This is a genomic window from Streptomyces sp. NPDC048644, from assembly GCF_043199105.1.
Taxonomy (GTDB): domain Bacteria; phylum Actinomycetota; class Actinomycetes; order Streptomycetales; family Streptomycetaceae; genus Streptomyces.
This window is the reverse complement of the sequence record NZ_JBICVO010000017.1, coordinates 1-56203: the sequence shown is the minus strand read 5'-3', so window position 1 is coordinate 56203 and position 56203 is coordinate 1. Positions and strand designations below refer to the sequence as shown.

Below are 56203 nucleotides of genomic sequence, written 5' to 3'. Positions count from 1 at the left end.
GCCGCGAAGCCCATGGCGATGGAGCCGCAGCCGAGGCCGACGAGGAAGCCCCAGTAGAGCGTCAACTGCCAGGCGTGGGTCATGAACGTCGTCAGGACGGCACCGGCGGCAATGATGCCGAGGGCGACGGCGACGACGTTCCGGAGGCCGAACCTGTCCATCAGAGAGGTGGCGAACGGCGCCGCCAGCCCGTTGAGCGCCATGTTCACCCACATCGCGAAGCCGATCGAGCCCCGCGACCAGTCGAACTGCTGGTGCAACGGGTTGACCAGCAGCCCCGGCATGGTGCTGAAGGCACCCGCGCTCATGATGGCCAGGGCGGCGACGGCCGCCACCCACCAGGCGCGGTGTATGCCCCTGCGGCCTTGGACCACGGGCGGGGGTTTCAGCGTCTGCGTCATACCGGAAATGCTGCGACTGCGGCAGGGAGGGAACGAGTAGCCAGATGGCCAGCATGTGCAAAAATCTGGCCATGAGTGTCTTCGTACATCCGGGACGCCACCGGGTCGCCGTCCTGGTGCGGCACGGGGTGCTTCCGATGGAACTCGGCCTGGTCCACCAACTGTTCGGCGCCGCCGTCTCCCCCGAAGGCACGCCGCTGTACGAGATCGCGACCTGCACCACCGTCCCCGGCACGGTCCGCACCGACACCGACTTCTGCCTCCACGTGGCACACGACACGCGGGCACTCCGGGAGGCCGACACCGTGATCGTCCCGGCCACGCACGAGGACGACGAGACGTACACCGAAGGGCGGCTGCCCACCGCCCTGGCCGAGGCGTTCGCGCACATCGGGCCCGGCACCCGGCTCGCCTCGATCTGCACCGGCGCCTTCGTACTCGCCGCCGCCGGGCTGCTCAACGGCCGCCGCGCCACCACCCATTGGAAGTCCTGCGCACACTTCCGGCAGCTGTACCCGGCCGTCCGCCTCGACCCCGATGTGCTCTACACCGACGAAGGGGACGTACTCACATCCGCCGGGGAGGCGTCCGGCATCGACCTGTGCCTGCACATGATCCGCAACGATCACGGCGCGTCCGTCGCCAACGAGGTCGCCCGCACCACCGTCGTACCGCCGCACCGCGACGGTGGCCAGGCCCAGTTCATCCAACGGCCCGTCCGCGAGCCGCAGTTCTCCTCCACCGGCAACGCCCGCGCCTGGGCGCTCAGCCGCCTCGACCGGCCGCTCACTCTCCAGGAGCTGGCCGCGCAGGAGTCCATGAGCGTACGGACCTTCACCCGCCGCTTCCGTGAGGAGGTGGGCATCACCGCGGTGCAGTGGCTCACCCAGCAACGCATCGAACGGGCCAGGCAGTTGCTGGAGGAGACCGACCTGCCCATCGACCGGATCGCCGCGGACGCCGGCTTCGGCACGGCCGCCTCCTTCCGGCACTCCCTCCAGGCGGCACTCGGCGTCTCGCCCACCAGCTACCGCAACACCTTCCGCGGCCCGGCCACGGCTTCCGGCAGTAGGACGTGACTGAGCGAGGCTTCGGCAAGGACGCCAACTGCCCGGCAAACAAGGGGAGTTCGAGGGAGAACGGGCCGTTCAGGGGGTAAGGGACAGGCGATGACGGCCGGCGCGCCGCGTCCTGGCAACGTGACGGGTCAGCGGGCGCGCCCCAACTCCTGGAGGTCAGCATGTGGGAACTCAGAGGCGAGGCGGAAATGCGGCTGTACTCGGACCGACTCGCCGCCGAACTCGCGCAGAAGCGCCGCGAGGAGCAGGAAGCGGACAACGGCAGCGGTGACCTTGCCGCCCCGGTGGACGCAGGCGGCGGGGCCGCCGGGGCGGTCTCCGGAAGCGGAGAGGAGACCTAGGTCCGCAACGGTGATGACGGCGGCACGAGCCACGCGGCCCGGCAGCCTTGGTTGACGCGCCGTCACGGTGGTCAGGCGCCAAGGACCTCGTCGGCGCTGCGCGGCTCTGTGCGCGGCTGCTGGTTGAGCCTGTGGCGCGCGATGGAGGAGTGCCGGTAGACCTCCTTGCGGGCGCGCATGATGGTGCCCAGCGGGGCGTGCTCGGCGGTGACCCGCCAGGGCGTGAAGGACAGTGAGTCCATCTTCTCCAGGTTTTCCGGTCCTGAGATGTCCTGCTGCGGCAGCCGCAGTTTGGCCACGGTGACGGGCGGCGAGAGCTGCTCGGGCCACTCCACGGTGGTGTCCTCCACCGGCATCCGCTCCAGGTCGGTGCAGAGCTGGACCTGGATGTCGAAGGCGTAGGGCCGCTCCTGCAGCTCGGCTTGCAGGGCCGGCCGGAAGACCTCTGCCGCGGAGGTCGGGTCGATGGCGCGCCTGACCACCGCGGCGGCGAAGTGCGGGTCGGGGGTGATGCGCACCTTGGCGATGTAGTCCCCGTGCCGCACCGCGCCCATCGTCCAGTAGCTCGACAGCAGGACGTTGACCGGGGGGATCTTGGACAGGCGCAGGAAGGCCAAGAACTCGTCCCACGCCCAGTCGTCCCGGTCCAGCGTCCCCTTTCCGGTCACGAAGTCGGTGAAGAAGCGATGTGCGCCGGGCCGGCCCTGGGAGAAGTAGGCCGGCGCGTTCAGGAACAACTCCTGGATGAACAGGTAGTGCTCGACCGTATTGCAGAAGAAGATCGGTGCGTTGATGTTGGCGTAGTCGAAGGTGCCGGTGCCCGGTTCGTCTTCCAGCAGGGTCGGGCCGTCGATGTCGAAGATCTTCAGTGCCAGTCCGGTGGCGCTGCCCAGTCGCGCGTCGGCTCCGGCGTGCGGCGAGCCGTTGGAGAAGCGGATGAGCGCGTCGTGGGTTCCGGGAGTCGCGTAGATGCCCTGGGCGTACTCGGGGGGAAGCCCGTCCAGGATCTCCACCTGCCCTCGGAGCAGCCCGTAGCCCTTGGCATGGGCGTCGCGGAGTGCACGTCCGGTGCCACCCGCGCTGACCGAATCGGTGATGTAGCTCTCGGTCTTTTCGATCACCGTCTGCAGGTTCTGGTCGAAGTGCGGTTCATCGTCTTCGACGTCCGGCGTGTAGGGGACGAACTGTGGTGCCATGACTTCGGCCTCTCCTCGGGGACGGTGGCCGGCCTCGGAGGGTGGGGCTCAGTCCTCCAGGTCGGCGAGCCAGCGCAGGGCGCGCAGACCCGGCAGGAAGCAGTACTCACCGCCGCGGGTGACCACGAAGCCGGGCAGGTTCCGCAGGCGGCGCCTGACCGGCTTCTCCGGGATGGTGGCGCTGCCGGTTCCGTCGTGATGGCCGGCTACCGGGTCCTTCTCGCCGGGGTAGCCGATGAAGTTGCCGTCGTTGACCCACTCGGCCTTGATGAACTCGAACTGTCGCTCCAGGTGAGCCCCGATGAAGACGCCGACCAGACCCCGGTCGGCACCGTCGTCCTCCAGTACGCCATCGGGCAGCGGCGGGCCGTAGGTGGTGCCGCGGCGGATGAGGCGGTGCATCCGTGCGTCGCCGATGATGGTGGCGTCGCGGGGGTTGGTACGCCGGATGTGCGCACCCGCCGGGCACCGGAAGCCCCGGTCGTCGTTCTCCCGGTACAGGAAGTTGTTGACGCGGTGCGGATCGGCCGCCAGCTCCGGGTCATCGTGTTCCGGTGCCAGGGCCAGCGGCGCGCCGCTGGGCCAGCGGCCGACCATCTTGGCCGCCAGGAGCGCCTCCTCCTGGGCGTTGGAGGTGTTCGCGCGCAGGTACGTGCGCCAGGCCGCCACGTTGGTGTGGATCTTGCGCACGGCCACATAGGTCCCGTTGCGCCCCAGCACATCGGGGCTGGGCATGGCCGGCAGGCTGCCGGTTTCGTCGGGGTAGCCGAGGATGAACTCGCCGGCTTTGATGGGGACTTCCTGCGGGTTGGAGCCGGGCAGTCCGACACCCTCGATGTTCGGATGGCTGATGCCGTCGCGGAAACCGAAGGTGGTGCGCCCGGTCGGCAGCTGGTGGACCTCCTGCTGCCAGATCACCTGGACGCCGGGCATGTCCTCGTAGGCGACGCGGGCCCGCTCCAGCTCCTTGTCCAGCTGCGCCGCGTCGGATGACAGGGCGCTCAACGCGATGTGCACATCGCCCGTTCCGAACGGTGCCTCCCAGTGGGCCGGGCCGCTCTCGCCCACGTCACCGATCAGCTCCGCCCGAGCGGCCATGCCCTCGCGGAACGCCCGCGGGAAACTGTCAAGCGACTCCTGCGGCACCCCCAGGGCCTTCAGCCCCTGGTAGGTGAAGGCCACCGCCACCCAGGCATCCTGGCTCCGGTCCACGTCGGGCAGACCGGCCGAGGTCAACGGGAGCAGCCGCCGCAGCAGGGCGCGTCCGGCGTGCCGGTCATCGACGCGCAGGAAGATGAACCTTCCCTCGTACGGCACCGGCCGTGGGCGCAGTGCCCCGCTCTGGATGTCGTCGATCTCGACGCGCACGCCGGCCGTGCTGCTGCTCGCCGCTGTGTTCATGATCGCTTGTGCCTCCACATCGGTCCCTGCCTGGGCAGCCCTGCCGCGCCGATCGGCGCCATCCGACGCGGTCCACCGGTGTCGGGTCGGCTGTGAGAGTTGGCTGTGTCCGGTTCTAGGCCGTCAGAAGCGCCCTAGGCCGAGGCTTCCTCCAGCAGCTTCTGGAAGGCCGGCGTGCCCACCAACGCGGCATTGGCCGGGTTCTCCAGCGCCGCCCGGAATTCAGGGGTGTCCAGCACCGCCTGGAACGCCTCGTTCACGCGCTGGTCCTTCCAGATCTGCTGAACGGTCAGATCGGGGTACGAGCTGACGAAGACCCCCGCGGGCTCCTGCTGGGCAACGAACCAGTCCTTCACCCCTGGATCGCTGATGCCGGGGAACCCTTCGGAGTGGGAGAAGACCGTGTCGAAACGGGCCCCGACCACCGTCTTGCCGAAGTCGTCGATGTACGTGTCCCAGGAACCGTCGAAGACGCTGGCGAACATGAACCGGGTGTCGTTGTCGAAGATCACATGCCGCGCGTCGTGCAGGGTGCCGATCTGGCGCAGCGCCCCACGGGCCTCCACGTCAGCCGACCCGCCGGCGAGCGTGGCGAGATCCTCACGCAGCGCGTCCCCATGACCCGGCTTGATCTTGGTAAAGACAGTGAATTCGCTACAGACCCCATCCGTCATACCCGGGCGATCGGGCTGAGCCGACTGGGCTGCACCTGACGTCGCAGTCATCGGGAGATTCTCCTGCCACAGATCGGTGCGAAGGTCGCCAAGCGCCCGCATATCGGGGCGCCATCGCCCTCACCTCTCAATCCTCACTGCACATGCACTGCCGCGCATCTTCGCCCCAGGGCGACGGGGTCACCGTCACGATGCCGCGAAGGAAAGGCAGACCCGGAGGCCGGCCGGCCGTCCCGTTCCGGGAAGGCAGCACGACGGGTGCGGCAGGCCGATGCACGCTCCTCGCGTCCCGCAGAAGCTCCCGAGGACAGATCCGGCCGGGCGCAGGAAAATGGAATCGGGAGGCGCCGAGTACGTCGTCGTCACGCTCCCGGACAGGCACTTCCGCCCCCACCGGAGGTAACCATGGGCAAAGTTCTCGGTGATGTGCTGGGTCTTGCGGCCGGCGTCGCGATCAGCCCGCTCCCGATCATCGCCGTCATCCTCGTACTCGCCACGCCTCGCGGACGCCTCAACGGACCGCTGTTCACCGTCGGCTGGATCCTGGGGCTCTCGGCTCTGGGCGCGGTGATGCTGGTGATCGCCTCCCCCGCAGGCGCCTCCTCCCACAATCACCCGGCCACCTGGGTGGGCGCGCTCAAGCTCGCCCTGGGCGTGCTCCTCGTCCTCTTCGGCGCCCGGCAATGGCACCGCCGCCCGGCGGATCCCTCGCAGGCCCAGCTGCCGAAGTGGATGGGCGCGATCGACCGCCTCACGCCGGTCAAGATCTTCGGACTCGGACTTGGCCTGGCCGCGCTCAACGCCAAGAACGCCCCGCTGACCATCGCCGCGGGCGCCGCGATCGGCTCGGCCGGACTGCCGGCCGGGCAGCAGATCGCCTCGCTGGCGATCTTCGTTCTGATCGCCACCCTCGGCCTGCTGGCCCCCCTGGGGGTCTTCCTGCTGGGAGGAGAGCGGGCGAGAACCACGCTCGGCAATTGGAAGGACTGGGCAGCTCAGCACAATGTCGCCGTGATGGCCGTCCTGTTCTTCGTTCTCGGGTTGAAACTGCTGGGCGACGGCATCTCCGTCCTCACCTCCTGACAGACCGCGGCCGGGCGGATCAGGGGCGGGGTCCGCGTCGTCGGCAGCCGCCGTGTCGTCGAGGCCCCGGCCGGTCCGGCCGGGGCCTCGACGACCTTTTCTAGGTCGCCGGGACCGCCTGTTCCACGGTGAACTTCGTGCGGAGGGAGGCGCTGTAGCGGCGCAGCAGCAGGATGGCGGTGGCGGCGAGGCCGGTGAGCAGGCCGAGCCAGATGCCGAGGGTGTGGAGTCCGGCGGCATAGCCGAGCAGCCATGCGGCGGGCAGGCCGATGAGCCAGTAGCCGATGAGGGTGATGCGGAAGCCGCTCTTGGTGTCGTCGAGGCCGCGCAGCAGGCCGACGCCGATGTTCTGGGCGCAGTCGAAGAACTGAAGGACCATGATCACCAGGAGCAGGTGGGTGGCGATGGACACTGCCTGGGCGTCGCGGGCGCTGCCGGTGTCGAAGAAGGGGCTGAGCACCAGGTCGGGGAGGGTGACGTAGACGATGCCCACGACGACCATCACGGCGCCCGCGCAGGCCAGCGCGGTGTTCTTGATGCGCAGGGCGTTCTCGGGCCGGTCCAGGGCGAGTTCGCGGCTGACGTTGATGGACGCGGCGTGCGAGAGGCCGACGGCAACCTGGAAGACGATGTAGACGAGCTGGTTGACGGCGGTGTGCGCGGCCAGGGCCGCGCTGCCGAAGGAGCCGGCCATCAGCGCGGTCACGGAGAAGAAGCCGGCCTCGGAGCCGTAGGTGGCGGCGATCGGGATGCCGAGCCGGATCAGGCGGCGGACGGTGGCGCGGTCGGCCTTGGCGATGTTGACGCTCAGCAGCGGGCCGAGTACCGGGTCCTTCTTCGCCGAGAGGTACAGGGCCAGGCAGGTCAGCAGGTAGACCAGCGAGGTGGCCACGCCGACACCGGGCAGGCCCAGCTTCGGCAGTCCCCATGTGCCGTGGATCAGGGCCCAGTTGATACCGGCGTTGACGGCGACGGAGGCGATGGTGATCTGCAGCAGGGCCTGCGGGCGGCGCATGCCGACGGTGAACTGGCGGACGGCCTGGAACCACAGGCAGGGCAGCAGGCCGGGGGCGAGCGCCAGCAGCATGGTCTGCGCGCGGTCGACGACGTCGGCTTCCTGGCCCAGGAAGGTCAGGGCCTGGCCGATGAGGAGCATCAGCACGGCCCCGGCCATGCCGGCGAGCGTCGCGACGGCCAGGCCGGCCCGGACGATCTTGCGCACCTCGTCGCCGCTCCGGTGCCCCGCGTCCCCCGTCGCCGCGCCGTCCCGCTCCGTCTCGGCGCGCGCGTCGGCGGCGGCGATCTGGTTGCCGACGGAGGTGACCAGGCCGACGCCCATGGTCCGCAGCTGGTTGAAGAGGACGATGGCAAGACCGCCCGCCGCGAGGTCGGCCGTGCTGAGCATGCCCATCATCACGGTGTCGGTGGTGGTCAGCGCCACCTGCGCGAGCTGCGTGAGGATCAGGGGGACGGCGAGGGTGGCCAGGGCCCGGCTGTCGCGGATGAGGGTGGTCAGTGACATGGCTGGTATCAATTCCTGCGGAGTTTGGTGAGCTTCTCGTCGATCTCACGCTCGACGGCGGGATCGAGGAGGTTGCGGGCGTTCATCCAGTCGTCGTTGAAGACGGTGTCCATGTACTTCTCGCCGCCGTCGTTGACCAGGGCGACCATAGTGCTGTCCGGCGGGAGGGAAGGCAGGCGGGTCAGGGCCTCGTGGACCACCCCGCCCGCCGAGCCGCCGATGAGCAGACCGGTGCGGGCGAGTGCGCGGGCGGTGGCGAAGGCTTCCACGTCGCCGACCTTGACGCCTTCGTCGATCAGGTCGAAGTCGACGAGCGCGCCGATCTCGGCGCCTTCGGGGGTGCCGGTGCCGGACTGGTAGTAGTCGTGGGCAGGGCCGCCGAACGCGATGGACCCCTTGGGCTCGACGCCGACGGTGGTGAAGTCCGGTGCCAGTTTGCGCAGTTCGCGGGCGGTGCCGCACAGCATGCCGCCGGTGCCGACCGCGCCGATCACGACGTCGATGGTGCCGAGGGCCTGGTGGAGTTCGTGGGCGACGGGGAAGTAACCGACGCCGTTGGCGGGGTTGTTGTGCTGTTCGGTGAAGATGGTGTTGTCCTGGCCGCGTGCCATGTCCTCGGCCAGCTCTTCGCGGGCGGCGGTGGCCAGCTCCTCGGTGCCGTCGTCGACGACGTAGACGAGTTCGGTGCCCAGCGCCTTCATACCGCGCAGCTTGTCGGCGGCGGCGTGGTGGTCGACGACGGCGGTGAAGGTGTAGCCGCGTTCGGCGGCGATGACGGCCAGGCCGAGGCCGGTGTTGCCGGAGGTGGATTCGATGATCCGGCCGCCGGGGCGGAGTGTGCCGTCCTGCTCGGCGGCGTCCACCATGGCGCGGGCCATGCGGATCTTGGCGCTGCCCGTGGGGTTGTACATCTCCAGTTTGAGCAGGAGGCGGCTGCCGGTTTCGGTGCGGCACAGCTCCAGCAGCGGGGTGCGGCCGATGAGGTCGGATATGCGGGAGACCACGGCGGGGCGCGCGAGTGCCTCGTTCATGGGAAGACTCCTGGGCGTTCGAAGGGGGTCAGCAGGCGGGCCGGCGGTCCAGGCGCCAGCGCGGGCGGCCGTCCAGGCGGTCCAGTACGACCTTGGTGGGCAACGGCAGGTCGTGGAAGGGCGACTCGTTGGAGTCCATCTGGTAGCCGGCGGTGTTCGGGTAGACCAGCAGGTCGCCGACGCCTGGCCGGGCGGGGAAGGGGATCTTGCGCCAGGTGACCATGTCCGACTCCAGGCAGGACGCGCCGCCCACGCACGCGGGGTGCACCGCGCCGCCGCGGGCACGCCCGGCCGGGGTCACCAGCTGCGGGTCGGGCAGGTACTCGCTGTTGAACCACTGCTCGGACAGGCTCAGGCTGGTGCCGTCGACCGTCACGATCCGGTACCCGTCGCGGTCCTTGACGCCCTGGACGCAGAAGACGGATGAGCCCGCCCTGTCCAGCAGGGCGCGGCCAGGCTCCATCATCAGCAGCGTGCCGGTGTCCTTGAGCCGGGCCGCGAGGGTGTCCCGGCCGCCTTCGGGGACGGTGGCCAGGATGGTGCGCAGGGCGTCGGCTCCGGCGACGGGTGAGTGGTACGGGTAGAAGTCGCCGCTCTGGAACGTCTTGTGTGCGTGGTAGTGCTCGGGGCGCTGGCCGGCGAGGAAGGTGTGCCAGCGGTCGGCGGAGCTGTAGTCGACGGCGAAGCCGCCGCCGATGCTGATCCGGTCGGCCTGCAGCCCCCGCACCCTGGCCTTGAGGCACAGGTCGACGAGTTCGCCCGCGAGGTCGGCGCGCGGCTGGGTGGCGTAGCCGGACAGGTGGAAGCTGAAGCCTTCCATCCGTACCGCGTCCCCTGCGTGTACGCACCGGTCGAGCGCGGTCTCCAGCTCGGCGGTCGTCATGCCGAAGCGGCTGTGCGGCTGTGCGGGCGGCAGGCGGCGCAGCAGCAGCCTGGCCGGGCGCACGGTGCCGGTCAGCGCCAGGGTGATCAGCAGGTCCAGCTCGTCGAGCGCGTCGACGGCGACCAGGCAGCCCTGGAGGAGGGCGAGGCGCAGCAGTTCGTCGCTCTTGGCGGGTCCGGTGACGACGAGGTGCTCGCCGCGTACGCCGTGTCCCAGTGCCTCGCGGAGTTCGCCCGCGCTGGCCACGTCGACGCCTGCCTGGTGGGCGGCGGAGCGTTCCATCCACACCGCGGCCTTGTTGGCCTTCTTCGCGTAGTACACCCGCCCTTCGACCCCGGCGTCGCGGAGCGCGGCGCGGAAGGCGGCGAGGTTCGCGTCGAAGCGGTGCGGCAGCAGGAAGTGGAAGGGGCCGCCGAAGGCGTAGGACAGTTCGTGCAGCAGGCCGCTGTCCAGGACCCGGTCGGTGTCGGGGTCGGTGTGGGCGGGCAGCGTCGGCACGGTCGTGGGGTGCGGTCCGGTCACTGCCACAGCGGCACCTGCACTCCCAGGCCCTGGTCCAGGGCGAGTTGGGCGAAGCGGTGGCCCAGCGCGATGTCGGTGACGACGAGTCCGCTGTTGTAGGCGAAGATGCGCTCGGCCGGGGACCTGCGGCCCGCGGTGATGCCCGCGATGACCGGGGGGAACTCGGTGTCGACGGCGGGGAATTCGCCGTTGTCGTCGGCCATGTCGGTGCCGGTGACCCTCATCTGGGCCTCGCTGGTGGCCACGACGCGGTCGGCCTGGTGGAGGGTGGAGGGCGCGAGGCCGTGTCCGACGAGGACCGACAGCGCGCCGGGCTTGAGCCAGCCGGCTTCGACGGCGGCCGGGGTGTGGCCGCCCGCGGTGGCGAGGATGATGTCGGCGTCGGCCGCGGCGGCCCGCAGGTCGGTGACGATCTCCACGTCCCGCTCGGGGAAGTGCGCGCGCAGCTGTTCGCGTACGGCGGCGATGCCGTCGGAGTGGGTGCCGAAGAGCATCAGACGGTCCAGGTCGGGCAGGGTCGTCAGCAGGAAAGGCAGGGCCAGGCGGCCCTGGGTGCCGGTGCCGATGACCAGGGCGCTGCGGGCGCCGGGCCGGGCGCATTCGCGGGCCAGCAGCGCGGAGACGGCCGGGGTGCGCAGCGAGCCGATGCGCCCGCAGTCCATCATCGCGACGGGCAGCCCGGTGACGTCGTCGTAGAGGGTCAGCGAGGTGTAGTAGTGCTGTGCCTCGCGGCCCTTGTCGAGTCCGTGCTTGTAGGAGGTCTTGATCGCGACGACGTTGCGGGAGCCGTCCCTGCCCAGCATCGCGTAGGAGACCGAGTGCCCGTCGTCGGGCTTGACGGTGAGCTTGCGGGGGTTGTCCGAATTTCCGGCTTGAAGGGTGCGGTAGGCGCCTTCCACGGTGGCGACGACATCGGCCAGGGATATGTCGATCCCGGCGAGGTCGCTCTTCGACAGGACGCGCAGGGTCGTGTCGTCCGCGGGGAGGGAACGGGCCTGGTGGGCCACGGTGGTGTCGGTCATGTCCGTCCTCGGTGCGTGGTGGGCGCTCAGGCTGCGTGGGCTTCGATGGCGGCCTGACCGTAACCGTGCTCGTCCTGTTCGGCCAGGGGGCGTGTGCCGCGTCGGGGGACGCGGACGGAGGCGCGCTTGAGCCAGCGGTCGGTGCCGTCGTACCGGGCGCGGAAGGGCACCCGGCCGTGCACGACGAGGTCGTTGTCGACGATCAGCACCTCGCCGGGGTGCAGGCTCACGGCCCGTGAGACGCGGGCGAGTTCGGCTTCCAGGCGCCCGTAGGCGGCGCGGTATTCCGCGTCGGCATCGGCGAGCGGGGTGTAGGCCGGGTCGAACCGCAGCGTCAGGCCGTCATCGGCACGGAAGAGGACGGGCACCGGTTCGGGCGCCCGGTCCGCGTATCCCTGGGCCTCGGCGTACGCGTCGTCGGGCAGGATCGGCAGCGCGGGCCTGGTCAGCGTCGCGATGTCCGCCTCGTCGAGCCGGACGTTGCGGATGCCGGCCGCGGTGGTGGCGATGTGGTCGTGGTTGCGCATGCAGCCGAGCATCAGCAGGTGGGCGCGCCCGGGGTGGAAGGCGTCCTCGGTGTGCGGGCTGAGCAGCACGGTGCTGCTGGCGCCTGTCTGTTCGGTCTCGTGTCCCGGGGCGGGGACGATGTTGTGCACGAAGCGGCCGTCCTGCTGGCCCTCCCACGCGATGGGGTTGCCCATGACGGTGGCGAGCAGCAGCAGTTCGATGTCGTGGACGGCGGCGCAGTCGCCCGCGGTGGCCCAACTGCCGGGCGTCGGGCCTATTCCGGCGTCGTCGACCTCCAGGCCGCGCAGGATGAACAGGCCGTCGTCGGTGTCGACGGGGCGCAGTGCGTGGCGCAGCCGGTCACTGAGATCGCCGGCGAATTCGGCGACACGGGCGAGGAGTTCGGGGGAGGTCGCCGAGGTACCGAATTCGGTGAGGATCTTCTCGGCGGCGTGGCGCAGTTCCCCGACGCAGGCGGCGTCGAGCTGACGAACGGGTGCGGCTCCCGTGCTCATGTCGAGGTAATCCGTTCCGTTGAAGGCGGGGAGTGAGGTGCGGTGCGGCGCCGGACGGGCAGGGCGCAGCACGCCTGACGGACCGGCACGGGGGCCTGACGGTTCCGCTCCGTGCCCGGTGTCTGGCGGACGGTGACGAAGGTACCCACAGCCGTAAGGCAAGGCAAACCTAACTAAATTTTGCGGCCGTGTGTCCGGGTTCGTTCAACTCTCGCCGTTAAAGGGCCGGTTGACGTCGACCAATTCCCGTGATCGACCCTCCGCGCCTTGCGGAAACAGCCAGGATCAGGGTAGGCAAACCTAAGCAGTGGGATCCGACCGGAACTGAGCGGAGCGAGGCAACGTGGACTTCACCAGGCGACAGGCGCTGTGGGCCGGCGGCGGCATAGGCGTGGCCGCCCTGCTGACCGCCTGCACGGGCGGCAACGGTGCGGCCTCATCCGACTCCGGCGGCAAGCCCAGAAAGGGCGGCACGCTGCGCATCGGCGCACTCGGCCGCTCCTCGGCGATCACCCGCGACCCGCACGGCAGCCAGGGCAACGAGAGCGACTACCTGGTCATCGCCCTCGTCTACGACACGCTGACCGCGCCCGGCCTGAAGGACAACACCGTCGGCCGCCTCGCCAGCACCTTCACGCCATCGAAGGACCTCAAGACCTGGCGCTTCACGATCGCCGAGGGAGCGGCCTTCCACGACGGGACCGCGGTCACCGCGGACGACGTGGTGTGGTCGCTGCGCCGGCTGCGCCACACCCCCGCGGGCGCGGCCCGGCTGCCCGGCATCCAGGCGAAGAACATCACGGCCGACGGCAAGGACACCGTCGTCCTCGTCTCCGATTACGCCAACGCCGAACTGCCCTCGCTCACCCGCCTGTCGACGTTCATCCTCAAGAAGGACACCCCCGAGAAGGACATCGCCACGTCGCCGGGCACCGGGCCCTTCACGCTCGACTGGTACCGCGGCGGCAACGCCCGCCTGCTGCGCAACGAGCACTGGCACGGCGGGCAGGTCCGCCTCGACGCCATCGAAGTGACCATGTTCGAAAGCCCGCAGGCGATGGCCAACGCGATGATGTCCGGCCAGATCGACGTGGCATCCAACGCCGGTGCGGTCGCCGCCCGTACCGCCGCCGCCCGCAAGGACATCCAGATCGTCCGGCGCCCCAACGACATGGCCATGCCGATCGTGATGCGCACCTCCAGCGGCCCGTTCGCCGACCCCAAGGTCCGCGAGGCGATGAAGTTCGTGGTGGACCGCGAGGCGATGATCAAGCAGGCCCTGTCCGGATACGGCACCGTCGGCAACGACATGCTCGGCACCGGTGACCCCGACTACGCCAAGGACATCCCGCAGCGCCACCGCGACCTGGCGAAGGCGAAAAAGCTGCTCAAGGAAGCCGACTTCGACTTCTCCAGGACCTACGAACTGGTCACCACCGAAGACGTCGCCGGACTCGCCGAATCCGCGACGCTCTTCGCCTCCCAGGCCCGCGAGGCCGGCATCAAGGTCAAGGTCGTCAAGCAGGAATCCGGCACCTTCTACCAGAAGACCTGGCTCAAGGGCGACTTCTACACCAACTACTGGGGCACCAACGACTCCGTGGTCTTCTTCGCCTCCAAGACCATGACCACCGGATCCGGCCAGAACGAAGCCGACTGGTCCGACAAGGACTTCGACGCCGCCTACCACAAGGCCATCGCCACCTCGGACACCGCCGCACGCGCCACCGCCCTGCACGACCTCCAGCAGATCGAGCACGACCGCTCCGGCTACCTGCTGTGGGGCGTGGCCGAGGGCATCGACCTGGCCGCGCCCAAGGTCCACGGCCTGCCCAAGCTCCCCGGCTACGGCCGCGTCCAGCTCGAAAACGTCTGGCTGGCCCCATGACCGGAACCACCGCTCCCCCGGCCGAGGCCACCACCCGGCCCGTGACGGCATCGGCGGCACACCGCGCAGGGCTGCTCGCCCTGCGGACCGCATCGGTGCTGGGCAAACGCCTCGCCATGCTCCTGATCCTGCTCGCCGTGGTGTTCGCGGCGATCGAACTGCTGCCGGGCGACGCGGCAACGGCCACGTCCGAACGCGGCGAGGGCGCCGCCGGAATCGCCGCCCGCCGTCATCTGCTGGGCCTGGACCGGCCGGTGTGGGAACGCTTCCGGGACTGGATCACCGCCCTGCCCACCGGCGACCTCGGCACCTCAGCCCGCGGCCAGCAGGTGACCGACCTGCTCGCCGCGCCGCTGCCCAACACCATCGTGCTGGGCAGCACCGCCTTCGTGCTCACCGTCATCGCCGCGCTGGCGCTCGGCATCTGGTCCGCCGCCCGGCCGCGCGGCGTCGTCGACCGGGTGGTGGACCTCACCTCAACCGCCGCCTTCGCGCTGCCCGAATTCGTGGTCTCCATCGGCCTGTTGCTGGTGCTGGCCCTGTGGACCGGCTGGCTGCCGGCCGCCACCGTCACCGGCGGGGACGGCGCCCCGGCCAGCTGGACCATGCTGGTGATGCCGGTACTGGCGCTGACCGTCCCGCAGACCGGCTGGAACACCCGGATCGTCCGCGCCGCCCTCGCCGACCAGGCCGCGACGCCCCACGTGGAGGCCGCCCACCTGGACGGACTGCCGCTGCGCCGGGTCCTGCTGCACCACGCCCTGCCGGGTGCCTGGCCCGCCATCGCCACCGGCATCGCCACGTCCACCGGAATGCTGCTCGGCGGAACGGTGGTGGTGGAGACCCTCTTCAACTACCCGGGAATCGGCACCGTGCTGGCCGGAGCCGTCGCCGACCGCGACACCCCCGTCATCGCCGCCGTCGTGGCCTGCGCGGCGGCCCTGATCACCGTCGTCCTCCTCCTCGCCGACCTCGTCCGCGCCCGCACCCTGGGAGCCCGCTCATGACCGCCACCGCGGTCCTCGACCAGCGGTCCGCGCGCCGCACCTGGCCGCGGATCCTCCTGCCCGTCGCCCCCGCCGTCCTGCTCGTCCTGACCGCGGTGCTGGGCCCCGCGCTGGCCGCCCGGCCCGTCGACAAACCCGTCACCGCCCCCTACGCGGAAGCCGGCGCCGAAGCCGTCCTGGGCGGCGACCAGCTCGGCCGCGACGTCCTCAGCCGGCTGCTCAACGGGGGCAGCGCCCTGATCGGCAACGCCCTGATCGTGGCACTCGCCGTCACCGCCCTGGCCACCCTGCTCGGCTGCTACGCCGTGCTCAGCCCCCGGCTCGGACGCCTGATCGAGCGCGCATCCGACACCGCCATCCTGCTGCCGCCGGTCCTCGGCATCATGCTCCTCGCGCTGGCCTGGCCCGGCGGCGGACGGCCTGCCATCACCCTGGCCGCCATCGGGCTCGGCACGCCGTACGCGGTGCGCATCGTGGCCAGCGCAGCGGCCCCGCTCGCCGGCGCGGGCTTCATCGAGGCGGCCGTCGCGAGCGGGGAGGGCACCACCCACCTGGCGCTGCGCGAAATCCTGCCCAATCTCCGCGCCGTCGTCCTGGCCCTGTTCGGCCTGCGCTTCGTCGACGGGGTCTACGTCATCTCGATGGCCGGATTCCTCCAACTCGGCCCCCAACCGCCCGAGGCGGACTGGGCGCTGATGATCCGTGAGAACAGCCCCGGCATCCTCCTCAACCCCTGGGCCGTGGTCGCCCCCGGCCTGGCCATCGGACTGCTCGCCATCAGCGTCAACCTCGCCGCCAACGCCCTGGCACCGGCCACCGCGCGCCGGTCCGCACTGCGATGACCACCGGCCGCTCCGCACCCACACCCCAGGACACGCACGTGGACACGTCCCGCACGCCGCCACCCGTCACGGTCACCGACCTCGAAATCAGCCTGTCCCACGGCCCGGTCCTGCTGAACGCCACCGACCTCAGCCTGCAAGCAGGCAGGATCGCGGCGCTGACCGGCCCCTCGGGCTCCGGCAAGACCACCCTGCTGCGCGCCCTCATCGGCGACCTCCCCCACGGCGCCCACCTCACCTCGGGCACCGTCCTGATCCTCGGCCAGGACGTCTTCGCCCTCACCCCCGACGCGCTGCGCGCCCTGCGCCGCCACCGCATCGCCTACGTCGGCCAGGACCCGGGCTCCGCCCTCAACCCCCGCATGACCGCCGCACAGTTGATCGCGGAGGTCGCCGACGACGCCACGCCCGACGCGGTCACGGCGCTGATGGCCGAGTGCCTGCTCCCCGAAGCGCTCGCCCACCACCGCCCCGGCGCCCTGTCCGGCGGACAACAGCGCCGCCTCGCCCTGGCTCGCGCGCTGGCCCGGCGCCCCGACGTCCTCCTCCTCGACGAGCCCACGGCCGGCCTCGACACCGCGTTGCGCGACGAGATCACCGACCTGCTCCGCCGCCTCGCCACCACCCGCGACATCAGCATCGTCCTGTCCTGCCACGACCCGCACGTCGTCGACGCCTGCGCCGACACCGTCACCGCCCTCGGCACACCCGCCGAGGCCGCACCGCGCACCCCGCCCCGCGAACCCGCCCGCCCCCGCACATCCGGCCGTCCGGACACCCCCGCCGACGGCGGCCTGCGCGCCACCCGCCTCCACGTCGCCTTCACCCACCGCCGCCACACCCACCAGGCCCTGAACGACGCGGAGTTCCACGCACCGCCCGGCACCGCCACCGGCATCACAGGACCGTCCGGCTCCGGCAAGACCACCCTCCTGCGCACTCTGGCGGGACTCCAGAAACCGAACGCCGGCTCCCTCACCTGGAACGGACAGCCGCTCCCCGCCGACGTCCGCAAACGCAGCCGCGCACAGCAACGCAGCATCCAGCTCGTCCCGCAGAACCCGCTCGGCGCCCTCAACCCCACCCGCACCATCGGCGCTTCCCTGACCCGCCCGCTCCAGCTCCACCGCACGGTCGCCAAGCCCCACAGGCCCGCCCGGGTCCGCCAACTCCTCGACGATGTCGGCCTCCCCGCCGACTTCGCCGACCGCTACCCCCACGAACTCTCCGGCGGCCAGCGCCAGCGCGCCTCCATCGCCCGCGCCCTGGCCACCGACCCCGACCTCCTGCTCTGCGACGAAGTCACCTCAGCCCTGGACCCGGTGACGGCCACCGCAGTCCTGGAACTCCTCACCCACCTACGCACCGACCGCCACCTCACCCTCGTCCTCGTCAGCCACGAACTCCCCCTGGTCACCGCCTACACCGACACCCTCCACCTCCTCCACGAGGGCCGGGTCACCACACCGGCCGACCGTGAACCCACCACGAAACCGTCGACGACCGGGGCGGTCAGGTCCTGAGGGGCGAGGGGCGGCGGCTTCCGGTCAGGGGCACGGGGCCAGAGGTCAGAGGTCAGCGGACCCCCACCTCCCCCAACACCCGCCTCTGATCCCCCGTCAACTCCACCGGGAAATACAGGTAACACACCCCTCCGGACCCACCCTTGACCTTCCCCTTGTCGTCATACCGCTTCGTCCGCAGCCAGATGTTCTCGAACTGGTGGCGCGGGTAGACGTGCCGGACCGCGGCGTCGTCCTTGGAGGCGGGGTCGTTGGCGATGATGTCGCCGGATGCGGTGAAGCCGATGACGGTCATCAGGTGGCCGGCGGTGCCGTAGCCCGCGCCGTCGAGTTCGTTCGCCAGGAAGGACTGGGAGGTGATGACGGGGATGCCCGCCTGGATCAGGTGCTCGATGTCGGTGAGGGAGTCCAGGCGGGTGACGACGGCCTGGAGGTCGCGGTAGGTCGCGGCGTAGGCGGCGTTGAAGGGCCAGTTGCCGCAGCCTGCGTACTGGCCGTCGAAGGTCTGCCGGGCGGCGTGGCAGACCTGGGGGTCGGCATAGGCGGGGTCGACCCAGGCCAGGTCTTCGGGGGTGGCCCTGCGGCCCCAGTACTCGATGATCATCTGGGACGAGGTGGGGCTGCACCACGCCTCACCGCCGTTGTCGTACTCGGGGTACTGGCCCTTGTGGATCTCCTGCGAGTAGCGCGGTACGCCGAGCTCCCTGCCGGCCGCATCCCCCGGCCGGGAGGCGGGGACCTCGAAGCGGTCGGGGACGTCCGAGCCCATCGCGCCGAGCCGCCAGACGGTCGGCGTGCGGTCGCTGCCCGGGGTGCGGTGGAGGGTGAGGCGGAGCTGGTAGGCCGTCAGGCGGAGGCCGGTCGCCGGGTCGTCGAGGGCGAGGGTGTCGGTGGAGACGCTGCTCCGGCCGTCCTTCTGGCCGTCGACGGAGGTACGGCGGATGTCGGCATCGGCGTCGCCCGAGGTCCAGCGGCCCATGACGTACCAGGGGGTGCGGACGCCGTCGCCGTAGGTGGCGCGCAGTTCGACGGTGAGCCAGGTGCCGGGTGGTGTGTGGGCGTTCCAGGAGGCGATGATCTCGGTGGCCGGCACGGTGAGGGTGTGCCGGGGGCCGGTCCAGGTGGCGTATTCCCAGGCGGTGGTCCTGCCGGTGTGCGGGTCGTGGTAGTCGGCGGTGCCCGCGGGGGCGGCGAGGGTGAGGCCGGGGCGGCGGCCGGACACGACGCGGGTGCCGTCGGCGCGGCCCGAGCGCCAGTCGGCCGCTGTGGTCCAGGCGTGGTGGTCCACAAGGCTCCTCTGCGGCCGGGGGGCCGCGGGGTCCGCGGGGGCGGGTGTGGCAGGTGCGGCGGGGCGGGGCGCGGCGGACGCCATGGGGGCCGCGGCGCCGGCCGCCGCTGCGAGCGCGGCGGCCAGGACGGTGCGGCGGGGCGCTGAGCTGGTCATTGGGGATCCCCCAGTCGGTTCGGCGGGCGGAACGCGGGTCGGATCGGCACGGCGGCGGGCGCGGTGGCCGGGCGACGTACCCAGGCACCGCCCGTCGGCAGGCAATCAACTATCGCCGTTCCTGCCGGGCTTCGGCCAGCGGTTCGACGCGCGTCGCGGCGGCAATATTGGTGCAGACCACTGACGTACGCTGGCGCGATGAACCAGGATCTGGCGCCGCTCGCGGCCCGGCTCGGCGCCCTGCCGCCGTCCTGCGGGCCGGTGCGGCTGATCGGCGTCGACGGGCACGCGGGCTCCGGCAAGAGCACCTTCGCCCGGCGGCTGTCCGAAGCACTCGGGGGCGCGCCCGTCGTGCAGACCGACGACCTCGCCACGCATGAGCAGCTGTTCGACTGGGCCGAGCGGTTCCGTACGCAGCTGCTGGCGCCGCTCTCCCGGGGGCGTCGCGCGCGCTACGAGGTCTACGACTGGGTGCGCGGCGCGTTCGCCGGGGTGCGCGAGCTGGCGCCGGCACCGGTGGTGCTGGTCGAAGGAGTAGGCAGCGGGCGCCGGGCACTGCGGCCGTACCTGGCGTGCCTGCTGTGGATGGAGCTGGCGGACGCGCACTCCTGGGAACGGGGGCGGCGGCGGGACGGACCCGACCTCTCCGGTTTCTGGGATGGCTGGATCCCGGCGGAGCGCGCGCACTTCGCGGCGGACCCGTCCCGGCCGTACGCCGATCTCCTGGTGCTCCAGGGGAAGTTGGGGTACGAGGTGCGCATGGGGCCCGCAGCCGACGGCTGAACTCCCGGTATTTTCACGCTCTGTTACCGGACATGAACCGTACACGGACTACCTCCGCACAGCTCCCGCCGAGTGCCCCAACTCGGCTTGACCTGGGGGGCGTACAGGACTTACGTTCTCATTGTGCGGTTCTGACGGACCGCCCGCAGTCGCGAAGCCCCCGGTTGTTCCCCCGTGATCGGGGGCTTCGTTCTGCCCTGATTTCCCTTTTGCCGCCCTCGGCGCCGCCTCCTCCTCACCCAGGGTCACCGCACCCTTCGCGCCGGTCCTGCCGCTCTCCCCGCACCGCCCCCTACGGCCTGCACCGATACCGCAGGTACCATGCGAGTCGGTGCCACCGAAGGACGGGCGAGGACCGGCGACGCGCGCGGTGAAGGCAACTCCCGCCCCAAGGACGCCGGTTCGCGGCGGACTGCGGTCCGGCACTCGTCCGGCGGCACACCACGGGGGTCGTTTTTGTGGGGGGACGCGATGGATTCCGGCACACAGGGCACGCCGCCCGCCCCGGCCGAACTCGCCTGGCTGCGCGCGGTCGACGCGTACACCGTCGGCGCGTATCCGCAGGCCGAGGAGGAGTTCCGGGCCGCGGTGCGGCTGGACCCGACGATGGCCGACGCCTGGCTCGGGCTGCACGCGCTGCGCGCCGACACCTCCACCGCGCTGCTGCGCATGCACCGCCACCGCGACCGCTTCGGCGAGCAGCGGGCCAGGCACCGACGGTCCCTCAACTCCTGGTACTGGCTGGGCTGGTGGGTCCAGCCGGTGCTGGAGACCAGCCGTGACCTGCTGCTCGCACACGCCTCCCACTGGCTCGACGGCCGCCACATCGCCGAACTCGACCAGGCGCTGGCCGGCTGCCCGCCGGTCGACACCGATCCCCAGGTCCGCTTCCTGCACGCCTGCCGCGGCTATCTCGTCAAGGACTGGGACCAGCTGGTACGGCACACCGAACCGCTGCTCGACGATCCCGCGCTGGGCATCGAGGCCGGGCTGTTCGGCGGCATGGCGCGGGTACGCCTGGAGATGTACGGCCAGGCCGCGCCGCTGCTGTCCACCGCCCTGATGCGCTGCCGCAGCGAGCAGCCGCAGCGCAAGGAGCTGCGCTACTGGCTGGCCCGCGCGCACGAAGGCACCGGCCGCTCGGCCGCCGCACTCCCCCTCTACCGCGCCGTGCACCGCGTCGACCAGGCGTTCATGGACACCACCGCGCGGCTCGCCGCCATCGCCCAGGCGGACGGCCTGGAGGAGGGCGGGGACCTCGCCGCGGTCTCCGCATCCGGCTTCGGCCAGGAGGTGGGCGGCGACCTCGACCCGCTCGCCCCGCTCGACCCGGTCGACGGACGCGAGCTGCTGGGCGGCGGCGAGCCGGGCACCCCCGAAGGGGCCGGCGGCGCGCCCGGCGGGGCCGGCCAGGCGCGGAACAAGGCGGCGCCGGTGCCGCGCGGCACCGAACGGCTGCCGGCCGGGCCCGCCGACCCGGTACTCCTGGAGAAGGCGCTGGCCGAGCTGGAGCGGATGGTCGGCATGGAGCCGGTCAAGCGCCAGGTGCGGGCGCTCTCCGCGCAGCTGCGGATGGCCGGACTGCGGGCCGGGCAGGGCCTGCCGGTGCAGCCGCCCAAGCGGCACTTCGTCTTCTCCGGCCCGTCGGGCACCGGCAAGACGACCGTGGCCCGGATACTCGGGCGGGTCTTCTACGCACTCGGGCTGCTCGGCGGCGATCACCTGGTGGAGGCCCAACGCGCGGACCTGGTGGGCGAGTTCCTCGGCCAGACCGCCGTCAAGGCCAACGAGCTGATCGACTCGGCGCTGGGCGGCGTGCTCTTCGTCGACGAGGCGTACAGCCTCGCCAACTCCGGCTACAGCAAGGGCGACGCGTACGGCGACGAAGCCCTTCAGGTGCTGCTCAAACGCGCCGAGGACAACCGCGACCGGCTCGTCGTCATCCTCGCCGGCTACCCGGAGGGCATGGACCGCCTGCTGGCCGCCAACCCGGGCCTGTCCTCCCGCTTCACCTCCCGCGTCGACTTCCCCAGCTACCGGCCGCTGGAACTGACCGCGATCGGCGAGGTGCTGGCGGCGGAGAACGGCGACCGCTGGGACGAGGAGTCACGCGACGAGCTGTGCAGCATCAGCGGCCACGTCGTCGAACAGGGCTGGATCGACGAACTCGGCAACGGCCGCTTCCTGCGCACCCTGTACGAGAAGAGCTGCGCCTACCGCGATCTGCGGCTGTCCACCTGGCGCGGCACCCCGGGCCGCGACGACCTCGCCACGCTGCGGCTGCCCGATCTGATGCAGGCGTACGGCGAGGTGCTGTCGGGCCGCGGCCCCGACCCGCAGGGGCCGCCGCCGGCCTGACCGGCGCCGGCCCCCCGCCTGCCGGTCAGCCCGCCAGCGCCCGGTCCTCGTCCTGGTACGCCGGATCGTCCTGCGGCACCGCGCCTGCGTGCGGCTGCGAGCCGTCGCGCGGCTCGCCGAGGCGGGCATCGGCGGCCACCGGACGCGCGTCGCGGGCGCCGTGGCTGCCGCTCGCGGTGCGGTGGGCGGGATCCCGCATCTCGCCCACCAGCATCTCCAGGACGTCCTCCAACGCGACCAGGCCGACGACCCGGCCGGTGGGCCCGGCGACGGCGGCGAGGTGGGAGGCGGCGCTGCGCATCGCCGTCAGGGCGTCGTCCAGCGGCAGTTCGGCGCGCAGCGTCGCCATCGGGTGCCAGACCCGCTGCGGCACCGCACGGTCCCGCTCCTCCAGGTCCAGCACGTCCTTGACGTGCAGATATCCCATGTACGCCCCGCCGGATGCACAGACAGGGAAGCGGGAGTAGCCGGTCTTGACGGTCAGCTCCTCGACCTGGCGCGGGGTGACCGTCGGGTCGACGGTGACCAGGCCCGCCGGGTCGAGGAGTACGTCGGTGACCGGGCGGCTGCCCAGCTCCAACGCGTCCGCGAGCCGCTCCTGTTCGGCCGGGGCGAGCAGACCCGCCTGCCCCGCGTCCTCGACGAGGTGGGTCAGCTGCTCGCTGGTGAAGACCGCCTCGACCTCGTCCTTGGGCTCGACGCGGAAGATCCGCAGCACGCCCCGGGCACAGGCGCCGAGCAGCGCGGTGACCGGGCGGCAGAGACGGGCGAAGGCGACGAGTCCGGGGCTGAACCACAGGGCGGTCTTCTCGGGCGCCGCCATCGCGAGGTTCTTGGGGACCATCTCGCCGATGACCAGGTGCAGAAAGACCACCAGGGCGAGGGCGATGGCGTAGCCGAGCGGGTGGATCAGCGGTTCCGGCAGATGTACCGCGTGGAAGACCGGCTCCAGCAGGTGGGCGACGGTCGGCTCGGCGACCGCGCCGAGCGTCAGGGAACAGACGGTGATGCCGAACTGGGCCGCCGCCATCATCTGCGGCAGATTCTCCAGACCGTGCAGCACCTGACGGGCCCGCTTGGAACCCTCGGTGGCCAGCGGCTCGATCTGGCTGCGGCGTACCGACACCAGGGCGAACTCGGCGCCGACGAAGAAGCCGTTGGCGAGCACCAGGAGGACGGCGAGCAGGAGTTGGGCGGCGCTCATCGTGCCACCTCCGCTCCGGCGCCGACGGTTTCCCTGGCCGGTGCCGCGCCGGCCGGAGCCGTGCGCACGATCCTTATCCGCTCGGCGCGGTGGTGCGAGACCAGCCGCACCCGCAGCCGCCAGCCGTCGAGTTCGGCGATGTCACCGGGGGCCGGGATCCGGCCGAGTATGTGGGCCACCATTCCCGCCACCGTCTCGTACGGCCCGTCGGGCGCCTCCAGGCCGATCCGCCGCAGCCTGTCGACCCGGCAGCCGCCGTCGGCGTCCCAGGCGGGCCTGCCGTCCTCGGCCGGAGCCTGGCCCAGCTCGGGCAGGTCCACCCGGTCGTGCTCGTCCCGCACCTCGCCGACGAGTTCCTCGATGATGTCCTCCAGCGTGACCACACCGGCGGTGCCGCCGTACTCGTCGACGACCACCGCGATGGGCTGTTCGCTGCGCAGCCGCTCCAGCAACGGCGCCACCGGCAGCGTCGCCGGCACCTGGAGGGGCGGCACCGCGAGCCGGCCCGCGGGGGTGCGCAGCCGGTCGTGCGCCGGGATCGCCAGCGCGTCCTTGAGGTGCACCATGCCGACGACCTCGTCGAGGCGGGTGTGGTAGACGGGGAAGCGGGAAAGGCCCGTGGCGCGGGTGAGGTTGACGACGTCCTCGGCGGTGGCCGATGCCTGGAGTGCGCTGACCCGTACCCGCGGTGTCATGACGTTCTCCGCGGTCAGGTCGCCGAGGGACAGGCTGCGTACGAACAGGTCGGCGGTGTCCTGCTCGATGGCGCCCGCCTGGGCGGAGTGCCGGGCAAGGGAGACCAGTTCGCCGGGGGTGCGGGCGGAGGCCAGTTCGTCGGTGGGCTCCACGCCGAGGGCCCGGACGAGACGGTTCGCGACGGTGTTCAGCAGGGTGATCACCGGGCGGAAGAAACGGGAGAAGGCGTCTTGCGGGGCGGCGACGAAGCGGGCCACCTGGAGCGGCTTGGAGACCGCCCAGTTCTTGGGCACCAGTTCGCCGATCACCATCTGGACGGCGGAGGCCAGCAGCATGCCGAGCACCACGGCGATGCCGGGCACCGCGCCCCGGGGCAGCCCGGTCGCGGTCAGCGGCCCGTTCAGCAGCTCGGCGAGCGCGGGCTCGGCGAGCATGCCGACGACCAACGAGGTGATGGTGATGCCCAGTTGGGTGCCGGACAGCTGGAAGGACAGCTCGCGGAGCGCGGATACGACGGTGGCGGCGCGGCGGTCGCCGTCGGCCGCGGCCCGCTCGGCCTCGGCCTTCTCGACGGTGACGAGCCCGAACTCGGCGGCCACGAAGAAGCCGTTGGCCAGGATCAGTACGAGGGCGGCGGCGAGCAGGAGCAGCGGGCCGGTCATGCCGCCGCCTCCGTCGTCCGCGGGGGTCGGGGAGGGGCGGCGCAGGTACTACAGGACGATCCGTCCATTGCTGGAGGGAGTCACTCCTCAGGTCGCAGTGGCCCCGGGGCGGGGCAGGGCGTGAAGAGCGCCCCGCGGAACAGAGTAATCAGCGGGGCGCGGATCGGCGGGGAACACCTCGGAGAGCGAGGTCACCTGCGGCCGGATCACGCGGCGGCGGAACCGCCGGTTCCGTGGCTCTCGGCGAGCGCGCGCAGCGCGCGGGCGTCGCGGACGGCGTGCTCCCTGCCGATGCCGGGCTGGATGCCCATCGCGGGGAGGCTGGTGCCGTCGGCGAGGTCCAGATGGACCCAGGCGTCACCGTTGCGGAGGTTGACGCGCAGCACCTGGGCCCAGTCCAGCTCGCGCCGGGTGGTGAGGTTGACGACCGTGAGGCCCTCCTGCCGCGCGACCACCTTGGGGCGGGCGAGCAGCAGGAGGACGGCGAGCACCACGAGTCCGGTGAAGATGAAGCTGAGCCGCTCGCCCCCGGTCAGCGCGGGCAGCGCCAGCGCGATGGCGGTCAGCGCGGCGAACTGGGCGAGGCCGACGCCGTACAGGACGGCCCGGGTACGGGTCGGCCGGAAGGTCACCGGGAGGCTGGGCAGGGGTGCGGGCGCGGACACGTCGTCGGTCTTCCGTCTCGTGGGCATGCGGTGGTGCGGGCCGTTCGACGGCCGCGGGTCAGAGCCGGCAGGCGTGGATGCCGGTGGTCAGGATCGCGCGGGCGCCGAGGTCGTACAGCTCGTCCATGATGCGCTGGGCGTCCTTGGACGGGACCATCGAGCGGACCGCGACCCAGCCTTCGTGGTGCAGCGGGGAGACGGTCGGCGACTCCAGGCCCGGGGTGAGGCCCACGGCCTTCTCGACGTGCTCGACGCGGATGTCGTAGTCCATCATCACGTACCGGCGGGCCACCAGGACGCCCTGCATGCGGCGCAGGAACTGGCGCACCTTCGGGTCGTCGGCGGGGGCGCCGGTGCGGCGGATGACGACGGCCTCGGACTTGAGGATCGGCTCGCCGATGATCTCCAGACCGGCGTTGCGCAGGGTGGTGCCGGTCTCCACGACATCGGCGATGATCTCGGCGACGCCGAGCTGGATGGCGGTCTCCACCGCGCCGTCGAGGTGGACGACCGAGGCGTCCACGCCGTTGTCGGCGAGGTGCTGGGTGACCAGTCCTGAGAACGAGGTGGCGACCGTCATGCCGCCGAACTCGGTGACGTCCTTGGCGGTGCCGGGGCGGGTGGCGTATCGGAACGTCGATCCGGCGAAGCCGAGCTGGAGGATCTCCTCGGCCTGCGAGCCGGAGTCCAGCAGCAGGTCGCGGCCTGTGATGCCGATGTCGAGCTTGCCGGAGCCGACGTAGACCGCGATGTCGCGCGGGCGGAGGAAGAAGAACTCGACCTCGTTCTCGGCGTCGACCAGGACCAGTTCCCTGCGGTCCTTGCGCTGTCGGTAGCCGGCCTCATGGAGCATCGCCGACGCAGGCTCGGACAGTGAACCCTTGTTGGGGACAGCGATGCGCAGCATGAGGTGGACTTCCTTCGGTGGGTGGGGTGTTGAGTGGTGAGCGGGGGCGCTCAGAGGTGGCTGTAGACGTCGTCGAGGGTGAGGCCCTTGGCGATCATCATGACCTGGAGGTGGTAGAGGAGCTGGGAGATCTCCTCCGCCGCCGCCTCGTCCGATTCGTGTTCTGCGGCCATCCAGACCTCGGCGGCCTCTTCGACGACCTTCTTGCCGATCGTATGGACGCCGGCCTGGACCAGCTCGGCGGTACGGGAGGTCGCGGGGTCGCCGGTGGCGGCCTTCTGCTGGAGCTCGGAGAAGAGCTCCTCGAAAGTCTTCTTGGACATGGTGATCCCTACCCTAGCGGGCAATGTCGCAGCGGCGCGCAGCGCCACCACTGAAGGGCGGTGGCGGGCGACGGGCGGGGGCGCAGCGCCACCACTGAAGGGCGGTGGCGGGCGACGGGCGGGGGCGCAGCGCCACCACTGAAGGGCGGTGGCCGGTCAGCGCCAGGGTTCGGACACGGTGCGCAGGGTGGCGGCGGTGGCGACCGCAGCGGTGACCGCTTCGTGGCCCTTGTCCTCGGTGGATCCTTCGATGCCCGCGCGGTCCAGGGCCTGCTGTTCGGTGTCGCAGGTCAGTACGCCGAAGCCGATCGGGACGCCGGTGTCGACCGCGACCTGGGTCAGGCCCTGGGTGACGCCCTGGCAGACGTAGTCGAAGTGCGGGGTGCCGCCCTTGATGACGACGCCGAGTGCCACCACCGCGTCGTAGCCGCGGCCGGCCAGGACCTTGGCGACGACGGGCAGCTCGAAGGCGCCTGGCACCCGCAGCAGCGTCGGCTCGTCGATGCCCAGCTCGGCCAGGGCGCGCAGGGCGCCGTCGACCAGGCCGTCCATGATCTGCTCGTGCCACTGCGCGGCGATCACGGCGACCCGCAGGTCTCCGCAGTTCTTCACGGTCAGTTCGGGTGCGCCTTTGCCGCTCACGGTTCTCCTCGTGCGGGTGATGTGTTGTGCGTGCTGACGGTGGGTGGGGCCGGGGTCCGCGGTTACCGGTTGTCGCAGTCGCCGGTGGGTCCGGCGTCCAGCCACGGCAGGTCGTGGCCCATCCGGTCCCGCTTGGTGCGCAGGTAGCGGAGGTTGTGCTCGCCCGCCTGGACGGGCATCGGCTCCCGGCCGCTGACCTTGAGGCCGTCGCGGATCAGGGCCGCGGCCTTGTCGGGGTTGTTGGTCAGCAGCCGGACCGAGCGGACGCCGAGGTCCTGGAGCATCTGGGCGCCGGCGCCGTAGTCGCGTGAGTCGGCGGGCAGTCCCAGTTCGAGGTTGGCGTCCAGGGTGTCGTGGCCCTGTTCCTGGAGTGCGTAGGCGCGCAGCTTGGACAGCAGGCCGATGCCGCGTCCCTCGTGGCCGCGCAGGTAGATGACCACGCCGCGGCCGGCGGCGGCGATCCGCTCCAGCGACGCCTCCAGCTGGGGTCCGCAGTCGCAGCGCAGTGAGTGGAAGACGTCGCCGGTCAGGCACTCGGAGTGGACCCGGACCAGGACGTCGTCGCCGTCGCCGATGTCACCTGCGACCAGCGCGATGTGCTCGACGCCGTCGACGGTGGAGCGGTAGCCGTACGCGGTGAACTCGCCGTGCGCGGTGGGCAGCCGGGTCTCGGCCTCGCGGCGGACGGTGGGGGCGGACGTCCTGCGGTAGGCAATGAGGTCCTTGATGGAGATGATGGCGATGCCGTGTTTGCGGGCGAACGGCACCAGTTCCGGCAGCCGCAGCATCGCGCCGTCCTCGCCGGCGATCTCCACGATGGCGGCGGCCGGGCGCAGTCCTGCGAGCCGGGCGAGGTCGACGCCGGCCTCGGTGTGGCCGTTGCGGACCAGGACGCCGCCGGGCCTGGCGCGCAGCGGGAAGATGTGCCCCGGGCGCACGAAGTCGCCGGCCACGGTGGCGCCTGAGGCGAGCATCCGCAGGGTGGTGGCGCGGTCGGCGGCGGAGATGCCGGTGCTGACGCCGTGTTCCGGGGTCGCGTCGACGGTGACGGTGAAGGCGGTCCGCATCGATTCGGTGTTGTGCTCGACCATCTGCGGGAGCGCGAGCCGGTCCAGGTCGGCGCCCTCCATGGGGGCGCAGATCAGGCCGCGGCATTCGCTCATCATGAAGGCGACGATCTCGGCGGTGGCCTTCTCCGCGGCGATGACCAGGTCGCCCTCGTTCTCGCGGTCCTCGTCGTCGACGACCACGACGGGCCGGCCGGCCGCGATGTCGGCGATGGCCCGCTCGACGGGGTCGAGCGTCAGGTCCGCGTCGTCGGCGGACTCGTACCAGCTCTGCAGTGCGGTCATGCCGCTGCTCCTTCCAAGACGGCGGCGGCGCTCGTCCGCGAGCGCAGCCACCAGTCGCGCATGCCCCACACGACGAGCGCGAGATAGACGACGTAGACGAATCCGGAGAAGGCGAGCCCGCTGCTGAAGGCGAGCGGGACGCCGACGAGGTCGACCAGCAGCCAGGCGAACCAGAACTCCACCAGACCGCGCGCCTGGGCGACCATCGCGGCGAGCGTGCCGACGAAGATGTAGGCGTCGGGCCAGGGGTTCCAGGACAACTGCGGGACGAGCGCGAAGAGCCCGCCGACGGCGGCGGTGCCGAGCGCGGTGCCGCCGATCAGCAGCCCGCGCTCGCGCCAGGTGGCGAAGCGGACGGCGATGGAGCCGTCCTGGGCCTGCCGACGGCCGCGCTGCCAGGCCCGCCAGCCCCACAGCGCCACGCCGATGACCAGCAGTTGCTTGCCGACCCCGCCGCTGAGGTGGGCGGACGCGTAGGCGGCGACGAGGATGACGCCGGACAGGAACTGGGCGGGCCAGGTCCATATCGAGCGGCGCCAGCCGAGTGCCAGGGCGGCGAGCCCGATGGTGTTGCCGACCATGTCCGACCAGATGACGTGCTGTCCGAAGGCCGTGAACGCCTCGCCGTTCAGCCAGGTCAGGGCGCTCACCGGACGACGCCTTCCCGGTCCTTGCCGCCCTCGCCGCCCGCGCCGAGCAGCCGCTCGACGTACTTGGCGAGGACGTCGACCTCCAGGTTGACAGGGTCGCCGGTCTTCTTGATACCGAGGGTGGTCAGGGCGAGGGTGGTGGGGATGAGGCTGATGGTGAAGTGGTCGTCGGCGGCGTCGACGACGGTCAGGCTGACGCCGTCGACGGTGATCGACCCCTTCTCGACGACGTAGCGGGCGAGCCCGGCGGGCAGCGCGATCGTGACGATCTCCCAGTGTTCGCCGGGGGTGCGCCCGGTGATGGTGCCGGTGCCGTCGACGTGCCCCTGGACGAGGTGCCCGCCGAGCCGGCCGCCGAGCGCCATGGGGCGTTCGAGGTTGACCCGCGAGCCGACGGTCAGGGCGCCGAGGCTGGAGCGCTTCAGGGTCTCGGCCATCACATCGGCGGTGAACTCACCGTCGGCGGTCTCCACGACCGTCAGACAGACGCCGTTGACGGCGATGGAGTCGCCGTGCCGGGCGCCATCGGTGACGACCGGGCCGCGCAGGCGGAAGCGGGAGGAGTCGCCGAGGTTCTCGACGGCGGTGACCTCACCCAGTTCTTCGACGATTCCGGTGAACACTTCAGTTCTCCTCGTGGAGCGTGTGACGGGTGGGAATGGCGGTGATGCGCAGGTCGGGGCCGAGCCGCGCGGTCTCGGTCACATCGAGTCGCAACGCCTGCCCGATGGTGGTGATTCCGGCGTCGCCGACGGCGGCGGGGCCCGCGCCGAGCAGTACCGGCGCGAGATAGCCGACGACCTTGTCGACGGCTCGGGCGGCGAGGAACGCCCCGGCGAGGGTCGGGCCGCCTTCCAGGAGTACGGAGCGCACGTCGCGCTCGTGGAGCGCCTGGAGCAGCGCGGGGATGTGCAGCCCGCGGCCCCCGGCGGCGCGCGGCAGCCGGACGAGCGGGGCGAGACCTTCGAGGTGGGCGGTGTCGGCGTCGTCGGCGACCGCGATGAGGGTGGGCGCGGTGCCGTCCAGGACCCGGGCGCCTGGCTTGACGGCCGAGGCGCCGGAGTCGACGACGACCCGCAGCGGCTGACTGACCTCGTCATCCGTCAACCCGCTGACCCTGGCGCCCAGTTGGGGATCGTCCGCGCGGGCGGTTCCGGAGCCGACGATGACGGCGTCGGCGCGGGCGCGCAGCCGGTGCACGTCGGCGCGCGACTCGGGCGACGAGATCCAGCGGCTGGTGCCGTCCGCCGCGGCGATCCGGCCGTCGAGGGTGGCGGCGTACTTCCACAGGACGAAGGGACGGCCGCGCAGTACGGACGTCAGCCAGGCTTCGTTGACGGCCGCCGCCTCGTCGGCGAGCAGTCCGCCCTCGACGTCGACTCCGGCTTCGGCGAGGGTGACGGCGCCGCCGGTCGCGGTCGGGTTCGGGTCGGAGACGGCGTAGACGACGCGGGCGACACCGGCGTCGATCAGCGCCTGGGCGCAGGGTCCGGTGCGGCCTGAGTGGTTGCAGGGTTCCAGGGTGACCACTGCGGTGCCGCCCCTGGCGCGTTCGCCCGCCGCGCGCAGTGCGTGGATCTCGGCGTGCGGGCCGCCGGCGCGCCGGTGCCAGCCCTCGCCCGCGGTGCGGCCGTCGGCGTCCAGGACGACGCAGCCGACGACGGGGTTGGGGCTGGTGTGCCCGAGGCCGCGGGCGGCGAGTTCGATGGCACGGCGCATCGCCGCGGTCTCGGCGGGTTCTGTGGTGGCCACCGGGTCCTCCTGCCTCTTCGGGCACGGACTCCGGGGCTGTCTGGACGACAGAAGCGGAAACAAGCCATGGCATACCGGCCGGAAACAGGGAGCCCACCCGGAACAACGCACCGGGTGTGCCGCCGACGGCGGTTTACCGAAGCTCGCCCGCCGCGCACTGCCTCCCATCCGGACTTTCACCGTCGGTGCAGGAATTTCACCTGCTCAACCGGCCGCTGGCTGCGGACGGGTCGCGGACTGTTACCGCCGGTTCGGAATTACACCGACCCCGGAGTGCGCTGCTGCTCATTTCAGTACAGGGCCAGTCTGCCACGGCTGATCGTCGGCCATGCGGGCGAAGCCTGTGGGCTGTCTCACAAGCCACGGGCACGTCGGATGTCACGGATGCGGCGGGTGAACCGTCATCACGGGGAACCTCCCGCACGACTCCGACCTCAAGGACTGATCCTCGATGGCGACAATTCTGGTGACCGGCGGCACGGGCGCACTCGGGCGGCCTCTGGTCGACCGGCTGCTCCACGACGGCCACGACGTCCGCTCGCTGAGCCGCAGGCCCGCGCAGGGCCCGCCGCGCCCCGGACTGCGGACGTACGCGGTGGACCTGCGCAACGGCGCGGGTCTCGCGGCGGCGGTGGCGGGCGCCGACACGGTGGTGCACTGCGCTTCGACGCCGTCGGGCGGGGACGGCGAGGCCGCCCGACGGCTGGTGGCCGCGGCGCGGGCGGCCGGCGTCGGGCACCTCGTCTACATCTCGATCGTCGGCGTGGACCGGGTGCCGATCGGCTACTACCGCACCAAGCGGGCGGTGGAGCGGACGATCGAGGAATCCGGCATCGGCTGGACCGTGCTGCGCACCACGCAATTCCACGACCTGGTGCTGAGGGTGGTGAAGGCGGGTTCCCGCTCGCCGGTGCTGCCGGTGCCGACGGGGGTGCGGGTGCAGCCGATCGAGGTGCGTGAAGTGGCCGGCCGGCTGGCCGACTTGGCGTCCGCGCCGCCGGCCGGCCGGGTCGCCGACATGGGCGGGCCCGAGGTGCTCGACACCCGCGCACTGATCCGGCTCACCCTGCGGTACGCGGGCAGGCGCCGGCTGCTGGTGCCGCTGTGGCTGCCGGGCAAGGCGGCGACCGCGTTCCGGGCGGGCGGCATCCTCGCCCCGGAGCACGCCGTCGGGGAAGGGACGTACGAGGCGTTCCTCGCGGCGCGGGCGGGGCGTCCCGCCTGAGCCCGAGCGGCCACCCGTACGAGTGAGGCCGGTACGGGTGACGGGCCGTACGGGGAACGGGCGGTGCGCGGAAGGGCCGGCGCGGAGGCGGGCCCCGGCCGTCGGCACGGTCAGCCGCCGCCCGCGAACAGTTCCTCCTGCGCGGCGTCCATCGCCGCGAGCACCGCGCCGCGCAGCACGCCGGAGCCGCCGGTCGTGCCCGCCCGCACCTCGGTGGCCAGCGGTGAGATCCGGGCGAGCCGGGCGCCGACCCGGTCGGCGAGTTCCGTGCCGCCCGCTCGGCCGATCTCGCCGCCGAGCACCACGCAGCCGGGGTCGAGTACGGCGCTGACCGCCGCCGCGCCGATGGCGATGTGCCCGGCGAGCGCGTCGAGGAAGGCGCCGCCGCCCTCCGGGTCCGCGAGGGCGGCCCGTACGAGGGCTTCGGCGGGCGGCGCGCCGTCGTCCGGGGAGGTATCGCCTTCCTGGGCCGCCGCGTCCGCCGTGATGCCGTGCTCCGCCGCCAGCCGGACGATCGCCGCCGACCCCGCGAGCGAGTGGAAGCCGCCGTCGCAGCCGTGCGCGGAGGGCAGGGCCGCGGTGCCGGGGACCGGCAGGAAGCCGATTTCGCCGGCACCGCCGGAGGCGCCGCGGCGCAGCCTGCCGTCCAGGACGACCGCAGCCCCCGTGCCGTGGCTCAGCCAGAGCAGCACGAAGGTGTCACGGTCGCGGGCCGCGCCGTCGCGCTGTTCGGCGATGGCGGCGAGGTTGACCTCGTTCTCCAGCAGGACCGGCGCCGGGCCGGCACGGAGCGCCGCGATCAGGTCGGCGTGCCAGGCGGAGAGCCGGTCCGTGCCGCCGAGCCTGCCGGTCACCGGGTCGACGAGGCCGGGGGCGCCGACGGCGAAGGTGTGCGCGCCGGACGCGCCGGCCGTCCGCAGCGCGGTGTCCAGGGCCTTGTGGGTGGCCGCCACCGCCCGCTTCGCCGGGGTACCTGGGCGGATGTGGATGCTGTGTTCGGCGCGGGTGCGGCCCAGTAGATCGGCGACGGCGACGGTGGCGCGGTGCGGTCGCAGATCGAGGCCGACGAGGTGGGCGCGGTCGGCGACGATGCCGTAGAGGCGGGCGTTGGGGCCACGCCGCGCGGCGCCGCTCTCGCCGACGACCGCGATGAGGCCCGCTTCCTGGAGGCGTTCGACGAGGTCGGCGACGGTCGGGCGGGACAGGCCGGTCAGCGCTTTGAGCTGGTTCGCCGTCAACGGGCCTTCGGATTGCAGGAGTTGCAGGGCAAGCCGGTCGTTGATCCGCCGGGCGGTGCTCGGGGACGCGGTACGGCCGGTGGCCACCGTGCGCGGTGCATGCATGGCGGAATCTTTCCAGAAGTCACCCCCTTATTAACAGGCAGGGTTCCTGATAGTTTACGGCGCATGGCCGGCCATGACGTCTGTGACGCGACCCATCCGCCCCCACGCCCCTCGGACGAAGTCCCCCGAAACTCACTGCGCCGCGCGCGCTGGGCCATCGCCCTGGTCTTCCTCGTGCACGGCACGGTGACCGGCAACTTCGCCACCCGCATCCCGTGGATCCAGGACCACGTCGGCATCAGCACCGGCCAACTCGGCCTCGCCCTGGCCTTCCCCGCGATCGGCGCGTCCCTGGTGATGCCGCTCGCCGGGCGGATCAGCCACCGCTTCGGGGCCCGTACCGCGCTGCGCGGGCTGCTGGCCCTGTGGACCCTGGCGCTGATCCTGCCCGCCCTCTCCCCCGGCCTGATCACACTGTGCTGCGCGCTGCTGGTGTACGGCGCGAGCGCCGGGATGGCGGACGTCGCGATGAACGCCCTGGGGGTGGAGACCGAGGAACGGCTGGGGCGGCCGATCATGTCGGGGCTGCACGGGATGTGGAGCCTGGGCGCGCTGCTCGGTTCGGCGGCCGGCACGGTGGCCGCGCACGCGGGGACGGACGCCCGGCTGCATCTGGGCGTCGCCGCGCTGGTCCTGACCGCCATCGGCACGGCCGCCTGCGGCGGGGTGCTGGATCTGCGCAGCGCCCCGGACGCACACCCGCCGCCGCGCTTCACTTGGCCGCCGAAGGCGGCGCTGGTCATCGGTGCCGTCGGGTTCTGCGCGGTGTTCGCCGAGGGCGCGAGCCTGGACTGGTCGGCGGTCTACCTGCGCGACGTACTGCACACCGACGCGGGTCTTGCCGCCGCGTCCACGACCGCCTTCTCCTGCACGATGGCGGCGGTGCGGCTGGCGGGCGACAAGGTGGTGGCCAGGTTCGGCCCGGTACGCACCGTGCGGGCCGGTGGCGCACTGGCCACCGCGGGCGGCCTGCTGGTCGTCGCGGCACAGCAGCCGGCGATGGCGCTGGCCGGGTTCGCGATGATCGGGCTCGGTATCGCCGTGGTGGTACCGCTGGCCTTCGCGGCGGCCGGGCGCAGCGGCCCCGCCCCCAGCCAGGCCATCGCCGGTGTCGCGACGATCACTTACACGTCGGGCCTCATCGCGCCCTCCACGATCGGCGGCATCGCCCAGGCGACCTCGCTGACGGCCTCGTTCATGCTGGTCACGGTGTTGGCGGCGGGCCTGATCGCGGGGGCGCGGGTGCTGCGGCTGCCGGGCCGTACGGCGGCGGACAGCAGCCGGGGGACGGCGGACGCCGACGGTGCAGGGCGGGCCTGAGCACCGTCCGGGGCCGGCGTCCGCCTTCCGTCACGCCGCGGCGTCGGCCGCTTCGGACGGCTCCGGGCTCCGCAGCAGCCCGGCGGTGATCGTCCTGGCACGGTCCGACCAGGGGGTGGGGCGCAGCGCCTGCGGGTCGACGCGGACCAGCACGCGGTGGCCGCGGGCATAGGTCTCGGTGCCGTCGGCCGAGCAGATCCGGAAGCCGTAGGTCAGACCGGTGCGGCCGACGCGCTCGACCCAGAGGTGGGCGGCGTAACGGCCGGCGCCGGTGACGGGGCGCTCGTAGGAGATCCGCATCTCCTTGATGACGTTGCACATGTCGCCCGCGGCCGACCAGTCGCCGTCGAAGGTGAAGCCGTGACCCTCCCAGTACGCGGCCCAGGCGCGCTCGGCCAGCAGCGGGAAGCGGGAGTTGTGGAGCATGCCGAGCGCGTCGAGGTCGTCGAAGTGGACGGTGACGGGGACCAGTTGCCCGTAGGGGACGGGGCTCGCGGCCTGGCGGGGTTCGACGCTCACGGGTGGTGCTCCTGAAGTGCTCGGTACGGCTGCCGTGCGGGGCGCGCGGAGCGCCGTCGGCCGGTGAGGCACAGCTCACCGGCCGACGGACGCAGCCGTTGGTACGGGTGGTGCAAGTAGTACAGAACGAAACCATCCTAAGCGGCTGCTCAGAATGTTTTTGCCCGGGACGTCCGCGGCCCCGGCACGGCCACGCCGCCTTCGCGGTCCCCGCCGTGCCGGGGACCGCGGAGCGCCTCAGTCGTCCTTGCCTGCGGATCCGTCGTAATCGCTGGTCCCCGCGTCGAGGAGGGGCGTACGGCGCTGACCGGCCGCGCTGGAGAGCCAGCGCAGCGCGTGGTAGCCGGTGAGCACGACGAGCGTGCCGAGAGCGATGCCGCTCAGTTCGAAGGTGTCGGTGAACTTCAGCGAGACGCCGCCGATGGCGATGACGATGCCGGCCGCCGCGGGGATGAGGTTCAGCGGCACGGTGAAGTCCACCTTGTTGCGCACCCAGATCTGCGCGCCGAGCAGGCCGATCATCCCGTACAGGATGACGGTGATGCCGCCCAGCACACCGCCGGGGATCGCGGCCACCACCGCGCCGAACTTCGGGCAGAGGCCGAAGAGCACCGCGAAGCCCGCCGCAGCGGTGTAAGCAGCGGTGGAGTAGACGCGGGTCGCCGCCATCACACCGATGTTCTCGGCGTAGGTCGTGGTGGCGGGGCCGCCCACCGCCGTCGAGAGGACCGTGGCCGTGCCGTCGGCGACGATCGCCATGCCCATCTTGTCGTCCAGCGAGTCGCCGGTCATCTCGCCGACCGCCTTGACGTGCCCGGCGTTCTCCGCCACCAGGGCCACCAGTACGGGCAGGGCGACCAGGATCGCGGAGGCCGAGAAGTTCGGTGCGTGGAAGGTGGGGACGCCGATCCAGTCGGCCTTGGCCACGCCGGAGAAGTCGATCCGCCAGTGGTCGGTCAGCTTGCCCGCGCCGTTGACCGAGTGGATCGGGCCCGCGATGCGGTCGAGCACCCAGGACAGCGCGTAGCCGAAGACCAGACCCAGGAAGATCGCGATGCGCGACCAGAAGCCCCGCAGGGCGACGAGCGCGAGGCCGGTGAAGAGCATCGTCGCGAGCGCGGTCCACTGGTCCTGCGGCCAGTAGGTGGACGCGGTGACGGGCGCGAGGTTGAAGCCGATGAGCATGACGACGGCGCCGGTCACCGTGGGCGGCAGCACCGCGTGGATGACCCGGGGCCCGAGCACGTGGATGGCGATGCCGCAGCCGGCCAGGCACGCGCCCACCACGAGCATCGCGCCGGTCAGGGTGCCGGCATCACCCCCTTGGCCCGCGATCACCGCGGACACTCCCACGAACGAGAGGGAGGAGCCCAGGTAGCTGGGGATGCGTCCGCGCGTCATCACCAGGAACAGCACGGTGGCGACGCCGGACGCCATGAGGGCGAGGCTGGGGTCCAGGCCCATGAGCACCGGGGCGACGAAACACGCCCCGATCATCGAGACCACGTGCTGGGCGCCGAGCCCGATCGTCCGCCCCCAGGTGAGGCGTTCGCCGGGCTTGACCACCTCCCCCGGCTCCAGGTGACGCCCGTCTCCGTGCAGTTTCCACCCGAAACCAGCCATGATCACACTCCACATCCGCGACGCCCTGCACGTCACAGAGCCGAGGTGATTCATAGTCGAACGATTGCTTCTGGACAAACCGAACCCGAGGGGTTTTCCGGCGCCCGTGAGCTGCTATGGATCATCGGCCGACGGCGCGAGGGAGGCTGCGGCGCGAAGTCGTGGCCGGGGCGGAGCGAATGGCGGGGGCGGAGCGAATGGGCGGGGCGGAGCGAACGGCGGGGGCGGGAAGCGCGGCAGCGACCCGCGCCCGCTTCGGACTCCCCCGCCCGCCCTCTTCAGCCGAGTTTCTTCACGGCTTGGTAGTACGTCCAGGCCAGCGCATTGCAGGAGACTTTCGACGCGCCCGAGTAGCGCAGGCACACCCGCCGGAGATCCGCGTACAGCGCGCTGTCGAGCCGCGGTTTATTCGCCGTGAAGCCGCCCGACTTCTTGTAGTTGCGGTAGCCGAAGTCGTGCCGCGCGCAGGAGATCTGGAAGGGGAATCCCAGGGGATTGTCGGGTGAACTGGAGCAGTAGTCGGTGGACCAGTCGAATCCGTACGCGGACCATTTCGACTGGTTTCCGCGAGCCGCTACCCAGGTGGTGTAGCTGGACGCTCCGGTCTCCGTCCAGGTCTTCAGGATCCGGGGCTTGTCGGCGGGTACGGCCTGCGCGGGAGCGGCGGCGGCCAGCATCGCGCTCAGGCCGAAGAGGGGTGCGGTCAGTGCGGCGGCGAGTCTTCGGGACATACTGCAACCTCCGGAATTCGGCGCCGCGTTGTCCGTTGAACGCTTCCCGGGACGCCGAAAGTATGCGGTTCTCAAAGGTCTGTTGCGCTCGCTGAACGGCCGAAAGCCACAAGAGGGCGCGCCGGTTATTACCCCGATCCGGTCAAAGCCACACGGCTCTCCGCATTGTTCACACGCAAGGTGCCACGCTGAGCCGGTGACGACTACTCAGCAGCGCGGCGGCGAAAGCCCGTCGGACAGGGCGGAGCGGGCGCGGCGGCTCCCCGCCGACGTGGCCGGCGGTGCGGCACAGGCGCTGGCGCGGATGCGCGCGCTGGACGCCGCGCTGCCCGCCGATGACGGGGTGGCCGTCTTCAACGGCGTGTACCTGGCGGTCACCGAAGAGGTGGACCGGCGGATCGGGGGCGGCGCCTTCCAGGACCCGTCGGCCACCGGCGAGCTGGATCTGCGGTTCGCCCGGCGGTACTTCGCCGCGGTGGACGCCGCCGCCACGGGACTGCCCACCCCGGCCTGCTGGCGTCCGCTGTTCCAGCTCAGACGCCATCCCGGCGTGCGTCCCCTCCAGTTCGCGCTGGCCGGGATCAACGCCCACATCGGGCACGACCTGGCGCTCGCCGTGGTCGACACCTGTCACGCCCTGGGCTGCGAACCGGCCCACCTGGAAGGGGACTTCGACCGCGTCGGCACGGTCCTGACCGGCCTTGAGGAGCGGATCAGGGAACGCCTGATGCCAGGGCCCGACCTCCTGGACATCGCCGATCCGCTCACCCACCTGGCAGGTTCCTGGAGCCTGGAGATGGCCAGGGACGGCGCCTGGGCCGCGGCCCGGATGCTGTGGGGCGCACGCCGGCTGCCGGAGTTCGCCGACGAGTTCGCCGAACGGCTCGACGCGAGCGTCGGTCTGGTGGGCCGCTGCCTGCTGACGCCGCTGGGCTGAGCCTTCCGCACCGGCCGTGCAGCGCACGGCCGCGCCGGTTCCGCCGGGCGGACCGGCGCCGTAGGGTGCGCCCATGACGCTACGGCTGGGACTGGGGCTGCCCCAGATGGCGCAGTACGACCCCGGGCACGACGTGCTGGAGGTCGCGCGCACTGCGGAACGGTCCGGATACGACAGTGTGTGGGTCTACGAGCGGGCGCTGCTTCCGCGTGCGCCGCTGGACGGCCTCTACGGCACGGCGGGTGTCCCCTGGCTCGACCACTACCACTCCTGCGCCGACCCGTTGGTGACGCTTTCACTGGCCGCCGCCGTCACCCGCCGGGTGCGCCTGGGCAGCAGCGTGCTGGTCTCCGGGCTGCACGCACCGTTCCCGCTGGCCCGTACGCTCGCGACGCTCGACGCGGCGAGCGGCGGCCGGGTGCTGGCCGGGTTCGGGACCGGCTGGTCGCAGGACGAGTACCGCGCGGCCAAGGTCACCGACTTCGCCGACCGCGGGGCCCAGCTGGACGAGCTGCTGGACGTCTGCACCGCGGTCTGGGGACGGAATCCGGTGGCGTACTCGGGCCGCTACGCCGAGATCGCGCCGTCCGACATCGGGCCCAAACCCGCCCGGCCGGTCCCCGTGTATCTGGCGGCGGCCGGCGGCCGGGCGCTGGAGCGGGTGGCCCGGCGGGCCGACGGCTGGCTTCCCGCGCACCTGACGGGCGATCAACTGGCGTCCCAGCGGCGGAAGATGGCGGAGGCGGCCGAGCGGCACGGCCGGGACGTGGCGGAGATCGCGGTCTGTCTGCGGGTCGCGGCGGAGCCGACCGGCGCGCCGCTGCCGGCCGCCGGGCGCCGCCCGTACAGCGGCAGCCTCGACCAGATCGTGCAGGACCTGGCCGAAGCCGAACAGGCCGGGGCGCACGAGGTGCTGCTCGACCTCCAGGCGCACTGCGCCGACGGCGGCGAACTCGCCGATCAGGCGGCCGAACTGTACGCGGGGGTGCGGGCGGCCGGACTGTAGGGGGCGGTCACAGGGGCCGCCCCCTGGTGTCAGTCCTCCGGGAGTTCGACCGGCGCGATCTCGTCGTAGACGTCGCCCGGACCCGGGTTCGCGGCGTCGGTGCTGCCGCCGAAGTGGTGCATCACACCCCACACCGCGTTCAGGGCGGTCTGGACGGCGCCCTCGGCCCAGCCCGCCGTCCAGGAGATGTCGTCGCCCGCGAGGAAGATGCCGCGCTTGTCCTCGGGGAGGCGGTCCTGCATGAAGTGGGTGAACAGGCGCCGCTGGTAGCGGTAGTGGCCGGGCAGGTTGGCCTTGAACGCGCCCATGAAGTAGGGCTCGTTCTCCCAGGAGACGGTCACCGGGTTGCCGATGATGTGCCGCCGGATGTCGACCTTGGGATAGATCTCCGACAGCGACTTCAGCATGACCTCCATCCGCTCGTTGGCGTTCAGCGGCAGCCACTTGAGGCTGTCGTCGCACCACGTGTAGGAGAGGCAGATGACGGCCGGCTCGTCGGGTCCGTTGTCCAGGAGGTAGGTGCCGCGGGTCATCCGGTCGGTGAGCGTCATGCTCATCACGTCCCGGCCGGTCTCCTCGTCGGTGTCCAGCCAGAACGGCCGGTCGACGGGGACGAACAGCTTGGACGACTCCATGTAGTGGGTGCGCTCCACCGCCGTCCAGTGGTCGATGGGCAGCAGCGCGTCGTCGCAGGCGATCTTCGACAGCAGCATCCAGGACTGCGCGGTGAAGACGGCCGCCTCGTAGGTGCGGATGTCGCCGTCGGCGTCGGTGACCGTGATGCGGTTGCCAGCGGTGCGGTGCAGCCGGGTCACCGCGGGGCGCGGCGTGCCACCGTGCAGCGAGGCGAGCGAGGTGCCCTGCGCCCAGTGCAGGATCTTGCCTGGCTCGCGCTCCCACAGGCGCAGCGGCAGCTGCTGGCTGCCGCCGACGATGCCGCGGTGGTGGTCGTCGGCCTCGGTGTAGACGACCCGCAGGATCTCCAGGATGGAGTTGGGGAAGTCGGTGTCCCAGCCGCCGGTGCCGAAACCGACCTGGCCGAAGATCTCCCGGTGCCGGAAGGACTTGAAGGCGGTGGAGTCGCAGAGGTAGCCGTAGAAGGTCTGGTTGTCGAGCTTCTCGACCAGGCGGGACCAGATCTCGCGGATGCGCGGGACGTCCCGCTCGCGGATCGCCCGGTTCATGTCGGAGAAGTCGGCGCCCTCTTCGAGGCAGGCGTTCCAGGCGTCCATGACCTGGTGGTAGACCTCGGGCAGGTCGTCGACCGTGCGGGCGTAGTGCGACTCGCCCTTGAGGTCGACGATGGTCGAGGGGGTGTCCGGCGCCAGCGGGTTGGGGAACGGCCGGGTCTCCAGGCCCACCAGGTCGATGTAGTGCTGGAGGGCGGTGGAGGACGGCGGGAAGCGCATCGCGCCCATCTCCGCGGTCAGCGACGGGTCGCAGCCGTCGAAGCCGACGGTCCGCAGCCGGCCGCCTATCTCGTCCGCCTCGTAGACGACGGGCTTGAGGCCCATCTTCATCAGCTCGTAGGCGGTGACGATGCCGGAGAGGCCGCCGCCGATGACCGCGACCTCCTTGCCGTGCTCCGTCGCCGGGATCTGGCCGAGGCCCGCCGGGTGCGCGAGGAAGTCGTCGTAGGCGTACGGGAAGTCCGGGCCGAACATGGTGATCGGCGGCTGGGCATCCGCGTGGTGGGCTGCGGTGGGCACCGTGGACGTCATCGGGTACGGACTCCTTGCGGGCAGGTCGGACGGCAGGCGGGAGGGGGCGGGCGGCGGCCCGGAAGGGGGTGGTGAGGTGCGGGGCTGCGGTCAGGCGAGCGAGCCGTAGAGCCCGGGGCGCCGGTCGGCGAGGTACGGGTTGTCCGCCCGCGACCGGGTGAGGAAGGCGGCGTCCACCTCGGCCTGCACCAGCTGCTCCGAGCGGCCCGCGCGGGCGCGTACGACGCCGTCGGGCCCGGCGAGACAGCTGAGTCCGACGAACTCGAACTCGCCCTCCACGCCGGCCCGGTTGACGTACGCGACGTACATCTGGCTCTCGAAGGCACGCACCGGAATGATGGATTCGGCCACGAACTGGAAGGGGTGCATCTGCGCGGTGGGCACCAGCAGCAGATCGGTGCCGGCCAGCGCGTGCGCCCTGACGTTCTCGGGGAACTCCACGTCGTAGCAGATCAGCAGGCCGATCCGGAGGCCGTTCAGCTCCGCCTGGACGACCGGCTGCGCGCCGGGGGTGAACCACTCGCGCTCGAAACAGCCGAAGAGGTGCGTCTTGCGGTAGTTCGCGAGCCGGGCGCCGTCCGGGCCGATCAGCTGGGCGGAGTTGTAGACCGCGTCGCTGCCGGGGTCGGGGTCAAGCTCCGGGTAGCCGTAGAGGATCGCGAGGCGGTGGTCGGCGGCGATCCGGGCGACGGCCGCCGCGCTCGCGCCGTCGGCGGTCTCGGCGAGCCGGTGGACGCCGTCGCCGATGGCGTAGCCGGTGAGGAACATCTCGGGGCAGGCGAGCAGTCCGGCACCGGATGCCGCCGCGTCCCGCGCCGCGTCCTCGAGGATCCGCAGGTTGTACGCGGTATCGCCCGGCGTGCCCGAACTCTGGAGCAGGGCGGTGCGCAGCGACGACATGAGACCCCTCGGCGGGACGGTTGTGGTGGGACGCCTTGACGGTACGGGCCGCTGATCACCGGGGACAAGGCGGCACCGTTGCGCGTGGCTGGACGATTCGTTGCGCGTTATGGCCGCTCAGCGGCGATTCGTTGCGGGGGCGCACCGGCAGCGGCCGTCATCACCTCGCGCACCAGGTCGCGCAGCCAGCGGTGTCCCGGGTCCGCGTCCTGCCGCGGATGCCAGGCCATGGCCATCGGCATCGGCGGGAGGCCGAGCGGGATCTCCAGGGTCCGCAGTCCCAGGCCCCGGGCCGCCGCGGCGCCGAGCCGTTCGGTGGAGAGGCCGACCGCGTCGCTGTCCCGCACCATCAGCAGCGCCGCCGCGAAGGTCGGGACGGTGGCGATCACCCGGCGGCGCAGCCCCAGGTCGGCGAGGGCCGCGTCGATCGGTCCCGTGAGCCGGCCGCGACGGGAGAAGTTGAGGTGCGGGGCGTCGGCGAAACGACGGACGGTGAGGCGGGCCTCGGTGAGCGGATGCCCGTCGCGCACCACGGCGACCCCGCGGTCGGCGAACAGCGGCTCGGTCACGACCTCGGGCTCGCGGCTGTCGATGACGCCCAGCTCCAGGTCGGCGGCGCCGTCGCGCAGCAGCGGGAGATCGACGTGGCTCTCGCCGATGAAGCGCAGCACCACCTGCGGTGCCTCGCGGGCGATGCGGGCGACGAGGCCGGGGCCCACGGTGGTGATGAGCAGGTCGTTCGCGTTGATCGTGAAGACCCGGTCGAGCTGTGCCGGATCGACCGGCGCGGGCGGCGCGAAGACCCCGTGCGCCGCCTCGACCAGCCGCCGCACCTCGGCACGGATCTCCAGGGCACGCGGCGTCGGCACCATCTGCTGCCCGGCGCGGACCAGGACGGGATCGCCCAGGGCGCGGCGGATACGGCCCAGGGTGCGGCTCATGGCGGGCCCCGAAAGCCCCATCCGGTCGGCGGCTGCGGAGACGCTTTCCTCTTCGAGCAGGGCGTCCAGTGCGGTCAGCAGATTGAGGTCGATGTGCGGGTCGCGCGTCATCGGGTGGCGGCCCCCCTTGTCCTGGAGATCGTTTCGGCGGGGCTCCAGCTTCCCAGGTGTGGCGCCGCGGCCGGGATCTGCTGCGGCGCCGCGGCCGTGACCTGCGGGTTCAGCCCGGCGTACCCGAGCTGAAGCGGCGCAGCAGCGGCGAGAGGACCAGCACCGATTTGGTGCGCTCCACGAACGGTTCGCCGGCGATCCGCTCCAGCACCCGCTCGAAGTGGCGCATGTCGGCCGCGAAGACCTGGACGATGGCGTCCGCCTCGCCGGTGACGGTGGAGGCGGACGCCACTTCCGGATAGCGCGACAGGCCGCGGTGGATCGCTTCGGGCGAGGTGTTGCGGCTGCAGTACAGCTCGATGTAGCCCTCGGTCTTCCAGCCGAGCGCCGCCGGGTCGACCCGTACCGTGAATCCCGTGATGGCGCCCTCGGCCCGCAGCCGGTCCACCCGGCGTTTGACGGCGGGCGCCGAGAGCCCTACCTCCTGGCCGATGTCGGCGTAGCTGCGCCGGGCGTCCTCGGCGAGGGCGTGGACGATGCGTTCGTCGAGGTCGTTCAGTCGCACTGCGGGTGGATCACTTCTCTGCCGTGGCCAATCGGGACCGGCGCAAGCCGTAACCGAAGTAGACCACAAGGCCGACGGCCATCCAGATGCCGAAGACCACCCAGGTCACGACGCCCAGGCTGCCCATCATGTAGACGCACAGCACGAAGCCGATCGCCGGGAAGAGCGGCGAGAGCGGCGTACGGAAGGAGCGCTTCATGCCGGGCCGGGTACGGCGCAGCACGATCACCGCGACGTTGACCAGCGCGAACGCGAAGAGGGTGCCGATGCTGGTGGCGTCCGCGAGCTGGCCGAGCGGCACGGCGGCGGCGAGCACCCCGCAGAACAGCGAGACGATGACGGTGTTCACCCGGGGGGCGCCGGACTTGGCGTGCACCTTGGAGAACGCCTTCGGCACCAGGCCGTCCCGGGACATCGCGAAGAGGATGCGGGTCTGCCCGTAGAGCACGGTGAGCACGACGCTGGCGATGGCGACGACGGCGCCCGCGGCCAGCAGGACGGCCCAGACGTCCTGGCCTGTGACGTCCTTGAGGATGCCGGCCAGCGCGGCTTCGGAGCCGGCGAACTTCTTCCAGGGCAGCGCGCCCACGGCCACCGCGGCGACCAGGCAGTACAGCGTCGTGACGATCACCAGCGAGAGCATGATCGCGCGCGGCAGGTCGCGCTGCGGATTCTTGGCCTCCTCACCCGCCGTGGACGCCGCGTCGAAGCCGATGTACGAGAAGAACAGCGTGGCCCCGGCGGCGCTGACCCCCGCCATGCCCATCGGCATGAAGTCCTTGTAGTTGCCGGACTTCACGCCCTGGAGGGCGACGCCGCAGAACAGCAGCAGCGCGACGATCTTCACCGCGACCATGATCGTGTTGGCGCGGGCGCTCTCCCTGGCGCCGCCCAGCAGGAAGACCATCGCGAGCAGCACGACCAGCAGCGCCGGCAGGTTGAAGATGCCGCCGTGGCCCGGCGGTTGGGAGAGCGTGTCGGGGATGGTGACCCCGATCGTGCCGGCCAGGAACTCGTTCAGATACTGGCCCCAGCCGACCGCGACGGCCGCGACCGAGACGCCGTACTCCAGGATCAGACACCAGCCGCAGACCCAGGCGACCAGCTCGCCGAGGGTGGCGTACGTGTAGGAGTAGGACGACCCCGACACCGGGATGGTGCCGGCCAGCTCCGCGTAGGACAGCGCGGAGAACAGGGCCGTGATGCCGGCGATGACGAACGCGATGATGACGGCGGGCCCCGCCTTGGGGACGGCCTCGCCGAGGACCACGAAGATGCCGGTACCGAGCGTGGCGCCAATGCTGATCATGGTCAGCTGCCACATGCCCATCGTGCGGCGGAGCGTGCCGCCCTCGCCCTGACCGCCCTCGGCGACCAGCCGCTCGACGGGCTTGCGCCGCATCAGCCGGGTGCCGAGACCCCCGGAGGAGGGCCGCCGTGGGTCGCTGTCCCCTGCGGGTGGGGCTGCGCCGTGGTCCAACACTGGGGTGGCTCCTTTATCGCTGCCGGTCAGATGGTCCGGATGACGGCGACCGGGCAGCGGTCGGCATGCGGGCGCGACGAAACACCCCGCAGCAGGAGACCGCCGAGCAGGCGGTCCCCGCCACTCCACGTACAGCGCTTGACCTTACGGCCCGGCGCTGACCTGCCGTAATGCAGGTTCCTTGCGCAACCACGGACGATCGTTGCGCACCGGAGCGGCGGGCGGTCGTTCGTTGCGCGCCCACCGTCCGATCGTACGGCGGCCGTACGCCGTACCGCCCGCCGGACAGCGGGACGCCCCCGCAGGCCCCGCACATGCGGCAGGCCCCGCACCGGATCGCTCCGGTGCGGGGCCTGCGCCATGCGGGTACGGGGCTGCGGATCAGCTCCAGCTGTCGTGCAGCGGCTTGCCCTCGGCGTAGCCGGCCGCGCTCTGCACGCCGACCACCGCCTTCTCCGCGAACTCCGCCAGCGAGGCGGCGCCCGCGTAGGTGCAGGAGCTGCGGACACCGGCGATGATCGAGTCGATCAGGTCCTCGACGCCGGGGCGCGCCTGGTCGACGAACATCCGCGAGGTGGAGATGCCCTCCTCGAACAGCGCCTTGCGGGCCCGGTCGTACGACGACTCCTCGCTCGTGCGGTTGCGCACCGCGCGGGCCGAAGCCATGCCGAAGCTCTCCTTGTACGGACGGCCGTCGGCGGTGTGCTGGAGATCGCCGGGCGACTCCAGGGTGCCGGCGAACCACGAGCCGATCATGACGTTGGAGGCACCGGCGGCCAGTGCCATCGCCACGTCGCGCGGGTGCCGTACGCCGCCGTCGGCCCAGACGTGCTTGCCGTACTTCCTGGCCTCGGCGGCGCACTCCAGCACCGCGGAGAACTGCGGGCGGCCGACGCCGGTCATCATGCGGGTGGTGCACATCGCGCCGGGGCCGACACCGACCTTGATGATGTCCGCGCCGGCCTCGATGAGGTCGCGCACGCCCTCGGCGGCGACGATGTTGCCGGCCACGATCGGCACCTGCGGGTCCAGCGCCCGTACGGCCTTGACCGCGCTGATCATCGACTCCTGGTGACCGTGCGCGGTGTCCACGACGAGGGTGTCGACACCGGCGGCCAGCAGCGCCTTCGCCTTGCCCGCCACATCGCCGTTGATGCCGACGGCGGCGGCGATGCGCAGCTTGCCGTCGGCGTCCGTCGCCGGGGTGTAGAGGGTCGCGCGCAGGGCGCCCTTGCGGGTGAGGATGCCGACGAGCATGCCGTCCGCGTCGACCGCGGGGGCCAGCTTGCGGTTGGCGGCGTCCAGGCGGTTGAAGGCTTCCCGCGGGTCGATGTCCGCGTCCAGGACCAGCAGGTCCCGGCTCATGACCTCGGAGACCTGGGTGAAGCGGTCCACCCCCGCCAGGTCGTGCTCGGTGACCACACCGACCGGCCGGCCGCCCTCGACGACGATGCCCGCGCCGTGCGCCCGCTTGGGCAGCAGCGACAGGGCGTCGGCGACGGTCGCGATCGGCGACAGCACTATGGGCGTGTCCAGGACCAGGTGCCGGCGCTTGACCCAGGTGACGACCTCGGTGACGACGTCGATCGGGATGTCCTGCGGGATGACGACGAGCCCGCCGCGGCGGGCGACGGTCTCGGCCATCCGGCGGCCGGCGATTGCGGTCATGTTGGCGACCACCAGCGGAATGGTGGTGCCGCTGCCGTCCGGCGCGGACAGATCCACGCCCTGCCGGGAGCCCACGGCCGAGCGGCCGGGCACCATGAACACGTCGTCGTACGTCAGGTCGTACGGCACCGAAGAACACTCTTCGAGGGCACCGTTCTTCGGGTTCAGGAATCGCATACCGCCAGGATACGGGTCACCACCTGCGGTGATGCGATCATCCGACTACTCGTCGGGGCGTCCTGTGCGATGCGACAAACGGTCACTCGCGCCGCCGTCCGCACCCCGGGACACCGCTCTCAGCGCTCCCGCCGCGACGGGCCCCTGGCCAGGATCACGGCGAGCCCGGTGTCCGTGCCGCGCCAGTACGCCACCGCGTCGGCGAGTACGTTCTCGACCACGCTCCAGTCCTGCGGAGCGGCGGCGGCGAAGGACTGCCAGCCGGTGACCACCAGCAGCCGGCCATGGCCCGCCGGGCACCAGGACAGATCGGTGAGGCAGTCGGCCAGCGCGTCCCAGTTGCCGCCGAACCAGTCGGGGAAGCGCAGCGCGCGGGCACAGCGGTCCAGGAACTCCGCCTTGTCCGCGGCGCCTTCGAGATCCAGCGCGGCGCCGCTCCAGCCCGCGTCGGCCGCCGCGGCCAGCGCGTCGGCGACCGGCCGCTCGGCGGGCCAGGACAGCACCCCGGGAGGTGTGCTGCCGTCGAGCACCGCCACCAGCGGCGCCGGCACGGAACCCGTCATCGGAGCACCGCCTTGAAGGACCGGTAGTGATCGTCCGTGTAGTACGTCTCGTGCCGGTCACCGGTGATCAGCCGGCGCGCGCCGCGGTCCCGCGATCCCGGGGTGCGGACCGTGTACTCGTGGTAGTAACCGCGCGTCTGGCGGGGCAGCAGCCGCTCGTAATTGCCGAAGACCGTGCCGTCCTTCGGGTACGGGAAGGGCCCGCCCGCGTCGATGAGCCGGAGCGTGTCCCTGGCCTGGCTCGGCAGTCCCGACGCGGGGACGACAGGCATGCCGTGCGCCCAGGACGGTGCGCCGGAGCCGCCGGGCGACCGGGTGGCGGAGGCGGCCGTACCGGAAGGTCCTGGCGCGCCCGGACTCCCCTTGCCCGCACCGCCCGTCGAACATCCCGTGAGGACCAGCAGCAGACCGGCGAGGAGCGCACCGATGACGGCGGTGGCCGTACGTGGGGCGGAACGGATCATCATGGCGCCGATGCTGTCACAGCGGTGGCCGCGCTGCGCGCCGGTGGCGGCAGCGCGGTACCCGCCCCGATCCGGCGTCCAGGCCCCGGCGTCACACCCCGTCGGGGTCCGCGCGGTCCAGGGCGGGGCGGGGCCCGGGGCCGGTCTCCAGCAGCAGGTGGTCGGCCGCCGCGGTGTCCGTGACCAGGCTCGTCACCAGTCCGGAGCGGAGCACCGCGCCGATCGCCGCCGCCTTGCGCCGACCGCCCGCGATGGCGACGACCTCGGGAATGCGGCGCAGCCGGTCCGCCTCGACCGTGATGCAGCGCTCGCCCAGATCGCGCCCGATCCGGCGGCCGTCGGCGTCGAAGAGGTGCGCGGACATCTCGGCGGCGGCGCCGAGCGAGGCGTAGTGCTCGCGCTCGTCCTCGCCCAGCATGTCGTAGACGGTCGACACACCGGGCTCCCAGGAGCCGATGGAGACGCAGGCGACGGTGACCTTGTCGAAGTAGTCGAAGGCCCTGGCGATGCCGGTCTGGCCGCGCAGCGCGGCGGCGGTCGCCGAGTCCGGCAGCAGCATCGGCGCGTAGATCGGGTGCGCCTCGCCCCCGGAGACGTCGGCCGCCCGGCGCACCGCCTCGACCGAACCCCGGTCGGCGGTGCCCGCGTCGTACACGCCGGTCAGCTGGACGACGGTGCACGGCGGGAGCCGGTGCAGCGCCGCCGCCATGTGAATGGTGGACCGGCCCCAGGCCAGGCCCAGCACATCGCCCTCGGCGACCAGTTCGCCGAGCAGGTCGGCCGCGACCTCGCCGAGGTTCTCCGGGTCGGCCGCGTCCTCGGACGCGTCGGCCGGCGACTCGACGACGACCGCGTGCCGCAGGCCGTAGCGGGCCCGCAGCGCGTCGGAGCGTTCGGCGTCCAGCTCGGACGGCACCCGGATCTCGATCCGTACGAGATCACGCTCCAGGGCCGTCTCCAGCACCCGGGCGACCTTGAACCGGCTGACGCCGAACTCCTCCGCGATCTGGATCTTCGACTTGCTCTCCAGATAGAAGCGGCGGGCCATGGCCGCGGCCTGCACCAGCTCGGCGGGGCCCATACCGGACTGCGGGCGGCTGGCTACCACGAAAATCTCCCCTGTTGCGCATCTGATCGAGTCTTTGCTCATCCTTTCAGAAACCCGGGGCCGACGGGGACCACGACCACCCCTTGGGTGTGAACGCGGGGTGGCGCCGTGGACAACCGGGAGCGGGGCAAGGATGAAAGAAGCGGGACGAGCCGGACGCGCCCCGCCCACCGGATCAGTGGGCGCAGCCCCAGCTCGCCGCCGTCGCCGCGTCGGCCTTCTCACGCAGGTCACGGACCGCCTTGGCCGGATCGTCCGCGCCGTAGACCGCGGAGCCCGCCACGAACACGTCCGCGCCCGCCTCGGCGCACCGCTCGATGGTCGAGGCCGAGACCCCGCCGTCCACCTGGAGCCACAGCTCCAGGCCGTGCCGCGAGATCAGTTCACGGGTCCGCCGGATCTTCGGCAGCATGATGTCCAGGAACGCCTGGCCGCCGAATCCCGGCTCCACCGTCATGATCAGCAGCATGTCCAGCTCGGGCAGCAGATCCTCGTACGGCTCGATCGGCGTGGCCGGCTTGAGCGCCATCGACGCCCGCGCGCCCTGCGCCCTGATCTCCCGCGCCAGCCGCACCGGCGCCGCCGCGGCCTCCGCGTGGAAGGTCACCGAACCCGCCCCCGCCTCGATGTACTGCGGCGCCCAGCGGTCCGGGTCCTCGATCATCAGGTGCAGGTCGAGCGGGGTGTCCGTCGCCTTGCTGAGCGATTCGACGACCGGCACGCCGAGCGTGAGGTTCGGTACGAAGTGGTTGTCCATGACGTCGACATGAAGCCAGTCGGCGCCCTCGACCGCCTTCGCCTCCTCGGCGAGCCGGGCGAAGTCCGCGGACAGGATGCTGGGGTTGATCAAGGCCATGCAACCAGTATGGCCTGCCCGAGCGGCCACCTCGCAGCGGGCTCCCGGGCCCCTTCCACCCGCTTCCTGATGCCCCCGGGGCCGACGCGGGAGGCGGATCCGCTTCCCCTGCCCCTTCCCCGGCCCGATCCACGCGCCCGGCAGCCTCGGCACCACCGTCCGACGTCCGGACGCACCGGGCAACACACGCTGCCCACAAGGCCGTTGACACCGGCCGAGCGGACCGTGGCGTGGGGTGAGGGACCGCCCCTCAGGCCGTCCGGCGCAGCAGTGCCAGGTACATCGCGTCCGTACCGTGCAGATGCGGCCACAGCTGGACATCCGGTCCTTCGCCGAGCGCCGGGACGCCGGGCATCAGGGGGCGGGCGTCGATCCACTCGACCTCGACGGGTGCTCCGCCGTGCCCCTTGAGCACGTCGTCCACGACGGCACGGGTCTCGGCCGGGTGCGGGGAGCACGTTGCGTAGCCGACGACGCCGCCCACCCGCACCGCCGCCAGCGCCTGGCGGAGCAGTTCGCGCTGGAGCGGCGCGAAGCCTTCCAGGTCGTCGGGCCGGCGCCGCCAGCGCGCCTCGGGCCGCCTGCGGAGCGCGCCGAGGCCGGTGCACGGCACGTCCACCAGCACCCGGTCGAAGGAGCCGGGGCGCCACGCGGGCCTGGTGCCGTCGGCGGCGATCACCGCGTAGGGGCCGGGGTTGCCCTCCAGCGCGCGGGCGACCAGACGGGCACGGTGCGGCTGCTTTTCGGACGCGAGCAGGGCCGCGCCGCGCTCGGCCGCCAGCGCGGCCAGCAGCGCCGCCTTGCCGCCGGGGCCCGCGCAGCCGTCCAGCCAGGCGCGGTCGTTGCCCTCGACGGGCGCGTTGGCCAGCGCGACGGCGACCAGCTGACTGCCCTCGTCCTGCACCCCGGCGCGCCCCTCACGGACCGCGTCCAGCGCGCCCGGCTCGCCGCCCTCGGCGAGCCGTACCGCGTACGGCGACCAGCGCCCCGGCAGACCGCTGTCCTCGCCGACGGCGTCCAGCAGCTCCTGCGCGGTGGACCGTCCGGGGCGCGCCACCAGCGTCACCTCGGGCCGCTCGTTGTCCGCCTCCAGCAGGTCCTCGATGCCCGCCCGGCCGCCGCCGAGCGCGTCCCACAGGGCCGAGACGATCCAGCGCGGATGGGCGTGCACGAGACCGAGATGGTCCTCGGGGTCCTCGTCGTAGTCCGGCGCGACCCGCTCAAGCCAGCCGTCGAAGTCGGTGGCGGCGATCTTGCGCAGCACGGCGTTGACGAACTTCGCCCGGCCGTCGCCCAGGACGACCCTGGCCAGCTCCACGCTCGCGCTGACCGCCGCGTGCGTCGGGATCCGGGTGCCGAGGAGCTGGTGCGCGCCGAGCGTCAGCACGTCGAGCACCGGCGGGTCGACCTCGCGCAGCGGACGGTCCACGCACTGCGCGATGATCGCGTCGTAGGTGCCCTGGCGGCGCAGCGTTCCGTAGACCAGTTCCGTCGCCAGCGCGGCGTCCCTGCTGTCGAAGTCGGCGCTCTCGCGCGCCTTGCGCAGCAGCGGCGGCAGGACGAGGTTGGCGTAGGCGTCCCGCTCGTCGACGGCCCGCAGCGCTTCGAACGCGAGGATCCTGACCGGGTCCTTCTGCGGGCGGCGGTAGGGCTTGCTGGGGCGACGGTGCGGCTGCTGGCTCACAGAAAAGGTGCTCCGGATACGAGAAGAGAGGTCTGTGACCAGCGTACGCGGAGCGGCGCGCGGGCCCGCGCGGGGACGGGGACGGACGGCCGGTCACCCGCCCCGCCGCCCCGGCCCCGCCCGGACGGCCCGCTACTCGCCCATCAGCTCCCCGGCCTCGATACGGACCCCGCGCGCCCAATCGGCGCCCTGCATCGGCTTCTTGCCCTGCGGCTGGACCCAGAGGAGCTGCACGGCGTGGCTGCCGGTGCCGACGTACACGGCCTTCTTCGTGGCGGCGATCTCGCCGGGCGCGAGGTGCAGATCGGCGTCGGGACCTGCGGACGCCACGGACATCAGCTTCAGACGCTCGCCGCGGAACACCGTCCAGGCGCCGGGGGCCGGGGCGCAGCCGCGCACCAGACGGTCCACCCGCAGGGCGGGCGCCGACCAGTCCGCCTTCGCGTCCTCGACCTCGATCTTGGGCGCGAGGGAAATGCCTTCCGACGACTGCGGGACGGCGTGCAGGGTGCCGTCCTGGATGCCGTCCATCGTCGCGACGAGCAGCCCCGCGCCGGCGAACGCCAGCCGGGTCAGCAGGTCGCCGCTGGTGTCCGTCGGGCGCACCTCTTCCGTCAGGACGCCGTAGACAGGACCGGAGTCAAGGCCCCGCTCGATCTGGAAGGTCGAAGCGCCGGTCACCTCGTCGCCCGCGAGCACCGCGTGCTGCACCGGCGCCGCGCCGCGCCAGGCGGGCAGCAGCGAGAAGTGCAGGTTGACCCAGCCCTTCTCGGGGACGCCGAGGGCGGCCTTCGGCAGCAGCGCACCGTAGGCGACGACCGGGCAGCAGTCGGGTGCGATCTCGCGCAGCCGGGCGAGGAAGTCCTCGTCCCCCGGCTTCGCGGGCTTGAGCACCTCGATGCCCGCCTCTTCGGCACGCTCGGCGACCGGGCTCGCGACCAGCCGCCGACCGCGGCCGGCCGGGGCGTCGGGCCGGGTCACGACGGCGACGACCTCGTGCTGGTCCGAGGCGATCAGGGCATCCAGGGCGGGTACGGCGACCTCGGGGGTACCGGCGAAGACGAGCCTCATGGGTGGCGCACTACCTCTCACACGCTGCGGAACGACGCATCAGTCTAGGACGTGCCCGCAAGTCCTGCCTGGCTTGCGGCGTCTGGCACGCAGCCGGGCCGAGCGCGCGGGCCGCAGGTCGCGGGCGGTTTCCGCGCGGGGGCGTACGCACCCGGCCGCGCCCCGCGCACAAGCTCGTACGCCCCCACACCGTGACCCGATCCGCTGCTGCCGCGTTGGTCAAACAGCATTGACCCACCACCGGGCCGCCCGGACGGCCCAGTCGTCTTCATCCTTCCTTTTCCACGCCGGTTCGAGAGGCTTGCCCATGGCCGACCACGCAACCCACGACGCCCAGGCGCGCGCCAGCCTGCATCTCCTGGTGCGCGACATCGAGCGGGTACGCCGGCAGGTGGACGCGTTGCGCACCCTGACCGCACAGCTCGGCAACGTCTACCGGCCGCGCCGCACCGGGCCCTCCGCGGGCTTCGTCGTCTACGGGCGCGCGCCCGCCCCCACCGTGCGCCTCGCCCAGGAGCTGCGGGACAGCGTCGAAACACTCGTCACCGCCGCCGTCGACTTCGACCGCTCGCTCGGCTTCTCCTGGGACGCCGTGGGCTCTGCGCTCGGCGTCACCAAGCAGGCGGTGCACCGCCGTTACGGTGGCCGCCGGGCCGGCGCCCAGCCTGCGGCCGACGGCGGGGAACCGGCTCCCCGCTCGCCCGAAACACCCGCGGCCCGCCCGGTGACCGTGGCCGGCCTGCCCGGCAAGCCGTCCGTCCCCGCCGCCCGCGCGATGCCCGCGCAGTCCTCGCCCGGCGCCCGGGACGAAACCCGGCCCGGCGCCTTCCCCGGCCCGCGCAACGGCTGACGCGCGCCGCCGGGCCCACGCCAAGGCCGGACCCACGCCGAGAGCGCCGGGCCCCCTCCCCCGCCACCGGGTTCCCGGCCGCCGCGGTGTCACCTCACCCGAGATCGGGCGGATCGATCCGCACCCGCACCGCCTCCCCCTCCCGTTTGACCAGGCGCGCCGCGCGGGCGGCCTTCAGGGACGCCGCCAGCGCCGCGCCCTGGCCCGGTCTGACCCGCACCAGCGCCCGCTCCCACGACTCGCCCGGTGGCGGATCGCCGGGCCGCCGCGGCCGGCCGGGATCCGCGACCGGCAGCGGCACCGGCCCCAACACCTCGGCCCCCGGCGGGAGTTCGGCGGCCCGGAGCAGCTCCACGACATCCTCGGAACGGCCGGCGACCGCCGCCATCCGGGAGACCGGCGGAAAGCCCAACTCGGCCCGCTCGGCCAGCTCACGGACCGCGTGCCCGACGGGATCCCAGCGCACCAGGGCCTGCACCGGCCGCAGCGTCGGCTCCGCGATCACCGCGACCGTGCCGCCCGCCTCCTGGCCGCGCACCAGGGACGCGGCGGCCAGCCAGCGGCGCAGCGCCTCCTCCCCGGCCCGCAGGTCCGGCCGGCCCAGCAGCGCCCAGCCGTCCAGCAGCAGCGCGGCGGCGTACCCGGGACCATCGGCCACGGGTTCGGCGCCCGGCGTGCTCACGACCAGGGCGGGAGCGTCGGGCACCGTCGCCAGGATGTGATCGCGGCCCGACGTCCGCACCGGGACCGCGGGGAACGCCCGGCCCAGTTCCTCCGCCGTCCGCCGGGCGCCCACGATCTGGGCTCGCAGCCGGGCGCCGCCGCACTCCCCGCAGTGCCAGTCCGGCTCCTGGCGACCGCACCAGGCGCACGCCAACTCACCGGCGTCCCGCGACTCCAGCGGGCCCGCGCAGGCCCGGCAGCGGGCCGGTGCCCGGCAGCGTTCGCAGGCCAGCCGGGGGGCGTAGCCACGCCGCGGCACCTGGACGAGCACCGGCCCCTGCTTGAGCCCCTCGCGCACCACCTGCCACGCCATCGTCGGCAGCCGCGCCGCGCGGGCCGCCGCATCCCGCGCCTCATCGCCGTCCCCGACCGTCCGCACCCGGGGGGCGGCGGCCCGCACCCGCTCGCGCTCGGCGGCCAGCGGGCGCGCCCAGCCCGTCTCGACCAGTTGGGCCGCCTCGACCGTGCAGCTCAGCCCGCCGAGCAGGAACCCGGCGCGCTCCCCCACCGCGCGCTGGATCAGCACCTCCCTGGCATGCGGCTGCGGGGCGTGCGGATCGCTGTGGCTGGCGTCCCCGTCGTCCCACAGTGCGACCAGACCCAGGTCGGCGACCGGCGCGAACATCGCCGCCCGCGTCCCGATCACCGCACGCACCGCGCCACGGCTCACCGCGAGCCACCGCCGGTAGCGCTCCTCGGGCCCGGCGTCCGCGGTCAGCAGTACGTGCCGCCCCGCCCCGATCAGCTCGCCGAGCGCCTCGTCCACCCGCGCCGCGGCCCGCCCGTCCGGCACCACCACCAGCGCGCCGCGCCCCGACGCCAGCGCCGCCGCCACCGCACGGGCCAGCTCCTGCGGCCAGGTCGGCCCCGGCAGCGCCGTCCACACCGCCCGCGGCGCGTCCCCCCGCGCCAGCGCCTCCAGAAACCCGGGCCCCGCGCCGTACCGCTCCCAACTCCCGGAGTCCGGTGGCTCGTTGGGCGGCAAGGGGGCCGGTGATGCCTTCGCCTCGGCGCGTGCCCTGCGCGGCGGCACCGCGAGCTGCACGACGTCGGCGAGCGTGCCGGCGTAGCGGTCGGCGACGGCACGGCACAGGGCCAGCAGCTCGGGCGTCAGTACCCGCTCGGACGACAGCACCTGCGCGAGCGGCGCCAGCACCCCCCGGAAGTCGCTCTCCGCCGCGCGCTCCACGATGAACCCGCTGACCAGCCTGCCGCCCTCACGTCTGCCCCCCTTCTCCCCCGCGCCGAACCGCACCCGCACCCGCACCCCGGGCTGCGCCTCGGCATCCATGGCGGCGGGCACCGCGTAGTCGAAGTACCGGTCGAGGTGCACCAGGCCCTTGTCCACCAGAACCCGCGCCACCGGCAGCTCCGCCGCCAGCTCGGCCCCCCGCCACGTCCGCGGCTTCGCCCGCGACGCCTTGGTCTCCCGCACGCTCTCCCGGATGAGGGCCAACTGCTCACCCGCACCCGCTTCCGCCCCCGGACACCCGTTCTCCCTGCTCACAGCATCCAGTCTTAGCAGACGCCACTGACAGCGGCGCATGACGAACGGCCCCGGACCATCAGGTCCGAGGCCGTTCGTCATGCGGTGCCGGGTCGCAGCGGGATTACAGCCCCGCCGCCTTCCGCAGCTCGTCCACGCGGTCGGTGCGCTCCCAGGGGAAGTCGTCCAGCTCGCGGCCGAAGTGCCCGTAAGCCGCGGTCTGCGCGTAGATCGGGCGGAGCAGGTCCAGGTC

Annotated in this window: 52 protein-coding genes and 1 riboswitch (1 of these 53 cut by a window edge); of the genes, 14 read left to right on the top strand and 38 right to left on the bottom strand. The window is 72.3% G+C overall.

The features are described 5' to 3' along the window. Window positions 1-401 carry the beginning of an MFS transporter gene (locus ACGFNI_RS29715; protein ID WP_393687828.1) on the bottom strand. Its footprint begins 886 nt before the window's first position, so only the first 401 of its 1287 coding nucleotides appear in the window; its start codon is at window positions 399-401; the stop codon falls past the left edge of the window. Window positions 402-472: 71 nt separating this feature from the next. Here ACGFNI_RS29715 and ACGFNI_RS29710 point away from each other — a divergent pair, with 71 nt between their 5' ends. Both ACGFNI_RS29710 and ACGFNI_RS29705 read left to right on the top strand, forming a co-directional pair. Further along, window positions 473-1480, top strand: a complete 1008-nt coding sequence (locus ACGFNI_RS29710) for a GlxA family transcriptional regulator (protein WP_393687826.1) — start codon at window positions 473-475, stop codon at window positions 1478-1480. Window positions 1481-1641: 161 nt separating this feature from the next. Next, the gene (locus ACGFNI_RS29705; RefSeq protein WP_393687824.1) at window positions 1642-1821 is read left to right on the top strand and encodes a hypothetical protein; all 180 of its coding nucleotides are present in this window, start codon (window positions 1642-1644) and stop codon (window positions 1819-1821) included. A gap of 71 nt (window positions 1822-1892) precedes the next feature. Here the strand turns inward: ACGFNI_RS29705 and ACGFNI_RS29700 are convergent, their stop codons facing one another. The 3 genes from ACGFNI_RS29700 to ACGFNI_RS29690 form a co-directional block, all read right to left on the bottom strand. Beyond that, a complete protein-coding gene (locus tag ACGFNI_RS29700) occupies window positions 1893-3017 on the bottom strand; it encodes a catalase family protein (RefSeq protein WP_393687823.1) in 1125 nt (374 codons plus the stop codon). A gap of 48 nt (window positions 3018-3065) precedes the next feature. Then, window positions 3066-4418, bottom strand: coding sequence for a Dyp-type peroxidase (locus ACGFNI_RS29695; RefSeq protein WP_393687821.1), 1353 nt, complete (start codon window positions 4416-4418; stop codon window positions 3066-3068). Between the two features lie 134 nt (window positions 4419-4552). After that, window positions 4553-5143, bottom strand: coding sequence for a hypothetical protein (locus tag ACGFNI_RS29690; RefSeq protein ID WP_393687820.1), 591 nt, complete (start codon window positions 5141-5143; stop codon window positions 4553-4555). A gap of 354 nt (window positions 5144-5497) precedes the next feature. Here ACGFNI_RS29690 and ACGFNI_RS29685 point away from each other — a divergent pair, with 354 nt between their 5' ends. Further along, window positions 5498-6175, top strand: a complete 678-nt coding sequence (locus tag ACGFNI_RS29685; protein WP_393687818.1) for a GAP family protein — start codon at window positions 5498-5500, stop codon at window positions 6173-6175. A gap of 100 nt (window positions 6176-6275) precedes the next feature. Here ACGFNI_RS29685 and ACGFNI_RS29680 read toward each other — a convergent pair whose 3' ends face one another. Genes ACGFNI_RS29680 through ACGFNI_RS29660 form a run of 5 tightly spaced genes read right to left on the bottom strand, consistent with a single transcriptional unit; the run spans window position 6276 to window position 12177 of the window. Next, complete coding sequence (locus ACGFNI_RS29680; protein ID WP_393687816.1) at window positions 6276-7697, bottom strand: MATE family efflux transporter; 1422 nt, start codon at window positions 7695-7697, stop codon at window positions 6276-6278. Between the two features lie 8 nt (window positions 7698-7705). Continuing rightward, complete coding sequence (locus ACGFNI_RS29675) at window positions 7706-8728, bottom strand: cysteine synthase family protein (RefSeq protein WP_393687815.1); 1023 nt, start codon at window positions 8726-8728, stop codon at window positions 7706-7708. A 28-nt stretch (window positions 8729-8756) separates the two neighbouring features. Then, entirely contained in the window at window positions 8757-10139 is a 1383-nt protein-coding gene (locus ACGFNI_RS29670) for a Y4yA family PLP-dependent enzyme (RefSeq protein WP_393687813.1), read from the bottom strand. Then, the gene (locus tag ACGFNI_RS29665; RefSeq protein ID WP_393687811.1) at window positions 10130-11155 is read right to left on the bottom strand and encodes an ornithine cyclodeaminase family protein; all 1026 of its coding nucleotides are present in this window, start codon (window positions 11153-11155) and stop codon (window positions 10130-10132) included. The genes ACGFNI_RS29670 and ACGFNI_RS29665 overlap by 10 nt, the downstream gene beginning before the upstream one ends. Before the next feature lie 26 nt (window positions 11156-11181). Next, entirely contained in the window at window positions 11182-12177 is a 996-nt protein-coding gene (locus tag ACGFNI_RS29660) for a TauD/TfdA family dioxygenase (protein ID WP_393687809.1), read from the bottom strand. A gap of 343 nt (window positions 12178-12520) precedes the next feature. On the opposite strand from ACGFNI_RS29660, the gene ACGFNI_RS29655 reads away from it, so the two are divergent. Genes ACGFNI_RS29655 through ACGFNI_RS29640 form a run of 4 tightly spaced genes read left to right on the top strand, consistent with a single transcriptional unit; the run spans window position 12521 to window position 17437 of the window. After that, window positions 12521-14065, top strand: a complete 1545-nt coding sequence (locus ACGFNI_RS29655; protein ID WP_393687807.1) for an ABC transporter substrate-binding protein — start codon at window positions 12521-12523, stop codon at window positions 14063-14065. After that, on the top strand, window positions 14062-15072 hold the full coding sequence (locus ACGFNI_RS29650; protein ID WP_393687805.1) for an ABC transporter permease: 1011 nt from the start codon (window positions 14062-14064) through the stop codon (window positions 15070-15072). The genes ACGFNI_RS29655 and ACGFNI_RS29650 overlap by 4 nt, the downstream gene beginning before the upstream one ends. Continuing rightward, the gene (locus ACGFNI_RS29645; protein ID WP_393687803.1) at window positions 15069-15914 is read left to right on the top strand and encodes an ABC transporter permease; all 846 of its coding nucleotides are present in this window, start codon (window positions 15069-15071) and stop codon (window positions 15912-15914) included. The genes ACGFNI_RS29650 and ACGFNI_RS29645 overlap by 4 nt, the downstream gene beginning before the upstream one ends. Window positions 15915-15952: 38 nt before the next feature. Further along, window positions 15953-17437, top strand: a complete 1485-nt coding sequence (locus ACGFNI_RS29640) for an ABC transporter ATP-binding protein (protein ID WP_393687801.1) — start codon at window positions 15953-15955, stop codon at window positions 17435-17437. A 52-nt stretch (window positions 17438-17489) separates the two neighbouring features. Here ACGFNI_RS29640 and ACGFNI_RS29635 read toward each other — a convergent pair whose 3' ends face one another. Further along, window positions 17490-18881 (bottom strand): peptidase C39 family protein, encoded by a 1392-nt coding sequence (locus ACGFNI_RS29635; protein ID WP_393687799.1) that lies wholly within the window; start codon window positions 18879-18881, stop codon window positions 17490-17492. A 198-nt stretch (window positions 18882-19079) separates the two neighbouring features. On the opposite strand from ACGFNI_RS29635, the gene ACGFNI_RS29630 reads away from it, so the two are divergent. Both ACGFNI_RS29630 and ACGFNI_RS29625 read left to right on the top strand, forming a co-directional pair. Then, on the top strand, window positions 19080-19664 hold the full coding sequence (locus ACGFNI_RS29630) for a uridine kinase (protein WP_393687797.1): 585 nt from the start codon (window positions 19080-19082) through the stop codon (window positions 19662-19664). A 471-nt stretch (window positions 19665-20135) separates the two neighbouring features. Then, on the top strand, window positions 20136-22022 hold the full coding sequence (locus ACGFNI_RS29625) for an AAA family ATPase (protein ID WP_393687795.1): 1887 nt from the start codon (window positions 20136-20138) through the stop codon (window positions 22020-22022). A gap of 25 nt (window positions 22023-22047) precedes the next feature. Here ACGFNI_RS29625 and ACGFNI_RS29620 read toward each other — a convergent pair whose 3' ends face one another. The 10 genes from ACGFNI_RS29620 to ribD all read right to left on the bottom strand — a co-directional run bounded on the left by ACGFNI_RS29620 (window position 22048) and on the right by ribD (window position 30875). Then, window positions 22048-23226 carry a hemolysin family protein gene (locus ACGFNI_RS29620; protein WP_393687793.1) on the bottom strand — a complete coding sequence of 393 codons (1179 nt, stop codon included), beginning with the start codon at window positions 23224-23226 and terminating at the stop codon, window positions 22048-22050. Then, window positions 23223-24584: a hemolysin family protein gene (locus tag ACGFNI_RS29615; RefSeq protein WP_393687792.1), complete on the bottom strand. Its 1362-nt coding sequence runs from the start codon at window positions 24582-24584 to the stop codon at window positions 23223-23225. Before ACGFNI_RS29615 ends, ACGFNI_RS29620 begins: the two co-directional genes overlap by 4 nt. Window positions 24585-24790: 206 nt before the next feature. Then, window positions 24791-25276, bottom strand: coding sequence for a PH domain-containing protein (locus ACGFNI_RS29610; RefSeq protein ID WP_393687790.1), 486 nt, complete (start codon window positions 25274-25276; stop codon window positions 24791-24793). Between the two features lie 31 nt (window positions 25277-25307). Continuing rightward, on the bottom strand, window positions 25308-26156 hold the full coding sequence (gene hisG, locus ACGFNI_RS29605; protein ID WP_393687788.1) for an ATP phosphoribosyltransferase: 849 nt from the start codon (window positions 26154-26156) through the stop codon (window positions 25308-25310). A 50-nt stretch (window positions 26157-26206) separates the two neighbouring features. Then, window positions 26207-26479, bottom strand: a complete 273-nt coding sequence (locus ACGFNI_RS29600) for a phosphoribosyl-ATP diphosphatase (RefSeq protein ID WP_227046990.1) — start codon at window positions 26477-26479, stop codon at window positions 26207-26209. Window positions 26480-26635: 156 nt separating this feature from the next. After that, complete coding sequence (ribH, locus tag ACGFNI_RS29595) at window positions 26636-27121, bottom strand: 6,7-dimethyl-8-ribityllumazine synthase (RefSeq protein ID WP_393687786.1); 486 nt, start codon at window positions 27119-27121, stop codon at window positions 26636-26638. 62 nt (window positions 27122-27183) lie between these two features. Beyond that, entirely contained in the window at window positions 27184-28473 is a 1290-nt protein-coding gene (locus ACGFNI_RS29590; RefSeq protein ID WP_393687784.1) for a bifunctional 3,4-dihydroxy-2-butanone-4-phosphate synthase/GTP cyclohydrolase II, read from the bottom strand. Further along, entirely contained in the window at window positions 28470-29123 is a 654-nt protein-coding gene (locus tag ACGFNI_RS29585) for a nicotinamide riboside transporter PnuC (RefSeq protein WP_393687782.1), read from the bottom strand. The genes ACGFNI_RS29590 and ACGFNI_RS29585 overlap by 4 nt, the downstream gene beginning before the upstream one ends. Next, window positions 29120-29746 carry a riboflavin synthase gene (locus tag ACGFNI_RS29580; RefSeq protein ID WP_393687780.1) on the bottom strand — a complete coding sequence of 209 codons (627 nt, stop codon included), beginning with the start codon at window positions 29744-29746 and terminating at the stop codon, window positions 29120-29122. The genes ACGFNI_RS29585 and ACGFNI_RS29580 overlap by 4 nt, the downstream gene beginning before the upstream one ends. 1 nt (window position 29747) lies before the next feature. Further along, on the bottom strand, window positions 29748-30875 hold the full coding sequence (gene ribD, locus ACGFNI_RS29575; protein ID WP_393687779.1) for a bifunctional diaminohydroxyphosphoribosylaminopyrimidine deaminase/5-amino-6-(5-phosphoribosylamino)uracil reductase RibD: 1128 nt from the start codon (window positions 30873-30875) through the stop codon (window positions 29748-29750). 150 nt (window positions 30876-31025) lie between these two features. After that, window positions 31026-31156: riboswitch (FMN riboswitch) on the bottom strand. A 170-nt stretch (window positions 31157-31326) separates the two neighbouring features. Here ribD and ACGFNI_RS29570 point away from each other — a divergent pair. After that, a complete protein-coding gene (locus ACGFNI_RS29570) occupies window positions 31327-32100 on the top strand; it encodes an SDR family oxidoreductase (protein ID WP_393687777.1) in 774 nt (257 codons plus the stop codon). Between the two features lie 110 nt (window positions 32101-32210). Here the strand turns inward: ACGFNI_RS29570 and ACGFNI_RS29565 are convergent, their stop codons facing one another. Further along, on the bottom strand, window positions 32211-33443 hold the full coding sequence (locus tag ACGFNI_RS29565) for an ROK family transcriptional regulator (protein WP_393687775.1): 1233 nt from the start codon (window positions 33441-33443) through the stop codon (window positions 32211-32213). Between the two features lie 63 nt (window positions 33444-33506). Between ACGFNI_RS29565 and ACGFNI_RS29560 the strand changes: the two genes are divergently transcribed. Further along, a complete protein-coding gene (locus tag ACGFNI_RS29560) occupies window positions 33507-34763 on the top strand; it encodes an MFS transporter (protein WP_393687773.1) in 1257 nt (418 codons plus the stop codon). Between the two features lie 30 nt (window positions 34764-34793). Here ACGFNI_RS29560 and ACGFNI_RS29555 read toward each other — a convergent pair whose 3' ends face one another. From ACGFNI_RS29555 to ACGFNI_RS29545, 3 genes are all read right to left on the bottom strand, one after another. After that, window positions 34794-35282, bottom strand: coding sequence for an acyl-CoA thioesterase (locus tag ACGFNI_RS29555; protein WP_393687771.1), 489 nt, complete (start codon window positions 35280-35282; stop codon window positions 34794-34796). A gap of 237 nt (window positions 35283-35519) precedes the next feature. Next, complete coding sequence (locus ACGFNI_RS29550) at window positions 35520-36905, bottom strand: uracil-xanthine permease family protein (protein WP_393687769.1); 1386 nt, start codon at window positions 36903-36905, stop codon at window positions 35520-35522. 278 nt (window positions 36906-37183) lie between these two features. Next, a complete protein-coding gene (locus tag ACGFNI_RS29545) occupies window positions 37184-37636 on the bottom strand; it encodes a phospholipase (protein WP_393687767.1) in 453 nt (150 codons plus the stop codon). Between the two features lie 271 nt (window positions 37637-37907). Here ACGFNI_RS29545 and ACGFNI_RS29540 point away from each other — a divergent pair, with 271 nt between their 5' ends. Together ACGFNI_RS29540 and ACGFNI_RS29535 are read left to right on the top strand one after the other, a co-directional pair. Next, window positions 37908-38573, top strand: coding sequence for a DUF5995 family protein (locus ACGFNI_RS29540; protein WP_393688027.1), 666 nt, complete (start codon window positions 37908-37910; stop codon window positions 38571-38573). A gap of 73 nt (window positions 38574-38646) precedes the next feature. Continuing rightward, a complete protein-coding gene (locus ACGFNI_RS29535; protein WP_393687765.1) occupies window positions 38647-39579 on the top strand; it encodes a TIGR03619 family F420-dependent LLM class oxidoreductase in 933 nt (310 codons plus the stop codon). A 29-nt stretch (window positions 39580-39608) separates the two neighbouring features. On the opposite strand, the gene ACGFNI_RS29530 is transcribed toward ACGFNI_RS29535, so the two are convergent. The 12 genes from ACGFNI_RS29530 to fmt form a co-directional block, all read right to left on the bottom strand. Then, window positions 39609-41300, bottom strand: a complete 1692-nt coding sequence (locus ACGFNI_RS29530; protein WP_393687764.1) for a flavin monoamine oxidase family protein — start codon at window positions 41298-41300, stop codon at window positions 39609-39611. Between the two features lie 90 nt (window positions 41301-41390). After that, the gene (locus ACGFNI_RS29525; protein ID WP_393687762.1) at window positions 41391-42200 is read right to left on the bottom strand and encodes a carbon-nitrogen hydrolase family protein; all 810 of its coding nucleotides are present in this window, start codon (window positions 42198-42200) and stop codon (window positions 41391-41393) included. A 107-nt stretch (window positions 42201-42307) separates the two neighbouring features. Continuing rightward, a complete protein-coding gene (locus ACGFNI_RS29520) occupies window positions 42308-43252 on the bottom strand; it encodes a LysR family transcriptional regulator (RefSeq protein ID WP_393687760.1) in 945 nt (314 codons plus the stop codon). Between the two features lie 109 nt (window positions 43253-43361). After that, a complete protein-coding gene (locus ACGFNI_RS29515) occupies window positions 43362-43817 on the bottom strand; it encodes an Lrp/AsnC family transcriptional regulator (protein ID WP_393687758.1) in 456 nt (151 codons plus the stop codon). A gap of 10 nt (window positions 43818-43827) precedes the next feature. Further along, on the bottom strand, window positions 43828-45300 hold the full coding sequence (locus tag ACGFNI_RS29510) for an amino acid permease (RefSeq protein WP_393687756.1): 1473 nt from the start codon (window positions 45298-45300) through the stop codon (window positions 43828-43830). A gap of 381 nt (window positions 45301-45681) precedes the next feature. After that, window positions 45682-47145: a GuaB1 family IMP dehydrogenase-related protein gene (locus ACGFNI_RS29505; RefSeq protein WP_393687754.1), complete on the bottom strand. Its 1464-nt coding sequence runs from the start codon at window positions 47143-47145 to the stop codon at window positions 45682-45684. A 119-nt stretch (window positions 47146-47264) separates the two neighbouring features. Next, a complete protein-coding gene (locus ACGFNI_RS29500; RefSeq protein WP_393687753.1) occupies window positions 47265-47708 on the bottom strand; it encodes a barstar family protein in 444 nt (147 codons plus the stop codon). Then, window positions 47705-48175 carry a ribonuclease domain-containing protein gene (locus tag ACGFNI_RS29495; RefSeq protein ID WP_393687751.1) on the bottom strand — a complete coding sequence of 157 codons (471 nt, stop codon included), beginning with the start codon at window positions 48173-48175 and terminating at the stop codon, window positions 47705-47707. The genes ACGFNI_RS29500 and ACGFNI_RS29495 overlap by 4 nt, the downstream gene beginning before the upstream one ends. An 88-nt stretch (window positions 48176-48263) precedes the next feature. Next, window positions 48264-49253: a sugar-binding transcriptional regulator gene (locus tag ACGFNI_RS29490; RefSeq protein ID WP_393688025.1), complete on the bottom strand. Its 990-nt coding sequence runs from the start codon at window positions 49251-49253 to the stop codon at window positions 48264-48266. Between the two features lie 202 nt (window positions 49254-49455). After that, complete coding sequence (gene rpe / locus ACGFNI_RS29485) at window positions 49456-50136, bottom strand: ribulose-phosphate 3-epimerase (protein ID WP_393687749.1); 681 nt, start codon at window positions 50134-50136, stop codon at window positions 49456-49458. 250 nt (window positions 50137-50386) lie between these two features. Then, complete coding sequence (locus ACGFNI_RS29480; RefSeq protein WP_393687747.1) at window positions 50387-51820, bottom strand: RsmB/NOP family class I SAM-dependent RNA methyltransferase; 1434 nt, start codon at window positions 51818-51820, stop codon at window positions 50387-50389. Window positions 51821-51952: 132 nt separating this feature from the next. Then, window positions 51953-52891: a methionyl-tRNA formyltransferase gene (gene fmt / locus ACGFNI_RS29475; protein ID WP_393687745.1), complete on the bottom strand. Its 939-nt coding sequence runs from the start codon at window positions 52889-52891 to the stop codon at window positions 51953-51955. Window positions 52892-53198: 307 nt separating this feature from the next. On the opposite strand from fmt, the gene ACGFNI_RS29470 reads away from it, so the two are divergent. Then, complete coding sequence (locus tag ACGFNI_RS29470) at window positions 53199-53741, top strand: hypothetical protein (RefSeq protein ID WP_393687743.1); 543 nt, start codon at window positions 53199-53201, stop codon at window positions 53739-53741. Between the two features lie 94 nt (window positions 53742-53835). Here ACGFNI_RS29470 and ACGFNI_RS29465 read toward each other — a convergent pair whose 3' ends face one another. Further along, on the bottom strand, window positions 53836-55971 hold the full coding sequence (locus ACGFNI_RS29465; RefSeq protein ID WP_393687741.1) for a primosomal protein N': 2136 nt from the start codon (window positions 55969-55971) through the stop codon (window positions 53836-53838). Between the two features lie 103 nt (window positions 55972-56074). Further along, the coding region (locus tag ACGFNI_RS29460) for a methionine adenosyltransferase domain-containing protein (RefSeq protein ID WP_393688023.1) at window positions 56075-56203 on the bottom strand (129 nt) is incomplete at its 5' end.

Bases quoted from the DNA above. Each gene is read 5' to 3' on its own strand.
- ACGFNI_RS29705 (WP_393687824.1), top strand. From the start codon at position 1,642: ATGTGGGAACTCAGAGGCGAGGCGGAAATGCGGCTGTACTCGGACCGA.
- rpe (WP_393687749.1), bottom strand. From the start codon at position 50,136: ATGGCCTTGATCAACCCCAGCATCCTGTCCGCGGACTTCGCCCGGCTC.
- fmt (WP_393687745.1), bottom strand. From the start codon at position 52,891: ATGAGGCTCGTCTTCGCCGGTACCCCCGAGGTCGCCGTACCCGCCCTG.
- ACGFNI_RS29685 (WP_393687818.1), top strand. From the start codon at position 5,498: ATGGGCAAAGTTCTCGGTGATGTGCTGGGTCTTGCGGCCGGCGTCGCG.
- ACGFNI_RS29525 (WP_393687762.1), bottom strand. From the start codon at position 42,200: ATGTCGTCGCTGCGCACCGCCCTGCTCCAGAGTTCGGGCACGCCGGGC.
- ACGFNI_RS29560 (WP_393687773.1), top strand. From the start codon at position 33,507: ATGGCCGGCCATGACGTCTGTGACGCGACCCATCCGCCCCCACGCCCC.
- ACGFNI_RS29675 (WP_393687815.1), bottom strand. From the start codon at position 8,728: ATGAACGAGGCACTCGCGCGCCCCGCCGTGGTCTCCCGCATATCCGAC.
- ACGFNI_RS29470 (WP_393687743.1), top strand. From the start codon at position 53,199: ATGGCCGACCACGCAACCCACGACGCCCAGGCGCGCGCCAGCCTGCAT.
- ACGFNI_RS29710 (WP_393687826.1), top strand. From the start codon at position 473: ATGAGTGTCTTCGTACATCCGGGACGCCACCGGGTCGCCGTCCTGGTG.
- ACGFNI_RS29695 (WP_393687821.1), bottom strand. From the start codon at position 4,418: ATGAACACAGCGGCGAGCAGCAGCACGGCCGGCGTGCGCGTCGAGATC.
- ACGFNI_RS29665 (WP_393687811.1), bottom strand. From the start codon at position 11,155: ATGACCGACACCACCGTGGCCCACCAGGCCCGTTCCCTCCCCGCGGAC.
- ACGFNI_RS29495 (WP_393687751.1), bottom strand. From the start codon at position 48,175: ATGATGATCCGTTCCGCCCCACGTACGGCCACCGCCGTCATCGGTGCG.
- ACGFNI_RS29610 (WP_393687790.1), bottom strand. From the start codon at position 25,276: ATGCCCACGAGACGGAAGACCGACGACGTGTCCGCGCCCGCACCCCTG.
- ACGFNI_RS29645 (WP_393687803.1), top strand. From the start codon at position 15,069: ATGACCGCCACCGCGGTCCTCGACCAGCGGTCCGCGCGCCGCACCTGG.
- ACGFNI_RS29690 (WP_393687820.1), bottom strand. From the start codon at position 5,143: ATGACTGCGACGTCAGGTGCAGCCCAGTCGGCTCAGCCCGATCGCCCG.
- ACGFNI_RS29500 (WP_393687753.1), bottom strand. From the start codon at position 47,708: ATGACGGGTTCCGTGCCGGCGCCGCTGGTGGCGGTGCTCGACGGCAGC.
- ACGFNI_RS29630 (WP_393687797.1), top strand. From the start codon at position 19,080: ATGAACCAGGATCTGGCGCCGCTCGCGGCCCGGCTCGGCGCCCTGCCG.
- ACGFNI_RS29650 (WP_393687805.1), top strand. From the start codon at position 14,062: ATGACCGGAACCACCGCTCCCCCGGCCGAGGCCACCACCCGGCCCGTG.
- ACGFNI_RS29600 (WP_227046990.1), bottom strand. From the start codon at position 26,479: ATGTCCAAGAAGACTTTCGAGGAGCTCTTCTCCGAGCTCCAGCAGAAG.
- ACGFNI_RS29565 (WP_393687775.1), bottom strand. From the start codon at position 33,443: ATGCATGCACCGCGCACGGTGGCCACCGGCCGTACCGCGTCCCCGAGC.
- ACGFNI_RS29620 (WP_393687793.1), bottom strand. From the start codon at position 23,226: ATGAGCGCCGCCCAACTCCTGCTCGCCGTCCTCCTGGTGCTCGCCAAC.
- ACGFNI_RS29490 (WP_393688025.1), bottom strand. From the start codon at position 49,253: ATGGGCCCCGCCGAGCTGGTGCAGGCCGCGGCCATGGCCCGCCGCTTC.
- ACGFNI_RS29505 (WP_393687754.1), bottom strand. From the start codon at position 47,145: ATGCGATTCCTGAACCCGAAGAACGGTGCCCTCGAAGAGTGTTCTTCG.
- ACGFNI_RS29700 (WP_393687823.1), bottom strand. From the start codon at position 3,017: ATGGCACCACAGTTCGTCCCCTACACGCCGGACGTCGAAGACGATGAA.
- ACGFNI_RS29590 (WP_393687784.1), bottom strand. From the start codon at position 28,473: ATGACCGCACTGCAGAGCTGGTACGAGTCCGCCGACGACGCGGACCTG.
- ACGFNI_RS29660 (WP_393687809.1), bottom strand. From the start codon at position 12,177: ATGAGCACGGGAGCCGCACCCGTTCGTCAGCTCGACGCCGCCTGCGTC.
- ACGFNI_RS29530 (WP_393687764.1), bottom strand. From the start codon at position 41,300: ATGACGTCCACGGTGCCCACCGCAGCCCACCACGCGGATGCCCAGCCG.
- ACGFNI_RS29550 (WP_393687769.1), bottom strand. From the start codon at position 36,905: ATGGCTGGTTTCGGGTGGAAACTGCACGGAGACGGGCGTCACCTGGAG.
- ACGFNI_RS29680 (WP_393687816.1), bottom strand. From the start codon at position 7,697: ATGTCACTGACCACCCTCATCCGCGACAGCCGGGCCCTGGCCACCCTC.
- ACGFNI_RS29545 (WP_393687767.1), bottom strand. From the start codon at position 37,636: ATGTCCCGAAGACTCGCCGCCGCACTGACCGCACCCCTCTTCGGCCTG.
- hisG (WP_393687788.1), bottom strand. From the start codon at position 26,156: ATGCTGCGCATCGCTGTCCCCAACAAGGGTTCACTGTCCGAGCCTGCG.
- ACGFNI_RS29520 (WP_393687760.1), bottom strand. From the start codon at position 43,252: ATGACGCGCGACCCGCACATCGACCTCAATCTGCTGACCGCACTGGAC.
- ACGFNI_RS29570 (WP_393687777.1), top strand. From the start codon at position 31,327: ATGGCGACAATTCTGGTGACCGGCGGCACGGGCGCACTCGGGCGGCCT.
- ACGFNI_RS29625 (WP_393687795.1), top strand. From the start codon at position 20,136: ATGGATTCCGGCACACAGGGCACGCCGCCCGCCCCGGCCGAACTCGCC.
- ACGFNI_RS29535 (WP_393687765.1), top strand. From the start codon at position 38,647: ATGACGCTACGGCTGGGACTGGGGCTGCCCCAGATGGCGCAGTACGAC.
- ACGFNI_RS29615 (WP_393687792.1), bottom strand. From the start codon at position 24,584: ATGACCGGCCCGCTGCTCCTGCTCGCCGCCGCCCTCGTACTGATCCTG.
- ACGFNI_RS29635 (WP_393687799.1), bottom strand. From the start codon at position 18,881: ATGACCAGCTCAGCGCCCCGCCGCACCGTCCTGGCCGCCGCGCTCGCA.